Source organism: Pseudomonas sp. DL (assembly GCF_047199225.1).
Lineage (GTDB): Bacteria > Pseudomonadota > Gammaproteobacteria > Pseudomonadales > Pseudomonadaceae > Pseudomonas > Pseudomonas aeruginosa.
This window is the reverse complement of the sequence record NZ_CP178323.1, coordinates 2,747,880-2,805,550: the sequence shown is the minus strand read 5'-3', so window position 1 is coordinate 2,805,550 and position 57,671 is coordinate 2,747,880. Positions and strand designations below refer to the sequence as shown.

Sequence of the window (57,671 nt, the reverse complement as noted above, 5' to 3'; positions counted from 1 at the left end):
CACTCGGCCCGGCTGCTGCGGGTCGGCCTTGTACAGCACCAGTTCGGCCTCGGCATCGTCCCAGGTGGTGGAGATGTCCGGCAGCACCCGCACCCACTGGCCGTCGCGGATTTCCAGCAGCGACGACTTGGTCCAGGTGCTGGTCCACCAGGTACGCAGCAGTTGCAGGCGCTCGCGGCCGCTGTCGTCGAGGCCGCCGAGGACGCTGAGCACCGCGCCGGTGCAACTGCCCAGCGGCTTGGGCGGGACGCGCGCGTCGGCGCTCCAGAGGTCGCAGCGGCAATCCTCGTATTCGTCGCACAAGGCGGCGCTGTTCGGCGCATGGGCCACTACCCAGGCGAAATCCGCCTCGGTACCGGCGAAGCGGCCGCGAGCCAGCGGGGTGTACCGCGGGTCGACGGCGTAGCGGGTGATCTCGTCGCTCTCGCCGACGAAGCGCCAGGTATCGCCCGGCCCGGCGCGCTCGGCCAGGAGCAGCCCCGGATAGTTGCGCAGGCGTCCGTCGAGGCGTACCTGCTTGACGAAGCGCACCTCGTAGCGGCCTTCCTGGTCGCCCGGCACGATCTGCGGCGCAGCGACGATGCGCTGCTCGAAGTCGGGATGGCGGGCGAAGAAGGCCTGCTTGGCGGAGAGGGTGCGATCGCGCGTCTGCGCGCGGCCATAGTAGTCCAGGCGCGGCGCATATACCCCTTCCAGGGCCTTGCCGCTGCGCTGCCCGTGGGCGGCCTGCCAGCGCTGGAACAGGCCGAGGATTTCGCTTTCTGCGGCAGCCTGGACCAGCGCTGGGTACAGGCAGAAGAGCGCGGCGCAGAATACCGGGCGCAAGAGTCGGCGCATCGAGAACATCCTTGTCGTTCGATTGAGGCGAACGCCGATTGTCCCCTATCCGCCGACGCTGGCAAATGGCCCTGGACGATTTTTTCCGATTCCGCAACGCGGTGGGCATTGCGGACACGCTCCGGACAGTCTTCCCCCACCTCCAGGCCGCGGCACGGCGGATAACCGCAAGCGGCTATCCGCCCCACGCCAGCCAGCCGGCTCAATGCGCCGGCAACAAGGCCTGCAACCCTTCGGCAAGCTCCAGGCTCCACGCCGCGTAGTCGTGACCGCCGGGGAACTCACGGTAGTGCAGCGGGTAGCCCTTGCCTTGCAGCGCCGCGCGCAGGCTGCGGTTGCTGCCGAGAATGCCGTCCGCCTCGGGCTCCTCGAGCAGGCCGGAACTGAGGAAGAACGCCAGCGGCAAACGCTCGCCAGCGGCGAACTGCCGTACCAGCCACTGCGGCTGCTGCTCGTCCGGCCCCCACCAGAACGAGCCGGACAGGCTCAGCACCTTGCCGAAGCGTTCCGGATAACGGTAGGCGATGCAGCCCGAGGCCAGCCCGCCGTAGCTGGAACCGGAAAGCACGCGATCGGCAGGCTCCTCGCTCAATGCATAGCGCTGCTGCAACCAGGGCAGCAACTCGTGGGCGAGCATGTCGGCGAAGGCCTCGTTGCAGGGCAGCTCGCGGCCCCGGCTGCTGGCGTCGACATTGCCGACAATCACCGCCAGGGTCGGGCGGATACGCCCGGCGGCGATCAGGTTGTCGAGGATGGTCGGGGTCGGTACGTCGCGCGCGTAGTGGTCCTCGTCGAACAGCACCAGCAGCGGATAGCGCTGGCCCTCGGGATCGTAGCCCGGCGGCGTGTAGAGCGTCAGCTGGCGCTGGTTGGCCAGGGCCTGGCTGCTATAGCCCAGGCGCTCCACCTTGCCGCGCGGCACGTCCTTGCGCGGCTGGTCCCAGGTCTCGGCAGGGGCGCCGCCGAGCTGCACCAGCGAGGCCTGCTCGGCCCGCGGCAGCGCGCGGCTGTTGAGCCACGGCGTACGGCTCAGCGGGTCCGGCCGCGCCGCCGCCTGCAACGCCAGGCGCAAGGTGCCGCGATCGGCCTGTTGCAGGTCCGGCAGGTCGGCGCTGAGCTGGTAGGAAACCCGCGCGTCGCGGCGCAGCGGCAGGCTCAGGTAGCGCACGTCGCTGCCGGCCAGGGCCTCGAAGCGGCGGGTGTTGACCTCCGGGGTCGGCCACAGCAGGCGCACGTCGCCGGGACGCTGCTGGCGCCAGAGGAAGGTGATCAGCACACGTTCGGCATCCAACGGCTCCACCAGCGGCGTGCCCTGCTTCGCTACCTGCTTCCAGAACGCCTTCAGCGCGCCGGGGCGCTTTTCCGCAAGCTCCGCCTGCAGGCGTTGCAGGGTCGGGCTCTGCGGCGCCGGCGAATCAAGCGCCGGGGTCTGCGGGGTGAGGCGCTGGGTGGGGATCAGGGTCAGTGCGGTGTCTTCGTCGGCGCTGAAGGTCAGGCGCAGGCCCTGGCGCTCGCCGGCCTGCAGGCCGAGCGACTGGCGTCCGGCCAGCTCCGTCGCGCGCAACGCCTTGCCGTCGGGCGTGGTGGCGCGCAGGCGGACGCGGCCGCGGTCGACCTCCAGGTCGAGCAACTGCAACTCGCCGGGGGCAAGGTCGAGGTAGCGCTGGCGGCTCTCGCCGGCAGCGATCTCGATGCGGCCATCGGCCAGCGGCACGGGCTGGGCGGCCTGGGCCGGGGTCAGCAGGTTGAGGAAAAGCAACAACGAGGTGGAAACGGCAGACATGGAATCTCCCTTCGAAGAGGCGCCGCCATCCGGGCGGCTCACCGGAAGAGACGTACGATCGCAGCGGAAATTTGCCGCTGTGATCCAGGCTAGAGCGGTTGCGCCGCGACTGGAGTAGAATCCGCCGCCTCGAAAACCGTCCGAAGGAAAATTCCGATGACCTCCCGTCTGCTGCCCGCCCTGTTGCTCTCGTCCGCATTCGCCGTCCTGGCCGGCTGCTCCACCCCGACCATCGTCACCCTCAACGATGGCCGCGAGATCCAGGCGGTGGATACCCCGCGCTATGATCGTAGTTCCGGCTTCTACGAACTGGAGCAACTGGACGGCAAGCGCACCCGCGTCAACAAGGACCAGGTGCGCAGCATCAAGGACATGTAATCCCCCGGACCCGCCATCCGCGCGGTGGCGCACTCCAGGGAAGGAGTCGAACCATGCGATCCGACCTGCACGAGGCCAACCGGCTGTCGTGGAACGCCGCCACCCGGGCGCACAACAGCCACAAGGCCGACCAGGCCGCTTTCTTCCGCAACGGCGGTTCCACGCTCTATCCCGAGGAACTGCAACTGCTCGGCCATCTCGACGGCCTGCGCCTGCTGCATCTGCAATGCAACGCCGGACAGGACAGCCTGAGCCTGGCGCGCCTTGGCGCCCGCGTCACCGGGGTCGACATCGCCGACAGCGCCATCGACTTCGCCCGCCAGCTGTCCCGCGACAGCGGCATCGCCGCCGACTTCCAGCGCGACGACATCCTCCGCTGGCTGCCCGTCGCCGCCACCCGCGGCGAACGCTTCGAACGGGTCTTCGCCTCCTACGGCACGCTGGTCTGGCTCTCCGACCTCAAGCGCTGGGCCGACGGCATCGCCCAGGTACTGGTTCCCGGCGGGCGCTTCGTCCTGGTGGAGTTCCATCCTTTCGCCCTGTACTTCGACCCACACTGGCAACCGGCCTACGACTACTTCAGCCGCGAGCCGATCGCCGAGAGCGGCGTCAGCGACTATGTCGCCGAGTCCGGCGCCAGCCTGGCGCCCTCCGGCTACCGCGCCGGCGTCGAGAACTTCAGCAACCCTCATCCCAGCTACGAGTTCCAGTGGGGCCTGGCCGATGTGATCGGCGCCCTGCTCGGCGCCGGCCTGCAACTCGAACGGCTGGAGGAATACCCCTACGCCAACGGCTGGGCCGGCTTCGACGGCATGCGCGACGGCGGCGGCGGACGCATGCTGCCGCCCGCCGATCGTCCGCGCCTGCCGCTGATGTACGGCCTCAGCGCAAGGAAACCACGATGACCGAAGAACGCCTGCTGCGCCGCGACGAAATCCCCCTGGTCTGGGAGATCGACCGCAGCGAAGTGATCGAACACCTGTATTCCGTCGAGGCCGGCCAACTGGTGCTGCGCCCCGAGTTCTACGACATGCGCGGCTGGCCGGAGGGCGAGGCCGAGCATTACACGCCGATCCTGCTCGACTGCTTCGACCGCGGCGGCTGGTTCCTCGGCCTGTTCGACCAGGGCCGCCTGATCGGCGCAGTAGTCCTCGACCCGCGCCGCCTCGGCCCCGAGCGCGACTGGCTGCAACTGAAGTTCCTCCACCTCAGCCACGCCTACCGCCGCCGCGGCCTCGGCGCCCACCTCTTCCACCTCGCCGCCACCCAGGCCCGCCACCTCGGCGCCAGCGCGCTCTACGTTTCGGCTACGCCGTCGCAGAACACGGTGGATTTTTATACGAGACTCGGATGCCGGCTGTGCATAGAGCCGGATGAGGAGTTGTATCGGTTGGAGCCGGAGGATGTTCATCTGGTGTTCAATCTATAGTGATGCTGAGTCTCGTTGATAATCAGCAGTGCAAATAGACTTCAAGGAATGGAAATGTACAAAGCTCTCGCTTTTCTCCTGTTAAATACATTCATCGCCGTAGTGCATGCGGAGGAAGGCTGGGAGCTTTCAGTTTCAGGACCAGCCCCTGGACAACCTGGACACGTGCCATATCCAGATAGGCGACAACCCTCGCTCGAAGCCGCTTGCGCGGCCAGCGACAGGTACTATATAGATAGCAATCTGAAGGGTGGTCACGTAGTTCTAGGGTACATCAGCAGAAAAACACTTATAGATGCCCGATACAATTCATTTTTTTGCAGCATCAGCATATTCAGAAAGTCTCCGCTAGCAGCTACATCCGGCACTGCTACCTACGGAAATCCTAACTGGTGGGGGGCCTCCGGCACGGCTGTAAACGTTACTCAGGCTCCTCCAACTGGCTGCCCATACAACCTTTTCAATGGCCGGTACGAGTGCCCCACTGACGTCTCCGATCGAAAGAACGCGGGAATCCCCAACGAAAACGGATGCCAAGGCCCCTCATCTTTCCAGGGAAACCCTATAAATGCCAGTATCGGCAATAAATTTCAACGTGAAACCGATATAGATCCGTCGCACTCCCCTCTCCAGTTCGAGAGATACTACAACAGCGTTACCGGAATGTGGACGAACACCTTCCAGGAAGGCTTAAAAATAGTAGGCGAAAATATTTCCCTATCTCTACCCGATGGTCGTCAGGAACTATTCAGGCTGACTGACGGCGCAATATCGTCCGACGCAACGACGGGTACACTTTCAAAAGACCAGGCAGGCTGGAGGTATGACTATAGGGACGGAACCAGCTCACTTTTCGATGTCCAGGGCCGGCTTATCCAGAGGAAAGTCAGGGGGCAGGTCATCACGATAACCTATCCGAACCTCTCCACCACCAAGGCTAAAGATGGGTTCGGAAACACCCTAACCGTTTCCTGGAACGCAACGAAACAACCCTACCTCGTCGATTACAACGGTTCCCTGAAAGTGGAATATCTATATGACGGGGGCGCCAGGCTGGTTTCGAAGAAAACCACGTCCCAAGGACTCAACCGCACCCGGAAGTATCTCTATGCTGACAGTGGCAATGCCGGGTTAATGGTTGGAATCATCGACGAACAAGGCACGCGTTACGCCACCTGGACCTACGACGACCAAGGCCGCGCCATCTCCAGCGAACACGCCAACGGCGCCGAAAAGGTCTCCCTCGCCTACAACGATGACGGCTCCACCACCGTCACCAACGAATACGGCAAGCAGGCCACCTACCGCTTCCAGGTGATCCAGGGCATCAAGCGCATCGTCGCCATCGAAGGGCAACCCTCGCCCAACTGCCCCAGCAGCAATTCCACCTTCACCTACGATGACCAGGGCCTGCTCACCAGCAAACGCGACAACAACGGCAACCTGACCACCTACCAGTACAACGCCCGCGGTCTGGAAACCTCGCGCACCGAGGCCGCCGGCACTGCGCAGGCGCGCACCATCACAACCGACTGGCACCCGACCCTGTTCCTCCCGGTGCAGGTCAGCGAGCCCGGCCGGATCACCCGCTACCAGTACGACGCCGAGGGACGCAGAACCAGTGAAGGAATCATGGCGAACCAATGAAGACTTCTTTTCGGTATGCGAGACGAACCAGCAGTGACCTTAAACTAAAACAAGCTTACTCCAAAAGAAATTGACATGACGAAACCTCCTCTAGACTCAGAGCCACCTCGCACCTACTCAAGCCTTGTCTTGTGCATAGCTGCCGCTTTTTCGACAATGACATACGCATCTCCCGGCGCAATTCTTGAACCAAAAAAGAAATATAAATTCGCCAACGACATCTACCTTCCCATCATCGAAGAAACATTAACAAAAGTAATACTAAAGATAAACGAAAAACAAGAAGAAACATTCAAGCAATGTACAAGCAAAGCAGTATATAGCTGTACCAAGTTCATCATCACCCATGCAGAAGGCAGTGAGATATTCGGAAAAACCAATGGAGAATACAATAGCCATTCACTAATAAGACACTCCATTAGTCAAAGCATAAATGCTGCCGGCATCGTAACTATTAGCCCACCAGCCCCAGCAGGCTCCCTGGGCACTCAAACAGTATGGACATGCCCCGAAGATTATTGGCCTAGATCTGAGACTATCGCTCCCAAGCAGATCAGGAAAACTTGCGTTATCAAAACACAGCCCGCCAAGAACAAAGGTCCTTCTGATATATCTTGCCCATCGCCGTACGGAGGAAACCCTATAAATTTCGCTATTGGCAATAAATATCAGGAAGAAATAGATCTGCGGGGCGGTAGAGGGAACGCCCTGATCCTCAGCCGAAATTACAACAGTCTTGATGGCTACTGGCGGCACAACTTCTCCATGCGTTTGGACATTGACCTACCGAGGAGTACCATCTATCTCACCAGAGAGACCGGCAGGCTAAATATTTTCAGCCTGAACAACGGAACTATTACGGCAGAAGCAACCGAACTGGGCAGCCTGATCAAGCTAGACAATCGCTGGATATATTCCGCGAAAAACAACGACCAGTTCATTTTCAACGACAGGGGTGCTCTGATACGACAGAACCTACAGTCGGGAGTACAGCGCAGCATCTCCTATAGTCAGAACAAGCTCTTCGTGACAGACAACTTCGGAAACTCTCTTGAACTCACTCAAGACGAGAACAACCAGCCACTTGGTTTCCGATCAAGCTCTGTTGAAGGGCGTTACGACTACAGTACGAGTGGGCAGTTGATCAAGTCCCAAATCACCTTGAATGGCATGAGCAAAACACGTCTCTATCATTACGAGGACGAGCACAATCCTCGACTACTAACCGGCCTCACCGATGAACGCGGCATACGATTCGCGACTTGGTCCTACGACGATCAAGGCAGAGCTATCTCGAGCGAACATGCCGGCGGCATGGAGAAGATTCAAATCGTCTACAACAATGATGGTTCGACTACCGTTACCAACGAACTGGGCAAAGTGACCCGTTATCGATTCCAAAACCTACAGGGTCTCCAACGTATCATCGCGATAATTGGCGAGCCTTCGGTCGACTGCCCCAGTAGCAACTCATCCTTCACCTATACCAGCCGCGGTCAACTGGCCAGCAAACGCGACAACAACGGCAACCTGACCACTTACCAGTACAACGCCCGTGGTCTGGAAACCTCGCGCACCGAGGCCGCCGGCACCCCGCAGGCGCGCACCATCACAACCGACTGGCACCCGACCCTGTTCCTCCCGGTGCAGGTCAGCGAGCCCGGCCGGATCACCCGCTACCAGTACGACGCCGAGGGACGCAAGACCGGCGAGACCGTCACCACCCGCTGACAAGGACGACACCCATGCGCATCCCCCCATACTTCCCCCGCCTCGGCGCCCTCGCCCTGGCCTGCGCCCTCGCCCTGCCCGCGCAGGCGGCCGAGCGCGCCTGGAGCTACAGCTACAACGCCCTCGGCCTGATCGAGCGCGCCGACGGTCCGCGCACCGATGTGCAGGACGTCACCCTCTATGCCTACGACAGTCGCGGCAACCTGACCCAAGTGACCAACGCCCTCGGCCAGGTCACCCGCCTCGGCGACTATGACGAGCGCGGCAAGCCCGGCAGCATCACCGATGCCAACGGCGTCACCAGCAGCCTCGCCTACACCGGCGTCGACGGCTGGCTGGCCTCCGTCAGCACCGCCGGCAGCACCACCCGCTTCGACTACGACGCGGTCGGCCAGATCACCCGCGTCACTCGTGGCGACGGCAGTTGGCTGAGCTATGAATACGACGACGCACGGCGGCTGGTGGCGATCGGCAACAACCTCGGCGAACGCCTCGAATACGACGTCGACACCAAGGGCAATCGCACCGCCCAGCGCATCAAGGACGCCAGCGGCAGCCTGGTGCGCCAGCAGCAATGGGCCTACGACGAGCTTGGCCGGCTGCTCCGTGCGGTCGGCGCCGGCGGCCAGACACGCAGCTTCGCCTACGACCTCAACGACAATCCGGTCGGCGAAACCAACCCGCGCCAGTTCGCCCACAGCCAGGCCTTCGACGCCCTCGACCGGCTGGTCGGCCAGAGCGATCCCCTCGGCGGCAAGACCCAACTCGCCTACGACGCCCAGGACAACCTCACCGAGGTCAAGGACCCGCGCGGCGTCACCACCCGCTACGAATACGACGGCCTCGGCAACCTGACCCGACTGGTCAGCCCGGACAGCGGCACCACCACCTTCGAGCACGACGCCGCCGGCAACGTCATCCGCCGCACCGACGCTCGCGGTACGGTCACCGAGTATCGCTACGACGCCCTCAATCGCCTGATCGAGCGCCACTCGCCGAGCGACCCGAGCCTCGACGTACAGTACCGCTACGACCTCACCGCCGATGGCAACAAGGGCATCGGCCGCCTGGGCGCCATCGAAGGTGCCCGCGACAGCCTGGTGTACCGCTACGACGAGCGCGGCAACCTGGTCGAGCAGGTACGCAGCATCCGCCTCGACCAGCAGACCCTGCTCGACCGCGTGACCTACCGCTACGACGCGGCCAACCAACTGCTGGAGATCGGCTACCCCTCCGGCCTCGCCATCGGCTACCCGCGCAATGCCGGCGGCCAGGTCGCCAGCGTGACCCTGGCAGTGGGCGACAAGGCACCGAGCACCCTGGTCGGGCAGATCGCCTACCTGCCCTTCGGCCCGCTGCAGCGCCTGACCTGGGGCAACGGCATCGCCCTCAGCCGCGAGTACGACCAGGACTACCAACTGCTGCGGCAGAAGGTCGGCCCCTGGCAGAGCGACTACCAGCACGATGCCAATGGCAATATCCAGCAGCACCGCCACAGCCTCTGGGGCACCCTGGACTACCAGTACGACCCGCTGGACCGCCTGACCGAGGAACGCGGCGTCCAGGGCGGGCGCAGCTACGCCTACGACGCGGTCGGCAACCGCACCCAACGCAGCGACAACCCGGCCTCAGGCGGCACCGCCAGCAGCCAGGACTACCAGTACGCGCCCGACAGCAACCGATTGACCGCCATCGGCGCGCAAGCGGTGACCAGCGACGCCGCCGGCAACCTCACCCAGGACCGCGCCGCGCGCAAACTGGCCTACGACGCCCAGGGCCGCCTGCAAAGCGTCAGCCTCGACGGCCAGCAGGTCGCCGAATACCGCTACAACGCCCTCGGCCAGCGCATCGTCAAGCTCACCCCCGAGAGCGTCACCACCTACCTCTACGGTCCCGACGGCCAGTTGCTCGGCGAAGCCGAACACAACGGCAGCGGCCGGAAACTGCGAGCCCAGTACTATCTGTGGCTGGACAGCCTGCCGCTGGCCACCATCGACGCCGACTACGACGCCCAGGGCAAGGTCGGCAACCCGACCCTGCTCTACCTTCATGGCGACCACCTCGACACCCCGCGCCTGGCCACCGACGCCAGCGGCCAGATCGCCTGGCAGTGGCAGTCCGACGCCTTCGGCCGCGGCGAAGCGCTGAGCCAGGGCAGCACCCAGATCAACCTGCGCTTCCCCGGGCAGTACTACGATGCGGAGAGCGGGCTGCACTACAACTACTTCCGCGACTATGATCCGGAGACTGGGCGGTATGTGGAGAGTGATCCTGTAGAAACTCTAAGAAAGCTAAACAACCCTGAAATGACATTTTTAAATTCTGGCGAGAGCATGCTGCAAGCCACTCCGTATTGGGAACATGGATTCACGCCGAATCATAACTACACATACTCCGATAACAATCCAACTGCAAAAAGCGACAAGCATGGTCTTTCACCAAACCCTACGGACAACTTGATCTACACACCTGACACCAACTGCACATGTACATTAGAGTGCAAGAAAAAATTTACTGGAAATGGAAAGTCTTTCCTTGTGGGAGCTCTATGTAGCAAAGCCACCACCCCGTTCTTTGGGGGAGTAGTATGCAATAGCACAATAGTAATGATCTGCGGAGCATCTTGCAGCCAAGAGTGCAATAGAGCACCAAGCTGCGAAAAAGAAGGAAGCGGCAATGAGTAGCCTCTACAACATAATAGCAGTTCTGTGCGCCATCACACTGGTAGTATTAGAGCTAAAAAGAACAACATTCATAAGAACTTTAAAGAAAGAAGAGCCAAACGCCTGGGAGAAGCTTGGCAGGCCATCAGGGTATTTCTTATCCTATCTAGTAAAAATAGACGGATTCAAGCTTGAGAAATTTATATTCCGAAAGCAATACAATGCCTTGGAAAATAACGAAATCAGAAAAATAGGGAGGCAACTCCTCTACCTGCAATCAACTTTCCTCACCTTAATTATTGCACTCATCGCCTTGATGATTTTACAGTTTACAATAAAAAACTGAGAAAGCTCTAAAGATAATCTTCTGGGAAAGGGCGGGAAAAGGGGACAGATTTATTTTTACTACCATAATCTCAGCAACCGCCCACGCCAAACCACTCAAAGCGAATAACTCGCTAAACCAATCGCCCTTACCTAGGGCATCGCGGAGCCTCTTCACGGTGTCTGCACTGGAGCCTCTCTGCTCAGAGAATTAGCGGGGAAAAGGGGACAGATTTATTTTCCCTACTCTAGTTCTGGCTAGTGCTTATATTCCTCATCCCCACTGTATAATACCGCTGCCGATCTTACCCATACTGAACCACGTGAAGCGGATAGTTCAGTAAAACCACTCGCCTCTGCCTAGGCATCGCGGAGCCTCCTTACGTCGTCTGCACTGGAGTCTCCCTGCTCAGAAATTAGGGTAGGGAAAACAAATATGCCCCCTTTATTCTTAAAAATATCCCCCGTATGGGCCGGGGCGTTGGGCAATTACGAAGCGAGAGCGGTGATAGTGCGCAAAGGAAACCCCAGCTCATAAGCTGGGGTTTTTGCTTGTAACTTCAGGAAAGGCTCGGCGGATGTGCTCTGTCAGATCAATGATATCTTCATAGGCAATCGACCCGAATTCCGGCTCGTATTTAGCCATATATTGATTAGGGGCTAAATCTAACGCACGAGCAAGATCCCAGACTTCTAATAAGCGGCTCGGCACTATGCCCCAATTTGTTCCAGGAAGATCAACCCTCTTATGCTCATCAAGAACCCACTTAACTCTCCCCTGATAGCTTTCTATAGCCACTCGCAGGCGCGAAATTATGGCGGGATCTTCCTGTATGAATCTAAACCAAACCCTAGGAGGATGTGAGGACTGATCTTTAATCACCCACTCCCCACGCTCTTTATTGATAAATTGGCTATTTACACATTTTCGCCATTCAGTTTCACCGAGAGCCTCGATTAACTCGAGCAAGGAGCTACTTTCTCTTTTGATTTCAGGAGTATTCATCGCAACCCCTGCAACTTATCAGAAATAGTGACCCCATCAGGATTCATGCCTTTTATATGCTGTTCCCAGTCGCCTTTAGGTATTGGCTGAGATGACAGCCGAGGGTCATACACGTACCGCCCATCTGTATAGACTTGGTGATAAGCTTGCCCTGGGACTTCGTTACCATTCTCATACAAATTTAGGTTACTCCGCTGAGTTGGCCTAACCTCAATAACTTTCCCCTTCCCGCCTGCTGCCGCAAGCAACTTACTCGCAATTTCTGAACAGTCTGTACCATCACAAGCCGTCATTCCTTTAATGCGCGGGCTTTCCATCGCATCCACTACAGCTTTGTTTGGTGGGAACTCCGGATTAACTGGACGGAACGGATGTTCCATTCCTGGTGGAATGAACTCATCGGCCACTTTTCCGGCAGTCGCAGTCCCTTTTGCACCCCCACCCAGCCGACCCAAGTCCCCCACTGCCCCGAGCTGCGAACTCATACTACCGGAAACAGGTGACTCCGCAATCGCGTTGACCAGGTTCTTGGCTGCTGTTGGCAGCTTGGCGGTTATCTGCGCGCCACCTTTCACTGCCGTCAGAACGCCAACAAGTTCCGCAGCGAAGCTACCGCCCTCGACACCAGCTGTGACCGAACCTTGCCAGCCGGCATCCTCGTATGTATGCCTAGATCAAGAATGCGGCGCGCTCCTCCAGCCCCTTCAGGTAGTTATCGCCAAATTGCTGCCGGAACTCTGGCGAAGTGGCCAACTGCTCCAGAGCTGCATAGGTTTCCCTCCAGCTCTTGACCAACTCATAAACACCGAAAAATAAATCTGCCCCCTTTATCCTTCTTTTATTAAGAAAAAATCTTAATTGAGAAGCTCCTTACTGACGTCACCTGTTAGGAAGAATTCTTCAAATATATTTTTCAGTATAGAAAATTCATCGCATATCAAGACGCCATCCCAAACATCCCCCAACACTTCGAAGGGTATGCCTTGCAGCTTTAAATTTCTATAAGATCGAACAATATAGTCCACCCCATCGTCTTCCCCCAAAGAGACGACATACTTTCCGCCTTCAGACTGTACTTGTAGCGACTGCGGCCCCACAGCCGTCTTGGAAATAAGTTCAAGAGTGACCGAACCTTTACCCTCTCTGATTAGCTCTAGATAAGAGAGGACATCATCCCAAGAGGGAAATCTATTCCTTCCCCCCTTAGCTTGAGCACCCACGCCAAAAACCCAAGACAGCGAGAAAGCAGCCATCATTCAAGCTCCCTCAAAGACCGCATACCAGGCTTCCAATATAGAGTTCTTCCTGTAGTCACTTCGTTTATCTGTAGAGAGTTCAAACCAGCCTTTTCTACCGCTGCCGCGATATCACCACGGCAATAGCTGCAAACAGCTTTACCTTCAACCTTCAAGGCCATATCTGCACCAGTGGTTTTCCCTGCATTATATGCTTGCTGAATAATTCCAATTTCGGCATGAGCATCCGCCATATTTCCATTCGGGTGAGGTTTTCCATTAGCCGCAATCTTTGCATCCACTAAGAAAAAAGGGGACAGATTTATTTTCCCTGCTCTAATCTCGGCCGCCCTTGCCCACGCCGCTCTATTCTCACCCCGGCTACCCGCTCGATCTCGTCCACGAACCGTTGATTGCCCGTCAGTTGTCCACGCTGAACCGCCTCGCGAATCAGCCTCAATTCCTCGGACGGTATCGCCTCTTTCATGAACGTTACGTATCGCCGATATCGCTCTTCGGCCGTCTGACCTAGCTCAATGAAGCAGGGATCCATATCCAACCAGTTTGGCTCCTTCAACCAATCCGCCCGCGCCCATAACTTGACCAGGGATAGGCCGCCACATCGTCCACCATCCGCGCCCGAACAGGGTTCAGTTCGATGTACCGGCAACACGCCAGCAGGTAAGCATCGCTCTGTACGACACTCGATTTATAGCGACTTTCCCACAACGTTCCGGAACGGCCCTCCAAGCGATTCCGATATCGTGTCGTGCGCGCCGCCAGCGTTTTCATCAGTTGCGCCAAGCCAGACAGCGAATCACCAGGCGCCAAGAGCAGATGGACATGGTTGGTCATCAGGCAAAATGCGTAGACCTTGATACCAAAGGCATCCTTGAGGTCCCGTAGATCGGAGAGGTAACGCTGGTAGTCCTCGTCCTCGGCGAATACCACTTGCCGATTGTGTCCCCGCTGGACCACGTAAAGCGGATAGTTCAGTAAAACCACTCGCCTCTGCCTAGGCATCGCGGAGCCTCCTTACGGCGTCTGCGCTGGAGCCTCCCTGCTTAGAAAATTAGAGTAGGAAAAATAAATCTGTCCCCTTTATGCTCTGTCCCCTTTATGCTCTAACGACCCAATAAGGGTCTGACTCGCTGTATGGCTGACCAAACAATTCTTTCACAAGCACCTCCTTTACTTCGGGTGGAAATTTGTCACCGTTCCTGTGAACTTATCTAAATAAACCCTAAAAGTGACACCCCCGGCAACAGAGTCATATTGACTCAGCCCTTTAGATAGCGCGTCCTTATAGCCGCCAGCTGCGGCCTGCTGCCCTAGATCAAGGATTCCCTGATCAGTAAATATTTTGATCGGAAAAGGGGACAGGTTTATTTTCCCTACTCTAATTCTGACTAGTGCTTACTCCTCACCCCCACTGTATAATACCACTGCCGATCTTACCCATACTGAACCACGTGAAGCGGATAGTTCAGTAAAACCTCTCGCATCTGCCTAGGCATAGCGGAGCCTCCTTGCTCAGAGAATTAGAGCAGGGAAAATAAATCTACCCCTTTATTCGCCCCTTTACTCGAGTGAAATAAGAACCTCCGGCTAGACCGGGAATCTCTTTGAGTAACGCTCCTCCAATTTTTTAGCCGAACTTAGAACACTATCCCTCTCCTCGGGGAAGAAATCAGAATAAACATCGGCTGCAATCTTCATCAAAAAAACATAGTCGAGCACTGGAATACTTGAGGTCTCCACTTCCCCCAAAAAGAAACTGACCTCATTAAACTCTTCAGGATCATCCCAATCCTGATCAAGAGAGTAGAAATGTCCCTCACCCACAGAGAAGCCAACCCCCTTCGAAGCCTCATTTATAAACGCAGGGAAGTTAGTCCTCTTCCTCGTTATAGATGCCTCTATTAGCTCGTATAGGTCTTCATAGTCCAGACCAGTGGAAGCGAATGATTCCTTGAGCTTTTCAAGCCAAGACAAACAAGCCATCATTTTATCCTCGGAGGCATAGTGATGAAGGAATTTGTTATTTCGCCAGTCTTGCTGTTACGTGTCACCTGGAAGTAATAGCCATCAACCTTGATACTAGTTTCCCTCAAGGCCGGATTGGCTTTGAATACAGATTCCGCCTGGACTGCCGCGCGACTAGACATATCAGCCACTTTACTATCTGGCAGAATTTTGGGGTCGTAAGTCGTTTTCGTGGATACAGACTTATACCCACCAATAAATTCGCCCTTAGTGTTAGCTCTAGGCAACTGATAGCTGTACTCAACAATCCCAGGGAAACGAGCATCTGTGATTTTATTGGAAACCTTCGCACCGGTTATTTCAACCGACTCTAAGGAAAAAGGGGACAGATTTATTTTTACTACTATAATTTCAGCAACCGCCCACGCCAACCCCCTCAAAGCGAATAACTCGCTAAACCAATCGCCCTTACCTAGGGCATCGCGGAGCCTCCTTACGGTGTCTGCACTGGAGCCTCTCTGCTCAGAGAATTAGAGTAGGGAAAATAAATCTGTCCCCTTTATGCTGTAAATTTTCTGCTTGAGAGCTAAGAAACGTAACAACCCCGCCGAGTTCAGGAAGTTTTTGAACTCCTTTTGCACCAACTAATCATTACTGAGCAAAGAGTTCCTTGCCAACCTCAGAGACTCCAGAAAATCATCCAGTGGAACTCGTAAAACTGCATCCTTCAAGTCTGCAAATATCTCCAGCTCTAAGTTTTCTTTACCTTTATCTTGGTTGATCTGAGCAACTGGCTCACCTTTGTACTGAACCTCGGTCGTGAGATGCTCGTATCGTACATCACTAGAGCGCAGAATTTCAAAATCGGGATTTCGTTCGAGTTTCATAATCACAGTTTCGGATCAAGGAATGTAGAGAAGGAGCCATCACTGTTATAGCGTATGCCCCGACCATCAGGAACTCGAATTTCAAGCCCTCCTCGACTAAGGTTTGTGTACACAGCTTTCGGATCAGTGACTATTTCATCAACAATCTTCTGAGCCACTGAATTTTGATTTTCAATTCCGCCAGTAAGCTTTGGAAATGTTCCTGTCGCTCTTTGCCCGGATGCGTGTTTGGTAAGGGCTCTAGCAGCCTTAGTCAAACCTTCCTTGTTGATTGGTTCAGTTGCAGCAGCAACAAGGTCATTAGCAGTGCGTCCACCAAAATTCTGAAGAGCCGTTGCTGATCCTTTTGGCCCCCCACCCAGCTTACCCAAGTCCCCCACTGCCCCGAGCTGCGAACTCATACTACCGGAAACAGGTGACTCCGCAATCGCGTTGACCAGGTTCTTGGCTGCTGTTGGCAGCTTGGCGGTTATCTGCGCGCCACCTTTCACTGCCGTCAGAACGCCAACAAGTTCCGCAGCGAACCTACCGCCCTCGACACCAGCTGTGACCGAACCTTGCCAGCCGGCATCCTCGTATGCCTGGGTCAAGAATGCGGCGCGCTCCTCCAGCCCCTTCAGGTAGTTATCGCCAAACTGCTGCCGGAACTCTGGCGAAGTGGCCAACTGCTCCAGAGCTGCATAGGTTTCCCTCCAGTTCTTGACCAGCTCATAAACACCCACTGCGGTTTCAGCTGTCGAAAGACCGATGCCTCCTCCAACACCTACGACGATACCGACATCCTGCTGGGCCGAAATAATTGCCCATTTGGCTTCTATTCCGGTTTTGCAGAGCTGTTTGTCCTTGCAGCCATCGACCTCCTGCCGCTTCTTCTCCTCCTGCCAATGACTGAGGTAGTTGTGTTGGGTGGCATTCCCCGCCACCCAGGCTCCCGTCTGCAAGCTCTTGGCGTCCGCATCGCCCTGCGTCGAAGCTGCCAGCACGCCGATCAACTGCGGACTCATGGTCAGCAGGCCCTTCTTCTCCAGGCAACGCATACGTTGCCCCGGCGAGCGACCCGCCAGGGATGGCGGGGCCGGAGGTTCAGGACTCTGCGGAAGTAGCGAAAGGGAGGTCAGTGCTCTTCTTTTAAAATCGAAAAAGTAAATTATTAAAGAACAGGGAATTACTGAACGGGGAAAATCTATCTACCTTTTAGTTCTAGAGCAGTGAAAATAAATCCGTCCCCTTTATGCTTGTCCCCTTTATGCTTCTACACTTTTGCATCTTATGCCGATTGCAAAAATCTATACTTCCAATAATCCATACCCTCTAAAACCCAATACCTCTCCCTATCGGGCACTAAATGGCAAAAATCCGAACACTTAGCAAGCCAGTCTGAGTAAGCCAATTCTTCATGCGCCCGATTACAGTCCATATGCATGTAAATTTTGCGATCGAAATTCACATAGAACATTGGAAGCCTAGAGGCAACAGTATTAGCATCATGAAAGTAGCTTGCACTCAACTCAACACCAGAAAGATAGTAATCTTCAATTCTTCCATGCAAAGACTCGCTCAAATCAAGCCCGCACACAAACATATCTTTTAGGTCTTGCCGCGATAACACCCACCGCTCCTCCGCCCTCAAATATTTCAAAAAATTCTCAGCAGTAAGTTTAAGAACCCCACCTCTAAACGTCATGCATGCCGACGCATATTGCTCCTGAGTTATATGACCCTTATCAAGGTATGCACGATAATCCTTCTCCGCATCCAAGCTGAAGTTGAATTTATCATCCACAACCCAGAAGCACGCACCCGAATGAACAAAAAAGCATATATTTTTTTCACCACCCCACAAATCATCAGCTAACAGTTGCCACTGAGTCATCTCCCAAACTCCTTCAAAAACTCGTCATGAGAGTATAAGCGCGCATTGCTTGAGTGCTTTTCAAGTAACGACTCCCACATCTTGGGCAGCTCTAAAGCAACGCCTGGTTGGCTCGGATCTACAATTTTGGGTGCCGACGGATCTCGTGGAACGCCCGGAACTGGGCGCTGAGGTATCGCACTATCCATTATCTGCTTATGAAGACCTGCATCTACCTCAAACACTACTACCGACCCGTCCGGACGCTTGTTAGTTAAGAAGTAGCTCGCATGATCAGCACTCCCCACACTGACACAAAGCTGCCCAGAGCATCCAGGGTTAATTTTAATACTGCCATCGGTATTCACAGTAATTCGATTTTGGCTCGTTGCTGCACCGGAGCCACCGCCTTCGACTCTAAAATACGTTTCAGTCTTAGGAGTCGCTCCTTTTGCCCCCCCACCCAGCCGACCCAAGTCCCCCACTGCCCCGAGCTGCGAACTCATACTACCGGAAACAGGTGACTCCGCAATCGCGTTGACCAGGTTCTTGGCTGCTGTTGGCAGCTTGGCGGTTATCTGCGCGCCACCTTTCACTGCCGTCAGAACGCCAACAAGTTCCGCAGCGAACCTACCGCCCTCGACACCAGCTGTGACCGAACCTTGCCAGCCGGCATCCTCGTATGCCTGGGTCAAGAATGCGGCGCGCTCTTCCAGCCCCTTCAGGTAGTTATCGCCAAATTGCTGCCGGAATTCTGGCGATGTGGCCAACTGCTCCAGAGCTGCATAGGTTTCCCTCCAGTTCTTGACCAGCTCATAAACACCCACTGCGGTTTCAGCTGTCGAAAGACCGATGCCTCCTCCAACACCTACGACGATACCGACATCCTGCTGGGCCGAAATAATTGCCCATTTGGCTTCTATTCCGGTTTTGCAGAGCTGTTTGTCCTTGCAGCCATCGACCTCCTGCCGCTTCTTCTCCTCCTGCCAATGACTGAGGTAGTTGTGTTGGGTGGCATTCCCCGCCACCCAGGCCCCCGTCTGCAAGCTCTTGGCGTCCGCATCGCCCTGCGTCGAAGCCGCCAGCATGCCGATCAACTGCGAACTCATGGTCAGCAGGCCCTTCTTGTCATCGATGGGCAGGCTGGCGTATTGCTTGGCGAGGCTATCCACCAGCGCCTCGTTGACTCCCGCAGCCAGGGCTCCGGTACGGAAATCGCCACCGACCGCTTCGGCGGCCAGACCTCCCATCAGGGCGTGCAAGCCGATCTTGCCGAGGCTGCCGTCGTCCAGCACACCATGGGTGGTGTCGCCAATCAGCTTGAAGCCGTAGGCCGCAAAGGCATTTGCCAGGCTGTTTTGCAACGCATCGCCCAGGCTGCCCTTGCCGCCCAGCGCTCGGTCCAACAGCACCGAAGTGCCATTCTGCAGCAACTGGTTCGAGGTGAACTGGCCCACACCTTGCCAGGTGCCCAACCCTGCGGCGGGCGCCACGGCCCCGGTGTTCGGTAGAGCGGTCGAGGTGCCGGTCTGGGTCGAGGTCCATTTGTCGTAGACGCCGGCAGTCAGCCCCGCAGTCGTGCCAGCGACTACATAGCCCCTCAGCGCATCGCTGGAGGTCACGTCCTTGACGACATCCCCCAGGTTTCCCCGGTTGTTGATGGTGCTGATCGCTCCATTGCTGGCCATGCCCATAGCCACGGCAGTTCCAGCGGCATTCGCCCAGCCGGCGGCAGCTGTTCCTACTGCTGTACCGGCCTGGACCATTGCAGTGCTACCGGCAGCAGCCATCATGCTTCCTGAGCCCGCCCCCACACCCGCCATCGATCCCAATGCCGCACTCGCCGCACCCGCCGTGAAGTAAGTCACGACAATCGCTATCGCCAACTGCGCGCCGACGCCCAGCCCGGAGTTGCTGTACTTCCAGCTGTCATGCAGTTCCTGCACGCGCCGCCAATCCACATCGCCGCGCTGCTCCATCTGCTTCAACCAGGCCAGTTGCGGATCCGCCTGCACCATCGCGTCGATGGTCTGGCTCACGGTCTTCTGGTCGATGTGCTTGAGGTCGATCTTCAGGCCTTCCACGGCCTTGATCGCCAGGTTGCCCTGGGCGACGAGCTGGCTCTGGCGTACGGTTTCGTCGGTCTGGCCCTTGCCCTTCGACGACTGCCACGCCAGGTCGCCCTTGCTCTTCTCGTGGCTCTCCTGGTGCAGGTCCTTCACCGCGTCGAAGGTCACCGCGCCGCCACTGACGATGGCCAGGTCGTTGCCCGATTCCAGCTTCGCGCCCTGGTAAGTCTGGTCGCCGCCACTGAGCAGGGTGAGGTCGCCGCCGCTGGATATTTGGCTGCCCACTGCCGTCACATCGGTGATTTCGTCGCGCCGGGTCTTCTTGCTACCGAAGCTGCCTTTGCTCTTCTTGTCGTAGAGGTAGTAACTGCTGTCGTTGGCGGCCAGCAGCTCCAGCTTGTCGCCGGCCACCAGGTAGGCTTCGTCGCCGGCGCTGGCCTGGCTCGCGACCAGCCGCAGGTCCTGTCCGGCATTGATCGCCAGGTCGCCGCCAGCGTCCACGCGAGTGGCCTGCTGGGTGATCTTGTCGTCCTGGAAAGTGACCTTCTTGGTCTTGCCATAGGCATGCTCTTCGTTGGCAGCCGCGACCAGGCCCACATCGCGACCCGCCTCGAATGTCACGTCGCGACGAGCGTCGATGCGGCTGCCCGCGACGCTGATATCGCGTCCGGCGCTGACGCTGATATCGCGCCCCGCCACGACCTCGGCGCCCATCTGGGTCGTCTGGGTCTGGTATGCCTGGCTTCCTGCCGTCCAGCCCCGCTCCGCTACCGCAGCCGAAACCAGGACATCCCTGCCGCCTTGCAAGGCGAGGTCGCCCTTGCTGTCGATGACACCGCCAATATTGGCTACATCGCGTCCTGCCGAAACGGTCAGCTTCTGCGCAGCCTCGATACGCGCGGCGCTATCGGCAAATGCCTCAGTGGTACCGGTTCCCCTGTAGGAGGACTGGTGCTGGGTCACCGTCCGTTCATTGATGACGTCTCCGGTAAGGGCGGAGAGGCTTACCTCGCGCCCGGCAATGATGCCGCCCTGGTCATTGCGGATGGAGCCGCTGGCCAGCAGGTCGAGGCGGTTGCCGGCCTCGATCAGGCCGCTGTTGTCGATGTTGCCGGCTGTCGCGCTGAGGTCGTTCTGCGCGCGCAGGGTACCGGCGTTCCTCAGGTCCCCGCCGGTGATCAGGTTCACGTCGCGCCCCTGGATCAGCGCGCCGTTCGGGCCCAACCGCCCCTCGGCCTGGGCCAGGTAGACCACGGGGGCGAGGACCTTCTCGCCATTCACCTCGACTTCTTCCAGCCAAACGATGTCGTGGGTCAGCGCGGCCACCTGGGCGGCGCTGAGGGTGACGCCAGGGGTCAGTCCCAATACGTCCTTGCTGGCGATGGCGTTGTCCATCAGATAGCGGAACATCGCTTCGTCGCTGTTCAATCCGGCGATGAAGCGCTGCCCCGTACGCTGGACGATCGCTTCGCGTACCAGGCGCTGCTCGTATAGACCGTCGCCCAGGCGCTTCTTGCTGTCATCCGGATTGATACCCAGGCCACCGAGCAGGTAGTCCGAGTTAAGGAACTGCTTCAGCTCGGTGAGCGCCGGGTTGGTCTCGATCAGATACTTGTGGCTGTTGCTCGGTATGGTATTGCTGGGCACGCCCTCAACGCGCGCAACCGACGGCAGGGTTTGCAGCGCTGGCTGCCCAACCGGAGGCTCGGCAAGAAGGGCACTCCGCTCTTCGAGGCGAGGCAGGCTGCCCTGAGCCCTAACGGCCGAAGGCAGTGCCTGCACCGACGACTGCTCAGCCGGCAGATCGGCAAGGATGCTGCCATTGCCACCTGGACTGGAGACTACCCCCTCTACACGCACTGTCGAAGGCGAGGCCTGGACCGTCGCCTGCGCACCCTGCCAATTGGCGAGAATAGTTCCATTCCCATCGTAACCGGGTACTGTGCCTTGAACACGATCAGCCGCGGGAAGGCTTGAGAACGAGGGGAGACCACCGCGCAGATCGGCGAGGATGACGCCATTGCCGCTGTGACCCGATGCATTGCCCTCGACGAGTCCACTCAGTCCCGTGGTCGCCTGGTGCTCACCGGCCTGGAAACGGCCAGTGTTTCCCCCGTCGCCCGAGATTGGCGCAGAAGCCCGTAGCGCATCGATAGCCTCAGCTACCCGGCCCTGATAGGCGGAACCGGCAAGCGAGGTGACCCGATCATCGCCGACACGACGCGCCTGGGTACTCCAGCCACTTGCGTCACTGCCTGCCTGTGCGGATACAGATACGCCATCGCCGCTCTGGGTGAGATCGCTGGCGGATTTCAGAGCACCACTTGCCTGGTTCACCTGGGCTCCTTGAGACGCCAGGCGGAAGAGCCCATTCTGGCCTTGAGGCAGGCTGAAGCCCGGTAGGGTGAGAGGAGTGATCTGTTGCCTTGCCAAGTCTGGTGGCAGTTGACTGTTCAAGTTGACAATAGTAGATGAGGTATTAGCCGACACTTGTGTATTCAAGGCTATCCCTAGCTCGGACGATACCGGCAGTCCTTCTCGAACGACGCTATTATTTATCTCTTGGCTAGCCGTGATACTGACCTTTCCCGCCGCCTGCACAACGGCATCAGCCACACCTTTCTGTGCACCATCCGAAACAGTAAGAACATCAAAGTAATTGACATTCCTTATTGCATCAGGAAGTGGCACCCTTACACCTTCTGTGTATTTCGCCTCAGGAAATATTCCATAAAAATTACTAGGTGTAATAAAGGTCCAGTAATCTTGCCAACCAATCAACACATGGGTTTCTCGGTTAGCCGTCCCTCCCATTTTCCAACCAGTATAGGCAATCGACTCATTCCAGTTCTCATCCCAATAATGTATGGATCCACCACTGACGGTATTTGGAGCCCCGCCTCTTCTGGAAGGAAGATATTGCGAATCATTCGAAGCATTATATTCCATTACCGAGCGCCAAAAACTCAGAATACTTTTGTCTTCGCGCAGCCAAGGGTGTTCGAAGGATCTCCTTACCGAGTACTTTCCTAATGTAGCGCCCTGATTGGTAAATCTGTCTACACGCACATCGATGTCTTTTGAAGCCGTTACATAGGATGCCGAATTGAGAAAATCTGAGCCCAGCACATAGAGACTCCCTCCTGCAGAAATACTTGCGGATGGAGCATCAGCTTTCAGACTCGACTCGTAATTCTCCAGCAAGACCATGTGGCCGTTACCAGGCGACGTTCTCCGCATCCCGATTGCACTGGAAACAAGCTCAGATGACACCTCAAAAAATTCTTTCTTATTTACGATATTGCTGGCAGAAATCCTGGTATCTCCAGAGCTTTCTATATTCGCCGAGATATTTTCCAGGCTGGCGGCACGGTTGCCGGCATCGTCGCGGGCGATATCCAGCCTGCCGAGGCTGTACACATCCCCGTAGAGGTTGGTGATGTCGCCGGCGCGCAGGGTCATGTCGGCGCCACTGAACAGCAACCCGCGCTCGTTGAGCAGGGCGGGCGCGTTCAATCGCAGGTTGCCGCCGCCGCCCAGGGTGCCGTAGTTGTTCAGGCTCGCGGCGCTGGCCACGAGGTCGCCGGCGGCGGTGATCCGCCCACGGTTGACCAGCAGGTTGCCGGCGCCGAGCGTGACATTGGCACCGCCGGCGAGGCTGGCGGCGTTGCCGAGGTCGAGGCTGGCGGCGTTCAGGGCGAAGTCGCCGAGGCTGGTGGCGCGGCCGTTGCCACGGTAGCCGCCGCTCAGGTCGAGGCGGAAGCTGCCGTCGCTGGCCAGCAGGCCGTCGTTGCTCCAGTCGCCGCCGCGGCCAGTGAAGGACTGCACCGCCAGCAGCTTGCCCTCGGCCGTCTGGCGGAAGGTGCCGATGTCCAGGTTCAGGCGTCCGGCTTGCAGCACGCTGCTGTTGGTCCATTCGCTGGCGCGGATGTCCAGCAGGCCATTGGTGGTCAGTTCGCCGCCGGCGCGGATCACCTGCCCGGAATCCAGGCCGAAGGTGCCGTTGCCGGTGTGGAGGATGCGCCCGCCGGCGTTGGCCAGGCTGCCCAGTTGCAGGTCGAGGTCCTGGTTGGCGCTTTCCAGCACGCCGTAGGCGTTGTTCAGGCCGCCAGCGACCAGCCGCGTGCTGCCGCTGCGGCCGAGGGCGCGCAGGCTGCCGCCGCTGTTGTCGATCGCGGCGGCGCGCAGGTGCAGCTCGCTTTCGCTTTCCAACTGGCCGAAGCGGTTGGCCAGCGCGCCGGCCAGGCTGAAGTCGATGCGCCCGGCGCCGACCTTGCCGCCCTGGCCCGCCGCCGCGCCCTGGTTGAGGAAGCGCTGGCCGTCGAGGCTGAGCAGGCCGCTGGCGTAGAGGCCGCCACCCTGGTTGTCGAAGTCGGCGGTGACGATGCGGTTGTCGCCGCCCAGCGCCGAGAGATGGCCCTGCTGGTTGCGCACGCCTTGCCCGGCGCGAATCTCCAGCGACTGCGCCTGGGTGACGCCGGCGCTGTTGTCGAACAGCCCGGTGACCAGCTTCAGCCAACCCTTGGCGCTGTTGAGCACGCCGCCGGCGCCGTTGTCGAGGCTGCCGCTCTGCAGGTCGAGGTTGCCGGCCCGGCTGTCCAGGCGGCCGCCCTGGTTGCTCAGCGCGCCACCGATACGCAGCCGGTTGTCGCCCTGGGCCTGGAGCGTGCCCTGGCGGTTGTCCAGGCTGCCGGCCTGCACCTCGAGGGCGCCGGCCTGGCTGAAGATCAGGCCGTCCTGCTGGTTGCGCAGGGCGCCGCCGCCCAGGCGCAGGCTCATGCCGGCCTGGCTGGCGAGGGTGCCGGAGGCGCTGTTGTCGAGGCTGCCGGTGGTGATCTCCAGCAGCCCCTGGCTGACCAGCTTGCCGCCGCGGTTGTCGACGCTGGCGCTGCGCAGCAGCAGGTCGCCGCCGCTGGCCAGGCGCGCCGCGCCGGTGTTGACCAGGGCGCCGCCGAGGATGGCGTCGAGCCGGCCCTGGCTGATCAACTGGCCGTCGCTGTTATCCAGGCTGGCGCCCTTGAGCAGCAGGCTGCCGCCGTTGATCCGGCCGCCGGCGTTGTTCAGCAGCGTATCGTCGCGCTCGAAGCTCAGCGCGCGCTGCGCCGAGACCAGGCCGCCCTGGCCGTTGTCCAGCTTCCCGGCGATGCTCAGGGTCACGTCGCTTTCGCCGGAGACGATGCCCTGGGCGTTATCCAGGCTGGCGGCGTCGATCCGTTGCGCGCCCTTGCTGACCAGCGCGCCCTGGCCGTGGTTGTCCAGCGCGCCGCCGAGGCTGATGGCCAGCTCGCCGTCCTTGCTCGAAAGGGTGCCGCCGGCGCTGTTGTCCAGGCTCCCGCCTGTCACCGTCAGGCCCTGCCATCCGGAGAGCAGGCCGGCGCCGGCGTTGCCCAGCGCGTCGGCGTCCAGGCGCAGTTTCCCGGCGCTGATGATGCGCCCCTGCTGGCCGTTGTCGATGCGCCTGGCCAGCAGCTCGAAGCCCTGCTGGCTGGAAATCTCGCCGCCCTGGCGGTTGTCGAGGACGTTCAGCCGCTCGATGCTCAGCGGGCCGCGGGCACTGATCAGGCCGCCCTGGTTGTCCAGGTCGCCGCCCCGCAGGTCGAGACTGACGCCGCGCTCGCCGATCAGCCGGCCCTGGCGTTGCACCAGGCGCTCGACCGTCAGGCGCAGGTCGCCCCGGGCGGAGATTTCGCCGCCGTCGGCGGAATCGACGCGCCCTGCCGTCAGTTCCAGTTCGCCGTCGCTGGTGAGCAGGCCGCCACGGTTGTCCAGGTTGGCGGCGCTCAGGCGCAGCGACTGCTTGCCACTGAGGGCGCCGCCACGGTTGTCGAGGTCGGCGCTGCTGACGTCCAGGACGCCCTGGCTGATCAGTTGGCCACCCTCGGCGTTGTCCAGCGCGCCAGTGGCGACGCTCAGGCCGGCGTTGCCGGAGAGCAGGCCCTTGCCGCTGTTGTCCAGGGAGGCGCTGGCGAGCGTCAGGCGGGCGCCGGAAACGGTGCCTTCGGCGTGGTTGTCCAGCGCGCCGTCGACGCGCAGGTCGATGCCGGCGCGGCTGGCCAGGGTGCCCTTGGCGCTGTTGTCCAGGCGAGCGGCCGCGATGTCCAGGCCGGCGGCGCCGGAGATCACCCCGGCCAGGCTGTTGTCCAGGGCCTGGGCGATGCGCAGGGTCAGGCTGGCGGCGCCGATCAGGCGCCCGCCGCGGTTGTCCAGGCTGGCGGCGGCGAGGGTGAAGGCGCGGTCGCTGGAGATTTCCCCGCCGGCGCCGTTGTCCACCACGCCGAGCTGGCGCAGCAGCAGCGCGCCGGGCGTGGCGATCAGGCCGCCGTCGCGGTTGACCAGCGTGCCGCCATTGAGGTCGAGGGTGACGCCGGTTTCGCTGACCAGGACGCCGCCTCCGCGCTGGTCGAGGCCTTTCAGGTTGGCGTCGAGCAGGCCCTTGGCGCTGACCCGGCCCTGCTGGCCGTTGTCCAGCCGGGCGGCCACCAGGGTGATGCCGGCGTTGCTGCCGATGCCGCCGTTGCGGCTGTTGTCCAGCACGCCGGTGCGGATATCCACCGCACCCTTGGCGCTGATCACGCCGGAACGGCTGTTGTCGAGGCTGGCGCCCTTCAGCGTCACGCCGGCATCGCTGAGCAGCCTGCCGCCCTGGTTGTCCAGCGCGGCCTGGCTGGTCAGCGCCAGCGCACCGGCGCTGGAGAAGGTTCCGCCACGGTTGTCCAGGCGCGCGGCGCGCGCCGTCAGGCTGCCTTCGCTGACCAGCGCGCCGCCCTGGTTGTCCAGCACGCCGCCGAGGCTCACGCTCAGGCTGTTCTGGCTGTCGAGCCGCCCGCCGCCGCCGTTGAACAGTTCGCCGCCGTCCAGGCTCAGGCCGTCGCGCCCGGCCAGCACCCCCTTGGCCTGGTTCAGCAGGCGCTGCACGGTGAGGCGCAGGCCGCTGTCGCCGATGACCTTGCCGCCGCGGTTGTCCAGTTGCTCGCGGGCGTTCACGGCGACCTTCGAGGTGCTGGAAATCTCGCCGGCGCGGTTGTCGACCTGCCGCGCCTCGATAGCGATGCCGCCATTCGCGGCGATCAGCCCGGACTGGCTGTTGTCGAGCGTGTCGGCGCGAAGGTCCAGGCTCCCCTGGCTGACCAGTTCGCCGCCTTGCTGGAGCAGCGTACCGACCGCCGCCTCCAGCACGCCTCTGGCGGCGATACGGCCTTGGTTGCCGTTGCTCACCTGGTCGGCTACAAGCTCCAGGCGGCCTTCACTCACCAGGCTGCCTTGTTCGGCGTTGTCCAGGCTGGTCACGCTGATACGGGCATCGCCCTTGCTGCCGATGGTTCCCGCACGGTTGTCCAGGACCTGAGACTCGATGGCCAGTCCGTCGGTCGCCAGGACCTGCCCCTTGAGACTGTTGTCCAGTGCCTTGGCGATGCGCAGGGTCAAAGCTTCGCTGCTGATCAGCCGCCCGCCCTGATTGTTCAGTGTGTTGGCGGCGAGGGTGAAAGCACGGTCGCTGGATATCTCTCCGCCGACGCTGTTGTCCACCATGCCGAGTTGGCGCAGCAGGAGCGCGCCAGGCGTTGAAACCAGACCGAGGTCGTGGTTGTCCAGGGTGCCACCGTTGAGGTCGAGGGTGACACCGCGCTCGCCGACCAGCGAGCCTCCCCCCTGCTGAAGCAACCCTTTCAGGTTGGCGTCGAGCGTACCCTTGGTGCTGATCCGTCCTTCCCGGCCGTTGTCGACCAACCCGGCGACCAGGGTGACGCCCGTATTGCCGCCAATGGATCCCTTCTGACTGTTGTTCAGGGCTCCGGTACGAATGGCCACAGCCCCTTTCGCACTGACCAGGCCCGCACGGCTGTTGTCGAAGCCAGTGCTGTTCAGGGTGGCTCCAGCATCGGTCACCAACCTGCCACCCTGGTTGTTCAACTCGCCCCGGCTGGTAACGAGCAGGCTACCCGCACTGGAGAAAGTCCCCGCCTGGTTATTGACCTGGTCGGCCTTCACTGTCAGCGACCCTTCGCTGACCAGTGCACCGCTCCCCTGGTTGTCCAATGCACCACTGAGCGTTACATCCACCTGGCGTTGGCTGCTGAGCAGGCCGCCATCGCCATTGAGCAGTTCCGCGCCGTCCAGGTGCAATCCATCGCGACTGGCGAGCACACCCTTGGCCTGGTTCAGCAGGCGCTGCACGGTTAGGCTCAGCTCACTGTCGCCGATCACCTTGCCCCCCCGGTTGTCCAGTTGTTCCCGGACAGCCAGAGCCACCTTGGCCACGCTGGATATTTCCCCACCGCGGTTATCGATCTGGCGTGCCTCGGCGGTGACCCCGCCATCGGCGCTCACCAGGCCGCCATTGCGGTTATCCAGGCTATCGGCGTCGAGAGTCAGCGTCCCCTGACTGGCCAGTTCTCCACCCTGCTGCTCCAGGGTGCCAACCGTGACCTGCAGATCGCCCTTCGCGGCAATGCGCCCCTTGGCGCTGCTCACCTGCTTGGCGGTCAGATCCAGGGCGCCTTCGCTGACCACGCGGCCTGCCTCGTTCTCCAGGCGGTTCACCCCGATGTGTGTATCGCCCTTGCTAGCAACGATGCCGCTATGGTTGTCGAAGACGAGTGCAGCGACATCCAGCCCTCCGCTTGCGGAAAGAACGCCTTGGAGGCTGTTGTCCAGTGCCTGGGCGATGCGCAGGGTCAGGGAGTCGCCGCTGATCACGCGGCCACCCCGGTTGCTCAGCGCGGTCGCGGCGAGGGTAAAGCTTCGATCGCTGGAGATCTCGCCACCGCCACTGTTGTCCACGACACCCAGTTGCCGCAGCAGCAAGGCTCCAGGCGTGGCGATCAGGCCCTGAGCACGGTTGACCAGTTCTCCCCCGCGCAGATCGAGCGCGATGGCCGTATCGCTGACCAGCCTGCCGCTGCCCTGCTGATCCAGCCCCTTCAGGTTGGCATCGATCGCACCCTTGGCAGTGATCCGGCCGTTCTGGCTGTTGTCCACCAGGTCCGCGACCAGCGCGAGCCCGGCACCGCTGCCTATGCCGCCCTTCTGGCTATTGTTGAGGCTGCCAGTACGGATCTCCGCGGCCCCCTTGGCGCTGACGATGCCGCCCTGGCTATTGTCGAGGCTGGCGCTGCGCAGGACGGCACCGGCGTCGGTGACCACCCTGCCCCCCTGGTTGTTCAACGCACCCTGGCTGGAAAGCGACAAGGTCCCGGCGCTGGAGACTGCACCGCCCTGGTTGTCCAGCCGACCGCTCTTCACGCTCAGGCGTCCCTGGCTGCTCAAGCTGCCCGCCTGATTGCCCAATACGCCGTCCAGAATGACGTCGATGCTTTGCTGGCTGCTGAGCAGGCCGCCGTTGCCATTGAACAGTTCGGCGCCATTCAGGCGCAGCCCATCACGACTGGCGAGTACCCCGCCGTCCTGGTTGAGTACCCGTGGCGCGGCGAGGCGAAGTCCGCTATCGCCGATGGCCTTGCCGCCTCGGTTGTCCAACTGCTCGGCGACGTCCAGTGTCACCTGGCCCGGGCTGGCGATTTCGCCCGCACGGTTGTCGATCCTCCGGGCGGAAACGGTCAGGTTGCCATCAGCACTGACCAGACCGCCGCTGCGGTTGTCGAGGCTATCGGCCTCGAGCATCAGCGCACCCTCGCTGCTCAATTCGCCACCCGCCTGGTTAAAGGCTGTCACGCTGGCGTGCAGGTCACCCCTGGCCGCGATCCGTCCCCTGACACTGTTCGCTCGCTCGGCAGTCAGTTTCAGACGACCTTCGCTAAGCAGGTCGCCGTCATCGTTTTCCAAACGGGACACGTCGATATCGACGGCGCCCTTGCTGCCGATGGAGCCACTGCGGTTGTCCAGGGCAAGCGCCCGGATATCCAGGCCTCCGGTGCCGGAGAGAACACCTTCGAGGCTGTTGTCCAGAGCCTGGGCGATGCGCAACGTCAGTACACCGCCGCTGCGCAGGCGGCCACCCTGGTTGGTCAGCGCGGAGGTGGTGAGTGTGAAGGCTCGGTCGCTGGAAATTTCCCCGCCGCTGTTGTCCACCATGCCGAGTTGGCGCAGGAGCAAGGTTCCAGGCGTGGCGATCAGGCCCTGAGCGCCATTGGCCAGGGTTCCCTCGTTCAGGTCGAGTATGATGCCGGCATTACTGACCAGCCGCCCTTTGCCCTGCTGATCGAGTCCCTTGATATTTGCGTCGATCATGCCTTTGGCAGTGATCCGACCTTCCTGGCTGTTATCCACCTCAGTAGCAATCAGGCCGAGCCCGTCATTACTGCCAAGATTGCCTTTCTGGCTGTTGTTCAGAACCCCGGTATGGATCTCCGCCGCAGCGTTGGCACTGATGATCCCTGATCGGCTGTTGTCCAGGCTGGCGCTGGTCAGGCGCAGGCTGGAGTCCGTCACCAACTTGCCGCCACGGTTGTCCACCGCCTCCTGGCTGCTCAGTCTCAGCGCACCGGCGCTGGACAGAGTGGCGTCCTGGTTGTGTATGCGCCCGGCGCTCACCGTCAGGGTACCGTCGCTGAGCAGCGCGCCCTTGCCCTGATTGTCCAGCACGCCGTCCAGAGTGACCTCTATATGTCTCTGACTGCTGAGCAGTCCGGCATTGCCATTGAACAATTCGGTACCACTCAGGCGCAGCCCATCGCGGCTGGCGATTACTCCCTTGTCCTGGTTGAGCACGCGTGGCGCGGTGATGCCCAGACCACTGTCAGCAACGACTTTGCCGCCACGGTTGTCCAGTTGCTCAGTGAGATTCAGCGTCGCCACGCCCTGGCTGGCAATCTCGCCGGCACGGTTGTCCACCTGCCGGGCATCGATGACCACACCTCGGTTGCCGGCGATGCGACCAGCGCCGTTGTCGACTTTGTCGGCGTCGAGGGCCAGCGCGCCCTGAGTCGTCAGCTCACCCCCGTTCTGCACCAGCGCACCGAGTTTGGCACGCAGATCATCCTTGGCGACGATACGCCCCTTGGAATTGTTCGCCTCATCGGCTACCAGCTTCAGGCCGCGTTCGGCGATCAGCGTGCCAGCGTCGTTTTCCAGGCGGGTCACACCGATATCGATGGCGCCCTTGCTGCCGATGGAGCCACTACGGTTGTCCAGGACGAATGCCTGGATATCCAGACCTCCGGCACCGGAGACAATCCCCTCGAGGCTGTTGTCCAGGGCCTGCGCGATACGCAAGGTCAGGGCTCCGCCGCTGAGCAGGCGTCCCCCCTGGTTATTCAACGCGGAGGTGGCAAGAGTGAACGCGCGGTCGCTGGAGATTTCCCCACCGCTGTTGTCCACCACGCCGAGTTGGCGCAAGAGCAAAGTGCCAGGCGTGGCGATCAGGCCTTGAGCGCGATTGACCAGGCTTCCCTTGTTCAGATCGAGCGTGATGCCGGTATCGCTGACCAGGTTGCCCCTGTCATGCTGGTCCAGCCCTTGGAGAGCCGCATCGATCGCACCCTTGGCGGCGATCCGGCCCGCCTGGCTGTTGTCTACCCGAGCGGCGACCAGGGTGAGTCCCGCATCGCTGCCGATACTGGCTTTCCGGCTGTTGTTCAGGTTGCCGGTACGAATCTCCACGGCCCCCTTGCCACTGATCGCACCGGCCTGGCTGTTGTCGAGGCTGGCGCTGCTCAAGCTAAGTCCGGCGTCGCTCGCCAGTCTGCCGCCCTGATTGTTCAGGGCGCCCTGGCTGGTCACTGCCAATGCCCCTGCGCTGGATAGCGTACCGCCCTGGTTGTCGAGCCAGGCTGACTTCACCGTCAGGAAGCCCCGGCTGTCCAGGCTGCCGGCCTGGTTATCGAACGCACCGGCCAGGGAGACGTCGATACCCTTCTGGCTGGACAGCAGGCCCCCCGCGCCGTTGAACAACTCCGTAGCACTCAGGCGCAGCCCATCGCGGCTGGCGAGTACCCCCTTGTCCTGGTTGAGCACGTGCGGCGCGGTGATGCCCAGACCACTGTCACCGACGATCTTGCCGCCACGGTTGTCCAGCTGCTCAGTGAGGTTCAGCGCCACCACGCCCTGGCTGGCAATCTCGCCGACGCTGTTGTCCACCTGCCGGGCCGTGATGTCCACGCCCTGGTTGCCAGCGATACGGCCAGCGTTATTGTTTAGGATGCCCAGGTCGAGAGTCAGCGAGTCCTGACTGGTCAGTTCTCCTCCCTTCTGGCTCAGCGTGCCAACCTTGGCATGCAGGCTACCATTGGCGGCGATACGCCCCTTGGAACTGTTCGCCTCATCGGCTACCAGCTTCAGGCCGCGTTCAGCGATCAGTGTGCCAGCGTCGTTTTCCAGGCGGGTCACACCGATATCGATGGCGCCCTTGCTGCCGATGGAGCCACTACGGTTGTCCAGGACGAATGCCTGGATATCCAGACCTCCAGCACCGGAGACAATCCCCTCGAGGCTGTTGTCCAGGGCCTGCGCGATACGCAAGGTCAGGGCTCCGCCGCTGAGCAGGCGTCCCCCCTGGTTGTTCAACGCGGAGGTGGCAAGAGTGAACGCGCGGTCGCTGGAGATTTCCCCACCGCTGTTGTCCACCACGCCGAGTTGGCGCAGGAGCAAGGTGCCAGGCGTGGCGATCAGGCCTTGAGCGCGATTGACCAGGCTTCCCTTGTTCAGATCGAGCGTGATGCCGGTATCGCTGACCAGGTTGCCCCTGTCATGCTGGTCCAGCCCTTGGAGATCCGCATCGATCACACCCTTGGCGGCGATCCGGCCCGCCTGGCTGTTGTCTACCCGAGCGGCGACCAGGGTGAGTCCCGCATCGCTGCCGATACTGGCTTTCCGGCTGTTGTTCAGGTTGCCGGTACGAATCTCCACGGCCCCCTTGCCACTGATCGCACCGGCCTGGCTGTTGTCGAGGCTGGCGCTGCTCAAGCTAAGTCCGGCGTCGCTCGCCAGTCTGCCGCCCTGATTGTTCAGGGCGCCCTGGCTGGTCACTGCCAATGCCCCTGCGCTGGATAGCGTACCGCCCTGGTTGTCGAGCCAGGCTGACTTCACCGTCAGGAAGCCCCGGCTGTCCAGGCTGCCGGCCTGGTTATCGAACGCACCGGCCAGGGAGACGTCGATACCCTTCTGGCTGGACAGCAGGCCCCCCGCGCCGTTGAACAACTCCGTAGCACTCAGGCGCAGCCCATCGCGGCTGGCGAGTACCCCCTTGTCCTGGTTGAGCATGCGTGGCGTTGTGATGTCCAGGCCACTGTCACCGACGATCTTGCCACCGCGGTTGTCCAACTGTTCGCGAGCGCTCGCCACCACCCTCGACGTGCTGGAGATATCGCCCGCTCGGTTGTCGATCAACCGAGAGCTCAAGTCGAGATCCTGGCCGGCGACAATGCGACCGCTGCGATTATCGAGCCGATCCGCCTTCAGGAGCGTACGGCGCTCGCTGACCAGCTTGCCGCCCGCACTGTTGTCCAGACGAGCGAACTCGATGTCCATGTCTCCCTTGCTGGAAAGGAGACCGGCACTGCGATTGTCCAGTGCGGCAGCCTGGACCTGCAGTTCGTTCAGACCGACGACCTGGCCGCCACGGTTGTCGAGATCGCCACGGGTCTTGACCACGGCGCGGTCCCGGCTCTGCAACAGGCCGTCCTGGCGGTTGTCCAGGCTGCTCGCCTCGACCCGCAGTTCGCCCTCGGCGAGCAGCTTGCCGCCACGGTTGTCCAGGTGTCCGCCGTCGACCCGGACGGTCGCCCCCTTCAGGCTGCCGCCCTGGTTGTCCAGCGCCTGGCTCGCCTTCGCTTCCAGCGCGCGGCTGGCCACCAGGCTGCCGGCGTTGCGCAGGGTGCCGCTGCGCAGCTCGAGGTCGCCACGCGCGTTGCGTCGCTCGTCTGGCTCGACGCCGGCTTCGATCACCCCGGCGTTGTCGATATGCGCCGCCTCCAGCGCGATGCGTTCGCGCGCCGCCAGGCTCTGCCGGTTGACCAGTTCCTCCGCGCTGCGAATCTCGGCGCTGCCGCCGGCGTAGGTCTTGCCGTTCAGCTCCACGGCCTGGGCCGCGATCTTCAGGTCGCCCTGGCTGGAGGCCTGGGCCAGGCTCAGCTTGCCGCTGGCGTCGATGCGGATGTCGCCGCCGCTGGCGGCCATGTCGCCGGCCAGCTTCACCCCCACGCCCTGCTCGGTGCCGACCAGGCGGATCGCCCCGGCGTACATCCCGCCCAGCGCCGAGCTGTCGATCGCCAGTTGTGGCTTCTCGCTGCCATCGGCGGCGCGCGGCGTGGCCTGCAGGCTGTCGGCCTGGACGTCGTTGCGGCCGGTGACGATGTTGAGGTTCTTCGCGTAGAGCTTGGCGTTGAGCTTGGCGCTGCGGGTGATCAGGTCGAACTGTTCGAGGTTGCCGACGTTCAGTTCGGCGCCTTCGACGACGATGTCGCCGCCGTCCACCTGGAAGCGCTCCAGGCGCTGGCCGTCCATGATCGGCTTGCCGGTGGTGAGGGTCGCGCGCGGCGTGTTGATGAAGCCGCAGCCCTGGCAGGTGATGCCGTGCGGGTTGGCGACGATCACCCGCGCCGACTGCCCGGCCACCTCGGTGTAGCCGGCCAGGGTGCTGCGGTTGCCGCCGGTGACCTGGTTGAGGATCACCTGCGCCGCCTGGCCCTTGAGGTTGGGGTTGCCGAGGATGATCCCGCCGAGCTGGGTACCCTGGGTCTTGCCGGTGGCGTTGTTGAGGATCAGCCCGTTGGCGCCGACGTTGTAGTCGCGGAAATGGTTGTTCGACAGCCCGGCGCCGTTGGGCGTGGCGATATTGACGACGGGCACGCCGTTGCCCGCCTGGCTCAGGCCGGTGTTGCCGCCGGCGGCCTTGTCCAGCGCCAGCCCCGCCGCCGCGGCGACGATCGGGTTGAGGAACAGGATGCCGGCCAGGGACAGGGCGATGCACTGGTTCAGCGGGCTGCGGATGTCCATATCGTTACTCCTTGGCGGGTAGGGGCCCGGCGAGGTTAAGCAAGGTTTTCCAAGGAAAGGGCCTCGATGCAGGTAGGCGCTTTCCTAAAGCGTTCAGGAGGTCGCCGCGTCTTCAGAAGAACGCGTCGACCCGGAAATAGATCGGGTGCTCGCGCCGCTCGATGGCGCTGGGCCGCTCCAGCGAGCGGGCGAAGCCGACGCTGGCGGCGAAATAGCGGCCGCGGGCATCCAGTTCGATGGCGTTGCCGCTCATGCGCCCGCTGGCGCCGTCGTTGTAGCGGTCGTGGCGGATCACGCCGACGTCGTAGGCGAAGGCCACGCCGTATTCCTGCAGCCAGGGCCGCAGCGGCGCCCATTCCACCGCACGCCGCCAGCGCAACTGGTTGCGCCAGTAGCCGCCGCTGTCGCCGGTCAGGGTCTGGTCCTTGAAGCCGCGCACCGAGCTGTTGCCGCCGAGGCTGATGCGCTGCGGGCTGAACAGCACGTCCTCGCTCCTTTGCCCGGTGGCCAGGCTGTCGAAGCTGAAGCGCTCACCCCATAGCTGGAACGGCTGCAGGTAGCTGAGGGTCAGGCTGTACTTGTCGTAGCGCGCATTCGGATCGCCCGCGTGCGGGTGGCCGCGACCCTGCGCGCCAAGGGCGCCGATGCCCTGCTGCCAGCCGAGGTCGAGGTTGACGAAGCCACTGCCGATCCGCCGGCCATGGTTGAAGCCGAGCTGGGTCTCGGTGATCCGCGTGCTCTGGTCTTCCAGGCGGGTGTCTTCGACATAGTTGTTGGTGCGCTGGTGGCTGAGCCCCAGGCTCATGGCGGTCTTGCTCACGCCGTCGCGGTGCAGCACGCGTTCGGCGCGGAACTGGTGGCTGCGGCTGTCGCCATCGAGCTTGAAGGGGAAGCCGCTGGCCTCGTTGCGCGTGCGGTAGTCGCTCTGGCTGTAGCCGTAGGTGAAGGTCCACCAGCCCCAGGGCAGGCTGTAGAACAGGCTCTGGCTGTCGGAATGGCGCCAGCGGTCGGTCACCGCGTCGCGGTTGGCGCGCAGGTTGAGCTGGTCGGCCAGGCCCAGCGGGCTGTCCCAGTCCAGGCCCAGGCCCATCTGCTGCTCGCCGGTACTGACGTCGCCGTCGTTGTTGCGCGTGGCGGAGACCCGCCAGGGCTTGTCGCGCTCGCCCTTGAGACGCACCCGGCTGCCGCCGACCTCGCTGCCGGGCACCAGCTCCAGTTGCGCCTGGCGCGACGGCAGGCGGCTCAACTGGTCGACCAGTTGCTCCAGCTCGCGCAGGTCGAGCAACTCGCCAGTCCTGCCCGGAAAGCTCATCGCCAGTTCGCGCGGGCTGGCCAGCGCGGAGCTGTCCAGGCCCTCCAGGCGGCCTTCGACGACGATGATGCGCAGGGTCGCGGAGGCCAGGTCCTGCTGTGGCAGGTAGGCACGGGTGGTGACGTAGCCGCGATCCAGGTAATGGTCGGTGACGGCCTTGAGCAGCGCATTGAGCTGGCCGACGCCCAGGCAGCGCCCCTGGTAGGGCGCCAGCAGTTGGCGACGCGCGCTTTCGCCGAGGTGCCCGGCGCCTTCCAGCTCGATGCGGCGGATCTCGAAGCAGCGCTCGTCGTCGCCGGAGGCATCCGCAGCGGCGGGCGCTCCCTTGCCGGGCAGTTGCTGGAGTTCCTCCAGGCGCTTGCGCTGTTCGTCCAGCAGGCGCTGCTGGCGGTCGCGGATCAGGTCGCGGTCGCCGGGGGAGGTGAAGGGGGCGGCGCTGGCAAGAAGCGGCAGTAAAACCAAGCCAGCGACAACCGCACGATAGCTAGAACGCAACATCCGATGTCCTGCGAGTTCCCTTCAATATCCACCGCATAGCTAAACGACATGGGCGTGTTGAGGGGGGATTAGTCCAAAAGTAGGAATGCTAATCCAAACAGGGACAGGAAGGAATGGCACTTTGCCTTCATTGCGTCGTCCTGGCTGTGCGGACGTTTCAGGATCGATGCGATGTCGTCATTTTCGTAATGGGAAGGACCAATCGGTCTCCAGGCAGCGCTCGGCCGGGTTCTGGTGAGCTGATTATTTGCGCTCGTGGCCCGGCAGAAAGAAGCCCCGCCAAGGCGGGGCTGCTTTGACGCAGACTCGAATTCACTTCACCGGCAGGTCCTTGCCCCACAGGCGCACCGCCTTGATCCCTTCCGCGCCGCCTTCGAAGACGAAGGTCTGGCGGATGCCGGCCTTGGCCGGGACGGTGACGTCGTCGGGGTTGGCGAGGGCGACCAGGGCGTTGGAGTAGCCGTCGTTGTCGATCACCAGCAGCGCGCCGGTCTGGGTCAGGTTGATCAGGCGCACGGTGGCGTCGCCGTCGTTCTTGAAGCCGAGGGTGACGGCCAGTTGCTGGTCGCGCGGCTCGGTCTTGAGCACTTCGACCTGGCCGATCTCGGCGAAGCCGGCGTTGTCGGAGACCACCTTGGCGCCATCGGCGCCCTGGGCCGACTGGCGGCCGCTGGTGATGCCCTCGCTGACCCCGCCGAGGAGGTTCTTGCCGGTCTCGATGGCCGAGGACACCGCGGCCTTGGCCGCATCCTTGACCGAGCTGCCCTCCTCCGCGGCCACGGCGCTGCCGGCGGCCAGGGGCAGGAGCAGTCCCAATGCGGCGATCCTTGCGTTCATTCGTCCATCCTCTGGTGGTGTGGGAGGCAGCCAGACTAACAGCCGTCTAGCGGCCGTTCCAGTGGCGCGCCCGGCGCTTGCGCCACCAGATGTAGACACCGGTCAGCGACAGCCCGGCGATGGCCAGGCCGAGGGCGGCGATGGCGATGCGTCCCGGCAGGCCGGCGATGCGCCCGCCGTGGATCGGGTACTGCAAGCGGTAGAAACGCTCTCCCCAACTGCCCTGCCCGGCGACTTCCTGGCCTAGCAGGCGGCCGTCGCTGCCGTGGAAGAACAGCCAGGACTTGCCCATGGGGTCGTCGTGGTCGCCGAAGCCGGCGCCGAAGAAGTTGTATTCGAAGCTGTAGTACAGCTCGCCGATCGGCTCGGCGATGCCCAGCCGCGCCGCTTCGACGCTGGCCAACTGGAAGGTGCGGTCGTAGTCCAGGCGGGTCTCCCCCAGTTGCTCCCTGGGCAGCCGCCCGCGCGCCTCGTAGACGCTCGGTTCGATCGGCGAGAACAGCGATACCAGCGGCTTGAACACCTGGCTCGGCAGGTTCAGGGCGACGCTGCTCAGCGCCACCGGCGCCAGCAGCAGCCAGAGCCAGAGGCCGCCGGCGCGATGCAGGTCGAAGTTGAAGCGGTAGGCGTTGCCGCGCTTGATCTTCCAGGCTGTCGTCCACTTGCTCCAGAACGGCCGGCCGCGCGGCAGGGTCAGCCAGGCGCCGACGAAGCAGTCGAGGAACCAGAACATCGCCACCCCGCCCATCAGGTACAGGCCCCAGTTCCCCGGCAGGGTCAGGTTGTGGTGGAACTCCAGGACCCAGGGAACCAGGTTCGCCGGCTGGAAGCAGCAGGCCGCCCAGAGGCGCTTGCCGACTTCCTCGCCGCTGACCGGGTCGAGGTAGAACACGTCGTGCTCGACCTTGGCGCCGGCCTCGCGCGGCACGGTGGCGAGCAACGCCGGATGCCCGCCCGCCTCGGGATACTCCATGTACCACACCAGTTGTCGCGGATAGCGTGACTCGACGCGTTGCACCAGGCTGCCCGGGGAAAGGCGCTCGCCACCCTCGCCCACGGCGTAGAAGCCGGGGTTCAGCCATTCGTCGATTTCATGATGGAAGGCCAGCAGGCTGCCGGTGAGACCGGCGAGGAAAAGGAACAGCGCGGTAGCCAGACCGACATAGCGGTGCAGCAGGACCAGGACGGGGCGCATGGGGGCTCCAGGTAACCAGGGTACGGCCGGCGACGCCGGCGAATGCCCGGCGCGTACGTTGCGCGCCGGGCTGCTTGGCCGGTACCGCGGCGCTGGCGCCGGGGCCCGGGAGGACGGTCAGAACTGGTAGTTCACCGTCGCGGTGACGTTGCGCTTCTCGCCGAAGTAGCAGAAGTCCAGGCTGTAGCAGGACGCCACGTAGTCCTTGTCCAGCAGGTTGTTGGCATTGAGGCTGACGTCCAGGCCTTTCAGGCCGAGCTTGCCGAGGTCGTAACCGATCCGCGCGTCGACCAGGGTGTAGTCCGGCACCCGCAAGGTGTTTTCCTTGTCCGCCCAGGTCTCGCCGACGTAGCGAGCGCCGCCGCCGATGCTCAGACCGCTGAGCGGGCCGGCGTCGAAGGCATAGTCGGCCCACAGCGAAGCCATGTGCTTGGGCGCCTGGTTCGGCGTATGGCCCTGGTTGCCGTCCAGCGACTTGGTGTAGGTGATGTCGGTGTAGGTGTAGCTGCCGAGCAGTTTCAGGTTGTCGCTGAGCTGGGTATGGGCCTCCAGTTCGAGCCCCTGGGAGCGCACTTCGCCGACCGAGGTGTAGAAGTTGTCCTGGGGTTCCTTGGAGGCGACGTTTTCCTGGGTGATATGGAACAGCGAGGCGGTGTAGAAGCTGTTGCTGCCCGGCGCCTGGAACTTCAGGCCGAGTTCCCACTGCTTGCCCTCGGTGGGCGCCAGGGGCGTGCCGGAGGCGTCGGAATAGGCGTTCGGGTTGAACGACTCGGAGTAGCTGACGTAGGGCGCCAGGCCGTTGTCGAACAGGTACAGCGCGCCGATCCGCCCGGTGAATTTCTCCCAGTCGTCGTCGGCCTTGCTGCCGGTGCTGCGGTTCTTGTCGGTGACGCTGACCCAGTCCTGGCGCAGGCCGAGCGAGAAGCGCCACTGGTCGATGTCGATCAGGTCCTGGAGGTAGACGCCGGTCTGCTCCAGGCGGCGGGTGTGGTTGTCGTCCGGGAAATAGCTGATGGCGTCGTCGCCGTAGACCGGGTTGAACGCGTCCAGCGCCGAGGCCGAGCCGGAACGCCAGTCGACCACGGTGCGCCGGCGCTGGTAGTCGAGGCCGGTGAGCAGGGTGTGGCGCGCCGCGCCGGTGGCGAATTCGGCCTGCAGCATGTTGTCGACGATATACGCCTGCAGGTGCTCGCGGGCGCCGCTGAAGTAGCGGTTCAGCTTGTTCGGCTCGCTGGCGCTCCAGCCGTAGGCGTAGACCTGCGACAGGTCGACGTCGGAGTCCAGGTAGCGGAAGTTCTGCCGCGCCGACCAGACGTCGTCGATGCGGTGCTCCAGCTGGTAGCCGAACATCCGCTGGGTGCGGTCGAAGTCGTCCTTGCTCGGCTCGCCATCGAAGAACTCGCGGGAGATGTGCCGGCCGTTGTGGTGCGACAGGGTGCCGTCGGCCGGTACGCCGCCGTGGTAGCCCCCGTTGGGATCGTGTTGCAGGTAGCCTTGCAGGGTCAGGGTGGTGTCGTCGCTGAAGTCGATGGCCAGGGTCGGGGCGATGGCGTAGCGCTCCTCCTTGACGTGATCGAACTGGGTGTCCGAGCCCTTGCCGAGACCGATCAGGCGGTAGGCGATGCGCTTCTCCTCGTCGAGCGGCCCGCTGAAATCGAAGCCCATCTCCTTCTGGCCCATGTTGCCGATGCTGCCGGTGATCTGGCGGTAGTCCTCGTACAACGGCTTCTTGCTGGTCAGCGCCACCAGGCCGCCCGGCAGGCTACGGCCGTAGAGCACCGAGGACGGCCCCTTGAGCACATCGATGCGTTCGAGGAAGTACGGGTCGACCTGCATCGAGCTGAAGGTACCGCTGTCGCCCATGGCCTTGAGGCCGTCGAGGTAGATGTTGTCCACGCTGTTGTCGGCGAAGCCGCGCATCACCACGTAGTCGTAGCGGTTGGAGGCGCCGACCTGACCGGTGAAGATGCCGGGGGTATAGCGCATCGCCTGCTGTACGGTCTTGGAGGCGGTGTCGTCGATCTGCTCGCGGGTGATCACCGAGACGGTCTGGCTGGTTTCCAGCAGCGGCTTGCTGGTCTTGGTGGCGATCTGGCTATGGGTGGCCAGGTAGCCATCGGTGCTGCCCAGGTTGTTGCCGAGGGCGAAGACCTCCACCGCCTGCATGTTCAGCACATCGCCGTCCTTTGCCGGCGCCTCGCGCAAGACGAAGCTGCCGTCGCCCTGGTCTTCCGCTTCCAGCGGGGTGTCGGCGAGCAGCCGGGCCAGGCCCTGCTGCACGGTGAAACTGCCGCGCAACCCCTGGGAGCTGTAGCCACCGGTCTGCGCCGGAGTGGCCGAGAGGGTGATGCCGGCCTCGCGGGCGAAGCGGTTGAGCACGTCGCCCAACTGTCCGGCGGGGATCGCATAGGGCCGCGCCTGTTCCGCCGCCGCTTCGGCGGCCGAGGCGCAGAGCGGCGCCGCGCCGGCCGCCATGGCCAACGACAGCAGGGCCGCGCGCACCGAACGGCTCAGGCGCGAGGCGCGGGGGAAATCGAGGGACGACGGGGCATTGCGGAGGACGACGGCGGTGGCGGTCATGAACGGGATCCGTTGGAGTCGTTGAAGGGTGTTCAATCGGTAAAGCCGGACCAGTCGCGGAAAGCCGACAAAAATAATGAAAATAATTTTCAGTGCGTTTCGCTCCGGACGAAAGCAAGCGTCCACGCGGCCGCCGGCGCGACTCAGGCGGCGACCACCCTCACCCACCAGCGGGTATGTCGCTGCAGGCGCACCGGCAGGGTCCGCGCGAGCACCTGCAGCAGCTTGTCGGTGTCGTCCAGGCGATAGACCCCGGACAGGCGCAGGTCGGCGACCTCCGCGGCGCAGCCGAGGTAGCCGTTGCGGTAGCGGGCGACCTCGGCGAGGAAATCGGCCAGGCGCATGTCGCGGGTGACGATGAGGCCATCGGCCCAGGCCACGGCGTCCATCTGCGGCCGTTCGAGGCGCCGCACGCCGTCGGCGGCGATCCGATAGCTCTGCCCCGCCTCGGCCACCGGAGCCTGCAGCGGACGCGCGCCGAAGGCATCGATGCGCACCGAACCCTCGCTGACGCTGAGACAGGTGGCGGCATCTTGCAGGCGTACGTTGAAACGGGTGCCGAGGGCCTCGAACAGCCCTTGCGCGGTACGTACCCGCAGCGGCCTGTGCGTGGGCGATTGCGTATCGGCGCCGCTGGCGAGGAAGATCTCGCCGCGGGCGAGGAGGATCAGGCGCTGGCCGGCGTCGTAGCGCACGTCGACCGCGCTGTCGGTGTTCAGTTGCAGGCGGGTGCCGTCGACCAGCTCGATACTGCGCCGCTCGCCGGTGGCGGTGCTGTAGTCGGCGCTCAGGCGCTGCCAGGGCAGGCTGTCGCGACCGACCCAGGCCACGGCGCCGCCGGCCACCAGCAGCGACAGCAGTTTCAGCGCCTGGCGCCGCTGCAGGCGCTGCGCGCTACTGTCCAGGGTGCCGTAGGCGACCCCGCCGGGCAGCGCCTTGAAGCGTCCTTGCAGTTCTTCGTTGAGCGCGCTGACCTGCTGCCAGGCCCGCTCGTGCTCGCCGTGCTCCGCGCGCCAGGCCGCGCAGGCGCGCTGCAGGCGATCGTCGGCCGGCTGCGAGCGCAGGCGGACCAGCCAGTGGATGGCCTGCCTGACCACCGCTTCGTCGACCCTACCGCGCGTCCCGTCCACGGCTCCGCTCATTCGCCGTAGCGCAGCAGGTAGCAGTGGTACAGCGCCTCGGCCACGTAGCGCTCGACGCTACGCTGGGAAACCCCCATGCGTTCGGCGATCTGCCGGTGGCTGAGGTCTTCGCACTGGGCCAGGAGGAAGGCGGTGCGGACCTTCGGCTTGAGCCCGTCGAGCATCCGCGAGATTTCCTCCAGCAGTTCCAGCACCAGTTCCCGCGCCTCGGGCGACGGCGCCTGTGCCTCGGGCAGGTGGGCGATGCTTTCGAGGTAGGCGCGCTGCAGTTCCTCGCGACGCCAGTGGTCGATCACCAGGCCGCGGGCGATGGTCCGCAGGAACGCGCGCGGCATGCCGATCTCGCGCAGTTCGCGCTTGAGCAGGATGCGCAGAAAGGTGTCCTGGGCCAGGTCCGCCGCGTCCGCCGCGTCCGCCGCGCAGCCCAGCTTGCCGCGCAGCCAGTTCTGCAACCAGCCATGGTGCTCGCTGTACAGCGCATGCATGGCGCGATGGTGGGCGCTGAGAAGGATCGGGGCGGACATGGGAAAGTCGGGGCGACACATGAATGATAATGAATCGCATTGTCGAGAAGCCGCGGCCTTTTTGCAATAGCACCCGCCGGCCGGCGCCCTACTCGGCCGCCGCGCCTTCGCGCAGGCAGGCCAGCAGGTCTTCGCTGGCACGGTCGCGGTGCGGTTCGTCGCGCCAGCACATGCCCACCGCGCCCTCGCCGGGAATCTCCAGCGCCAGCCTGGCCACCAGGCCGAGCCCGGCAAGGTGCTCGACCACCCGCGCCGAGCCGATGGATAGCATGTCGCTGCCACGCAACAATTCGATGTTGGCCAGCATCGACGATGACTCCAGGCGGTAGGCCGGCGGCTGCCGGCCGCCCTGGGTCAGGGCCATGTCGAGCTTGCTGCGGATCGGCGAGCCGGGCGGCCAGACGATCCAGTCGTAGCGCCGCACGTCTTCCCAGTCCAGCGCGGCGGCCTGGGCCAGGGGGTGACCGGGGCGCGCCATCACCACGATCGCCTCGCTGTAGAGCACCTCGCAGCGCAGGCTGGCGCGCGGCGCATAGTTGTCCAGGCGCCCCACCACCACATCGAGCTGGCGTTTCTCCAGCCGCTCGAGAAGGCCGTTCATGGTGCCTTCGAGCAGTTCCACCTGGGCCCCGGGGTAGCGTCCGAGGAACGCCCGCAATGCGCGCGGCACCAGGCTCGGCGCGGAGGCCGGCGACGTGCCGAGGAGCACCCGGCTGCCGCTGCCGCTGCGCATCGCCTCGAGGTTCTGCCGCGCCCGCTCCATCTCGGTGAGCACGCGCTGGGCGTGGTTGAACAGGGTCATGCCATAGGGCGTCGGGCGCAGGCCACGGGCGTGACGCTCGAACAGCGGCGCGCCGACGTCCTCCTCCAGTTCCTTGAGCCACTTCGACAGGCCCGGTTGGGTGGTGTGTGCGGCCCGGGCGGTGCCGCTGAGGTTGCCGGTCTCCATCAGGCTGACCAGCAGTTGCAGGTGTTGCAGGCGCAGGCGGCGGGTCCAGTCCATCGCAAGCCATCCTCAAATACGTATAGGTCGATGTCTAAATATCATTATTCGGTTATGCCTTCACCTCGAATAATGACTACCAGACCGAGGCGGCCCCGCCTCCTCCCGCCGGAGATTCATCGGTATGCATAACGACAATTCCACCGAGAAGCGCGCCGACTTCTATCGACGCATCCGCCAGCAGCACCTCACCCCGCTCTGGGAAGCCCTGCACAGCCTGGTCCCGGCGCAACCCGCCGGCGGCTGCCAGGCGGCGCTGTGGCGCTATCGCGAACTGCGCCCGTTCCTGCTCGAGGCAGGCGACCTGATCAGCGCCGAGGAAGCGGTGCGCCGCGTGCTGGTGCTGGAGAACCCGGACCTTCCCGGCCAGTCGGCGATCACCCCGAGCCTCTACGCCGGCCTGCAACTGATCCTGCCGGGCGAGATCGCCCCCAGCCACCGGCACACCCAGTCGGCCCTGCGCTTCGTCGTCGAGGGCTACGGCGCCTACACCTCGGTGGACGGCGAACGCACCCGCATGGAGCCGGCCGACTTCATCATCACCCCGTCCTGGACCTGGCACGACCACGGCAACCGCGCCGCCGCGGAAGGCGGCGAGCCGGTGGTCTGGCTGGACGGCCTGGACATCCCGATGCTGCGTTTCTTCGGCGCCACCTTCGCCGAAAACCATGATGAACCGGTACAGCCGTTGCGACGTGGCGAAGGCGACAGCCTCGCCCGCTACGGCAGCAACATGCTGCCGCTGCGCCATCAGCCGACGACGCCGACCTCGCCGCTGTTCAGTTACCCCTACGCGCGCAGCCGCGAGGCCCTCGAGCGCCTGGCGCGCCTCGAACGGCCCGATCCCTGGGAAGGCCACAAGCTGCGCTACGTCAACCCGGCCACCGGCGGCTGGGCCATGCCGACCATCGCCACCTGCCTGCAACTGCTGCCGGCCGGCTTCCTCGGGCAGCCCGCGCGCAGCACCGACGCCAGCGTCTATTCGGTGGTGGAAGGCAGCGGCGTGGCGCAGATCGGCGGCCGGCGCTTCGCCTTCGAGGCCAAGGATCTGTTCGTCGTGCCCTCCTGGGCCGAGCTGCGCCTGGAAGCCGGCGCCACCGACTGCGTGCTGTTCAGTTTCTCCGACCGCCCTGTGCAGCAGGCGCTCGGCATCCTCCGCGAATCCCGCGAAACCCTCGCCCACTGAAGGACCCGTCCCATGAACCATCTCTTCGCGCCCGAAGCGCCCGTCAGCCTCACCATCCATGGCAGCGACCAGACCTTCCCGGTGCGGCGGGTCTACTGCGTCGGCCGCAACTACGCCGCCCACGCCCGGGAAATGGGCTTCGATCCCAAGCGCGAGCCGCCGTTCTTCTTCTGCAAGCCGGCCGACGCGGTGGTCCCGGTCGCCGCCGGCAGCACCCTGGAGCTGGCCTACCCGAGCCAGACCGGCAACTACCACTACGAGATCGAACTGGTGGCGGCGATCGGCAAGGGCGGCTGCGACATCCCCCTGGAGCAGGCCGAGGAACACGTCTGGGGCTACGCGGTGGGCCTGGACATGACCCGCCGCGACCTGCAGATGCGCATGCGCGAGATGGGCCGGCCCTGGGAGATCGGCAAGGCCTTCGACCGCTCGGCGCCGATCGGCCCGCTCTACCCTGCCAGCCAGGTCGGCCATCCGCGCCACGCCGCCATCAGCCTCCAGGTCGACGGCGAGGATCGCCAGCGCAGCGACATCGACCAGTTGATCTGGTCGGTGGCGGAAACCGTCAGCTACCTGTCGCGCTTCTTCGAGCTGCGCCCCGGCGACCTGGTCTTCACCGGCACCCCGGAAGGCGTCGGCGCGGTCGAGCGCGGCGAGCGGATGCTCGGCGCCATCGACGGCCTCGGCGAACTCAGCGTCCGCGTGGTCTGACCCACCGCCCGCGCACGGCGCGGGCCCACCCTGCCCTTCATCCGGGCTGTCGCCACGGCGACGGCCGAGGAACGCTCATGCCTACGCCCGACAAGAACAACAAGATCGACGTCCAGGCCTTCATCGATGCGCAGGCGGTTTCCGCCTTCCAGTTGCGAGTCCTGTCGCTGTGCTTCCTGATCGTCGCCATGGACGGATTCGACACCGCCGCCATCGGCTTCATCGCCCCGGCCCTGGCCCACGACTGGCAACTGAGCCCGGCGCAACTCAGCCCGATCCTCGGCGCCGCACTGGCCGGCCTGGCCCTCGGCGCCTTCGCCGCCGGCCCGCTGGCCGACCGTTTCGGACGCAAGAGCGTGCTCCTGCTCTCGGTGCTGTTCTTCGGCGGCTGGAGCCTCGCCTCGGCCTACGCCGGTTCGGTGGAAACCCTGGCCCTGCTGCGCTTTTTCACCGGCCTCGGCCTGGGCGGGGCGATGCCCAACGCGATCACCCTGACCTCCGAATACTGCCCGCGCCGGCACCGCGCGCTGATGGTTACCGCGATGTTCTGCGGCTTCACCCTCGGCTCGGCGCTGGGCGGCCTGCTCGCCGCGCGGATGGTCCCGGCGCTGGGCTGGGAAAGCGTGCTGCTGCTCGGCGGCGGCCTGCCCCTGGCGAGCCTGCCGCTGCTCTGGGCATGCCTGCCGGAGTCGGTGCGCTTCCTCGCCCGCCGCGCACCGGACGCGGCGCGCCTGCGGCGCATCCTCGAACGCCTGGGGCGCCTGCCCGACGGCTGGGCCGGACGCCTCGAACTGCCCGCCGACGAGTCCGACGGCACCTCGCCCCTGCGGCAGATCCTCGGCGCCGAGCTGCGCGGCGGCACCCTGCTGCTCTGGGCCACCTTTTTCATGGGCCTGCTGATCATCTACCTGCTGACCAACTGGCTGCCGACGCTGATCGGCGGCACCGGCTTCAGTCTCGGCGAGGCGGCGACGATCAGCGCCATGTTCCAGCTCGGCGGCACCCTCGGCGCACTCCTCCTGGGCAGCGCCATGGATCGCTTCGACGCGCACCGGGTGCTGAGCCTGGCCTACGTCGGCGGCGCCCTGTTCATCCTCGGCATCGCCAGCCTCTACCACAGCTTCGCCCTGCTGGCGCTGTGCGTCGCCGGCGTCGGTTTCTGCATCAGCGGCTCGCAGGTCGGCGCCAACGCCCTGGCCGCCGATTTCTATCCGACCCGCAGCCGCGCCACCGGGGTCAGCTGGGCCCTCGGCCTGGGCCGCATCGGCTCGATCGTCGGCTCCCTTAGCGGCGGCGCCCTGCTCGGCCTGGGCCTGGGCTTCAGCGGCATCCTCGCCCTGCTGGTGATCCCGGCGCTGCTCGCCGCCGTGGCCGTGCATCGCCTGGGCCGGCGCCGGGCCAGGCCTTCTCCCACCACTCTCTGAACAGGACTTTCCATGCAGCTCTACAGCTTCTTCAACAGCTCCACGTCCTATCGGGTGCGTATCGCATTGGCCCTGAAAGGCCTGGATTACCAGGTAGTGCCGGTCAACCTGCGGCAGGGCGAGCAACTGCGCCCGGCCGACCGCCAGCGCAACCCGATGGGCGCGCTGCCGACCCTGGTCGACGCCGACGGCCGCCGGTTCAGCCAGTCGCTGGCGATCATCGACTACCTCGACGCCGTGCAGCCCGAACCGCGCCTGATCCCTCTCGACCCACTGCATCGCGCCCAGGCGCTGGAACTGGCCCTGCTGGTGGCCTGCGACATCCATCCGCTGAACAACGTGCGGGTGCTCAAGTACCTGACCCAGGTCCTCGGCATAGACGCCGAGGACCGCCAGCGCTGGTACGCGCACTGGGTCGCCGAGGGCCTGGCGGCGGCGGAGACCCTGCTGAACCGACACCGTCGCGGCGCCTTCTTCGCCGGCGCCGCAGCGGGCATCGTCGAGTGCTGCCTGGTACCGCAACTGGCCAACGCCCGGCGCATGGGCTGTGACCTGGCGCCCTACCCGGCGTTGCTCGAACTGGAGGGGCGCTGCCTGGCGCTCGAAGCCTTCCAGCGCGCCAGCCCCGAGCGCCAGCCCGACTACCTGCCGGACTGACGCGCTGCCCCGTGGAAAACAACAACAAGAAGGACACGCCCATGACCACCCGCATCCGGGCCAGCCTGCTGGCCCTGCCCCTGCTGCTGCCCTCGTTCCAGGCTATCGCCGCGCTGCCGGGGATGAACCTCGGCCAGACCTCCTTCCTCGACGGCAAGGCCCTGCCCGGCACGCTGTTCCAGCAGTTCGTGAATATCTACGAGGCCGACGACTTCATGGACGCCAACGGTCACCGGCGCCCGCTCGACAACCGCCTGCGCACCCTGCTCGCCACCAGCCACTTCGCCCACATCAGCCAGCACCAGCTGTTCGGCGCCTACTACGGCGCGGAAATCCTCGTCCCGGTGCTGCTCGCCGATCCCGACTTCGAACCCCACGCCGGCAGCGCCAACGGCCTCGGCAACCTGATCGTCAGTCCGTTCATCCTGCAATGGCCGCAGACCGAGCTGTTCGGCCGGCCCTACTGGCAGCGCCTGAACCTCGCCTTCCAGTTACCCACCGGGCGCTACGACAGGCATCGGGCGATCAATCCCGGCAGCAACCACTGGAGCTTCAACCCGCACTACGCGCTGACCTGGGAGTTCGCCGAAGGCTGGGAAGCCAGCGCTCGCCTGCAGTACCTGTTGCCGGGCAAGAATCGCGACCCGGCGCCGCCGTTGGCCGACGACTACCTGCAACCGGGCCAGGCGTTCCACGCCAACTACTCGGTATCGCTGGCGCTGGATGCGCATTGGCGGCTCGGGTTGTCCGGCTACAGCCTGCGACAGATCACCGACGAGCGGGTCGACGGCCACGACCGCCCGGACTCCCGCGAGCGGGTCGATGCCATCGGCCCGGCGCTGATGTTCGGCTGGGGCAAGTCGCGGCTGTTCCTCAACGCCTATCACGAATACGGCGCACGCAACCGCAGCGAGGGCAGCCGGCTGATCCTGCGCTACTCGCAGGTCTTCTGAGCGTCGCCTTCCGGGACGATCGGCAAGCGCTCCAGGGTGCGGAACACCGAGCTGCGCCGCCAGCGCAGGTCCGTCGGTTCCGAGGCCAGGGCGAAACGGCGACGCACCAGGCCGCGCAATGCGCATTGCAATTCGAGCCGGGCCAGGTACGCGCCCAGGCAGTAGTGCGGACCATGGGCGAACGCCACGTGCTGCTTGGCGTTCGCTCGCTGCAATTGCAGACGGTCGGGGGCGGCGAACATCTCCGGGTCGCGGTTCGCCGCGAGGAAGCTCAGCCAGACCTTCTCTCCAGGCGGAATCCGCTGGCCGCCGATCTCCACCTCCTCCAGGGTGCAACGCACGCCGCCGCGCACCGCGCCATCGAAGCGCAGCAGTTCCTCCACCGCGTTCGCCGCCAGCTCCGGGCACCGCCGCAGCAGGTCGAGCTGGTCGGGATGGGTGAGCAGCGCCAGCGTAGCGTTGCCGACCATGCTGATGGTGGTTTCGAAGGCGGCCATGAACACCATGGCATAGGCCGCTACCAGGTCCTCGAGGCCCAGTCCGGCCTCCAGCATCGCGGCGCCGTCGAGGATGCTCGGCGCCGCGCCGGACGGCGGGCGCGAAGAGCCATCGCTCCAGCCGCGCGCCTGGCGTTGCAGGTAGTCGCTGAAGGCGGCCGCGCTGCGGTTGATCTGCCCGGCATCGCCGTGGCTGGCGGCGAGATCGAGCCCGGCGGCCAGATCGCGGCCCCAGGGCAGCAGTTGCCCGGTATCTTCGCGGGGAAAGCCGAACAGCTCGGCGGCCACCCGGATCGTCAGCGGTTCGGCGAAATCCCTGAGCAGATCGGGCTCGCGGCGCTCCAGCAAGCTGTCGAGGAGTTCTTCCACCAGCACCTCGATGCGCGCTTCCCAGCGGCGCACGGCGTCGGGGCCGAAGGCCGGAGCGAACAGCCTGCGCAGGCGGGTGTGCCGCGGCGCGTCGTTGAACAGCATGAAGTTGTCGTAGAAGCGCGCCAGCGGTTGCAATTGCTGGTGGCCGAACCAGCTGGCGCCGCCCTGGCGGACGCCGGCGGCGCCAAGGCGAGCGGGGTCGGCGGAGAAACGGCGGTCGCGCAGGCACGCCGAAACATCGGCATAGCGACTGATCCACCAGATCGAGGCCTGGTCGCGGCAGACCGGCGCACGGGAGCGGATCAGCCGCAACAGCGGATAGGGATCGGCGACGAAGTCGGGATGGTAGGTGTGGATGTCGAAACCGTCGCTCCGCGGGGCGAGCGCCGGACGCTGAGCGTCATGGCGCGGCTGCGCGCTGCCTTCCTCGCTGAATGCGTCGTCCATGGCCCTTGCTCCGCTGGGTTGGCGTAACGCAGGGAGTATAGATGGCCGGCGGCTCGGCGCCGGCCCGGAGGATCAGCGCGGACCGAGGATCTCCGCCAACTGGTCCGGCTGCGGCGCGCCCTGTTGCTGCTGCATGCGCCCCTCGGCATTGAGATAGAAGATCGCCGGGGTCGCCGCGGCGCCCATCGACTCCATCAGTTCCATGTTGCCGGCGAGCTGCTTGCGCACCGCCGCCGGGATCTTCGCCAGCGGCTTCAGGGTGCTGGCCTTGCCCGCCTGCTCATGGTCGTGCAGGGCCTTCTGCGGGTCCTTGCTGGCCAGCAGCGCGGCGGACTTGGCTTCGCTGTCCTCGCGGATGATGCCGACCATGATATGCCGCAACTGCACCTTGCCGGCATCCACCCAGGGTCGCGCCTGCTCCCAGAACATGGTGCAGTACGGGCAGTTCGGGTCGCTGAACAGGTAGACCACGCGCGGCGCGTCGGCACGGCCATCGGCGATCCAGGCGCTCTGCTCCATCTTCTGCCACATTTCCTTGGCCAGCGGCGCATACACCAGGCGCTCCAGCGGTTCGCGGCTGAGGTCCTTGCCCTGGGCGTCGAACAGGTGGCCGGTGAGTACGTGCTTGCCGTCGGGCGTCAGGTACAGCGCCATGCCCTGGTTCTGGTATTCGGCGGCGTAGCCGCGCAGGCCATCCGGGGCGTCGAAGCTGCCGAGGATGCGGGCGCCCTTCTCCTGGACCATGCGGATCGGCGCCGGCAGCTCCTCCGCCGCCGTGGCCAGGCCGGCGTTGAGGAGGGTCAGGCCCAGGCCAAGGGTGATCAGGTTGCGCGGCAGTCTCATTCGGAACTCCTGGTTGCGGGGGCGGCAGCGGCCGGCTCGAAGGCTTCGAGGTAGCGCGCCAGGCTGCCGCGGGACAGTTCGCCGAGATGGCTGCCCAGCAGGCGGCCCTCGGCGGTGTAGAAAACGGTGGTGGGCAAGGCGACCGAGCCGACCTGCTGGCCAAGCTGCCCGCCGTTGTCGAACAGCAGGTTGTCCAGGCGCAGGTTCTCGCCCTGGAGGAAATGGCGCACGGTCTCGGCGCTCTCGCCCTGGTTGGCGAAGAGGAACACTACGTCGGGATTCTCCGCCTGCGCCTGTTGCAGCACCGGCATCTCGCGCCGACACGGCGGGCACCAGCTGGCCCAGAGGTTGATCACCAGCGGGCGGCCCCGGAAATCGGCCAGTTGCACCGACTCGCCGGCGGCGTTGCGCAGGCTCAGCTCGGGCAGGCGCGTACCGCGCTCGTAGATGCCCAGGCCCAGGCTGCCAAGCAGCCAGAACGCCAGTCCGAGGCTGGCGCCGACACCCAGCGAGCGACGTAGCGCCGGTCGCCGCCAGGCCCAGAACAGCGCGCCGAGCACGGCGGCGAGCAGGCCTGGCCAGGCGAGGAAACCGCCATCGCGGATATCCAGCATCTGTGCGAAGTCGCCGCGGTACTGCGGCCAGTAGCGCACCACGAAAGCCAGGCGCGCCACCAGCAGGCCGAGCAACAACAGGTTGAACAGCACCGGCTCGGCGTTGCGCCCGCCACCGCGCGCCGCCAGCCAACCGCCGAGCAGCGCGGCGCCGAGGGCGAGGAACAGCAGCAGGTGTTGCAGCGAGACCACCAGCGGCCCCAGGGAAAAACTCAGCATCAGCCGCGCTCCCGGGTCGCCTGCCAATGGGCGAGGAAGCCGCCGGCGTCGACTTCGCCGGTCAACCGGCGCGCGCGGCGCTCCTCGCCTTCCGGGCCGATCCAGATCAGGCTCGGCGGGCCGGGTACCTGGTAGCGGTGCAGCAGCTCGCGGCTGGCGGCGTTGTCCGCGGTCACGTCGAGCCGCAGCAGGCGCACGCCCTGCAGGGCGGCGAGCACATCGGGCTTGGCGAACACCTGTTTCTCCATGATCCGGCAGGACACGCACCAGTCAGCGTAGTAGTCGAGCAGCACCCATTGTCCCTCGGCCTTGGCCGCAGCCAACTGACGGTCCAGCTCGGCCGGCTGGCTCACCGTGAGGAACGCCTCGTGCGCGCTGGCCGTCGGCGTAGCGCCCCGGTTCGCCGCCGCATACACCTGTAGCGGACGCCAGGGGTCGTCGGCCCCGGCCGCGGCGCCCAGCAACATCGCCGCGCCCCAGAGACCGAAGATGCAGCCCGCCGCGCCGAACAGCACCGCGTGCCGCGCCAGGCCTCGCGCCGTGTGCAGCGCGGCGTAGGCCAGGACCAGCAGCAACGCGCCGCCAAGGCCGATCCACAGCGCCTCGCCGAGCAGCGGACGCAGGAGTATCCAGGCGGTGCCGAGGAAAAGGAAGCCGAACACGCCCTTGACCAGGTTCATCCAGGGACCGGGCTTGGGCAGGAAGCGGCTGCCGACCGTCACCAGCAGCAACAGCGGCATGCCGATGCCGAGGCCCAGGCTGAACAGCACCAGGCCGCCATGCAGGGCATTGCCGGTCTGCGCGATATAGAGCAAGGCGCCGGCCAGCGGCGCGGTCATGCACGGTCCCACCAGCAGCCCGGACAACGCGCCGAGCGCAGCGGCGCCGGCCAGGCTGCCGCCCTTGCGGCCGCGACTGAGACCGTCGAGGCGGTCGCGCAGGGCAGCCGGCAGTTGCAGTTCGAAGAAGCCGAACATCGGCAGCGCGAGGAACACGAACAGCGCGGCGAAGCTGCCCAGCAGCCACGGCTGTTGCAGCCAGGCCTGCAGGTTGCCGCCAAGCAGCGCCGCGACCACCCCGAGTCCGGCGTAGACCAGCGCCATGCTCAGCACGTAGCTACCGGCCAGCAGCAGGCCGCGACGAGGGCCGGCGCCGCTGCCGACCACCAGCCCGGCGAGGATCGGCAGCATCGGCAGCGAACAGGGAGCGAACGCCAGCAGCAGGCCGAGGCCGAAGAACAGCAACAGGCTCCAGGCCAGGTTGCCGGCCTGCAGGCTGCCGGCCAGGCCCTGGTCCTCGGCGACTTCGCCGCTCGTCCCGGCGGCGGCAGGGCCGGTACCGCCCAGGTCGAGCGCCTGGCTCTGCGGCGGATAGCACAGGCCGGCATCGGCGCAGCCCTGCCAGCCCAGGCGCAGTTGTCCGGCGGCGGCCGCCGGCAGGGTCAGTTCCAGGCTCTGGCGATAGACCTGCGACTCGCCGAAGAACTCGTCGCTGTGGCTTTCGCCGGGCGGCAGCTGCGGCTGCAAGGCCGGGTCGAGTCCGTCGAAGCGCAGGCGCTTCTGGTACAGGTAGTAGCCCGGCGCGATCTGCCAGCGCAGTTGCACCTGGCCGTCGTCGAGGCGCTCCCAGGTGAAGCGGAAGGCTTTCTCCACCGGCAGGAAATCCGTCTGCGTCGCGCCGCGCGGCGCGAACAGGTCGTCGCCCGGTTGCGCCTGGGACAGGCCCGGCAGCAGGAGCATCAGGAGCAGGATCAACACACGCATGGATAACGCCTTCTACGATGAACTCGGCGGCAGCATGGCCAGCGACGATTAACAGGCCGTTAACGCGGCCACGGGAAAACCCCGGCGACGCGCCGGGCGGGGCATAATCCTGGCTTAATTCGCCCGCTTCAGACTCCTATCCCTTTAACCAGCGATACCGCCATGCATGTACTGCTCACCGAAGACGACGACCTGATCGCCAGCGGCATCGTCGCCGGCCTCAACGCCCAGGGCCTGACCGTGGACCGGGTGGCCAGCGCCGCCGATACCCAGGCGCTGCTCCAGGTGGCGCGCTTCGACGTGCTGGTCCTCGATCTCGGCCTGCCCGACGAGGACGGCCTGCGCCTGCTGCAACGCCTGCGCCAGCAGGGCGTCGACCTGCCGGTGCTGGTGCTGACCGCGCGCGACGCGGTGACCGACCGGGTCGCCGGGTTGCAGGCCGGCGCCGACGACTACCTGCTCAAGCCCTTCGACCTGCGCGAACTCGGCGCCCGCCTGCATACCTTGCAGCGGCGCTCCGCCGGGCGCTGCGTCAACGTCATCGAACACGGTCGCCTCAGCTACGATCCGAGCACCCGCGAAACCTGGCTCGACGGTCGCCCCGTGGAGCTGTCGCGACGCGAACAGGCGCTGTTGCAGGCATTGCTCAACAACCGCGGGCGGATCCTCAGCGGCGAGCAGCTCAAGGACAGCGTCTATGGCTTCGGCGACGAGGTCGAGAGCAACGCCCTCAACGTCCACATCCATCACCTGCGGCGCAAGCTCGGCAACGCCATCGTGCAGACCGTGCGCGGCCTCGGCTACCGCCTCGGGCCGGCGCGCGGCGACGGAGACGACGCATGAGCCTGCGCCTGCGCCTGACCCTGATCCTCGGCTCGGCCTTCATCCTGCTCTGGTCGCTGGCCGCGGCCTGGATGCTCTGCGACCTGCGCGGGCAGATGATGCGCTCCTTCGACCAACGCCTGGCGGCCTCGGCGCGGATGGTTGCCGGCCTGCTCCAGCAGTTGCCGCAGCCGCAGCCGGCGGACGGCCAGACCACGCGCCTGAGCGCGGAGCAACTGGGAATTCCCAACGGCATGGCCTGCCAGGTCAGCTCACTGCGCGGCGAAGTCCTGGCGCAGAGCCATGCCACCCCGGAGCGGGCGCTGGACAGCACCGCCAGCGGCTTCCGCGACCAGGAAATCAACGGCGTGCTGTGGCGCAGCTTCACCGTGCAGGCCGGCGATCTGCGGGTCAGCACCGCCGACCGCCTGGAAGAGCGCGACGTGCTGCAACGCTCGGTGGTGGTGGCCGCCGCGGTGCCGGTGACGGTCGCCCTGCTCGGCAGCCTGGCCCTGCTCTGGCTCGGCGCCGGCCAGGGCCTGGCGCCGCTCAAGCGGATTCGCGACGCCCTCACCCGACGTGGCGCCGACTCGCTGGAGCCACTGGAGCTGGCGGCCCTGCCGAGCGAACTGAAGCCGCTGGTGGAAACCCAGAACCAGTTGTTCCAGCGCATCGCCCAGGCCATCGAACGCGAGCGACGCCTGACCGGCGATGCCGCCCACGAGCTGCGCAGCCCGCTGACCGCGATCAAGACCCACCTGCAGGTCGCGCGCATGACCGAGGGCGCCGCCGCCGAGCAGGCCCTGGCCCACGCCGAGGAAGGCGCCGACCGTCTGCACCGGACGCTGGACCAGCTGTTGCTGCTGGCGCGGGTGGAAGGCAGCCTGTCGTTCGACGACGGCGTGCAATGCAGCGCCGAGGACGCCGCCCGGGTAGCCATGCACGACGCCGGCCACGGCGACGTGCGGATGTTCGAGCTGAAGCTGGCCGACGGCTTGTCCGAGGCGCCGCTGGAAGTCCCCTCGGTGCTGGCCATCGCCGCGCTGCGCAACCTGCTGGACAACGCCCTGCGCCACACCGCCGCCGGCACCCGGGTGGAGCTGGCGGTGGAAACCGCGCAAGGCTGCGCGCGCTTCCACGTCCGCGACCACGGTCCGGGCATCGCCGAAACCGACCTGCCGCACCTCACCCGGCGTTTCTGGCGCCACGGCAAGAGCGGCGGCAGCGGGCTCGGCCTGGCCATCGTCCAGGCTATCGTGCAACGCTGCCAATGCCGGCTGGACTTCGACAGCCGCGCGGACGGCCTGCGGGTGACGCTGGAAATGCCGCTGCGCGAGTGATGCGCGGGCCCACCCGCCAACCGGCCCCCGTAGGGCGAATAGCCGCCCGCGGCTATCCGCCGGACCGAGGCCCAGGCATCGGCGGATAACGCCGTTGGCGTTATCCGCCCTACCCCCGCGCCGACCTGCTTCCGCCGGACCGGGTCTCCGTCCTGCGGACGCCAGGCCACGAGGGTCAGATTCCCTGTCCCAGCAGCACGCCGTTGACCTTCTGTCCGTACAGGTTGACGCCGTCGTTGGCATGGAACTTCTGCCGCGTCTTCTCCACCGAACCGTCCACCAGGCGCGGGTCCTGCGGGCGCTCGTGGCTGTTCATGAAGGCGGCGACGTCCCAGGCGTCGCGGTCGCTGAGGGTACCGGGCTTGCCCAGCGGCATGTTGTACTTGATGAAGGAGGCCGCGGTGTTGATGCGGTGCATGCCCGCGCCCCAGTTGAAGGACTGCGCGCCCCACAGCGGTGGGAACACCGTCTGCCCCAGAGCCATCTGGCCCTGGCCGTCGGCGCCGTGGCAGATCGCGCACTGCGCGGCATAGACCTTGGCGCCGCGCTCGATGCTGTAGCCGCCTTCCGGCGGGGCCACGTCCGGATAGCCGCGTCCGGGCAGGCTGACCCCGGTCGGCGCCTGGCTCGCCAGCCAATAGGCGTAGACGGTCAGGGCCTTGATCTCCGGGCTGTCGGCCGCCGGCACCTTGCCGTTCATGCTGAACTGGAAGCAGCCCTGCAGGCGCTCGGCGAACGTATTGACCTTGTTGTTCTTGGCACGGAACGCCGGATAGACCGGGTAGGCCGCCCACTGCGGCGCGGAGTTGGCCCGGCGGCCCTGGTCGAGATGGCAGTTGACGCAGTTGAGCTGGTTGCCGACCAGATGCGGCGCGTTCTTCCGGGTTTCCACGAACAGCGCCTGGCCCTGGCGGACCATTTCGCCGAAGGCGTTGTCCGGGAGGCTGCTTTCCGCCGGCGGCTGGAACGGCTCCGAGGGCGCCGTTGCCGCGTGGACGGGAGCGACCAGCAGGCCGGCGACGGCCAGGGAAAGGATCGACGGCATGTTCATGGCTGGCCTCCTGCCTGACCGAGGGTGGCGAAGAACTGGCTGACGCTGCGGATCTCCTCTTCGCTGAGGGATTTGGCGATATGTCCCATCAGATCGTTCGGGTCGTTGCGGCGAGTGCCAAGCTGCCAGGCGCGCAACTGGTTGCTCAGGTACATCTCGCCCTGCCCCTGCAACGGCGGGAAGGCCTCCCCCACGCCGCTGCCGGCCGGACCGTGACAGGTCACGCACTCGGGAATGTTGCGCTCCCAGGCGCCACGTACCGCCAGGGTCTCGCCGGGGCTGCGCGGGGTGGCCACGCGCGACAGCGCCACCGGCTTGGGCGCCGGCATTGCCGCGAGGGTAGTGGCGAGCGCCTGGATCTCGTCGTCGCCGAGAGCATCGGCTATGCCCTTCATCACCGGGTGCTCGCGACTGCCGCCCTGCTTGAGGTCATGCAGTTGCTTGCTCAGGTAGGCGGCGGGAAGGCCCGCCAGGCGTGGAAAGCCGGCGGCGGCCAGGCCCATGCCATCGGCGCCGTGGCAGGTGACGCAGGCCGCGGCGGCCGGGTTGGCGCCGCCCTGGGTATAGAGTTTCTGGCCGTCGACGGCGGCCTGGGCCGTCGCCGCCAGCAAGGCGGTCAATGAAAACAGCAGTCGGTGTGCAACCGGCATGGCAGGGTTCCTCTCTGGCTTATTGTTTTTAGTTCTAAGTTTAGAACCAAAAAACCTATCACCGAAAGACCCTACCGCACGCAGGTCTACATCATTTTCCCTACAGGCCCCGGATCACGCCCCTTTCAGCTCCGCGACGATTTCGCAAGAGCGCAGCCGATGGGCGTGCTCGTAGAAGTCGCTGGTGAAGATAAGCTCGTCGGCGCCGGTCTGCTCCAGGAGGATCTCCAGACGCGCACGAACCTTCTCCGGACCGCCGATCACCGCCAGGCCGAAGAAGCTGCCGACCGCATCCTGCTCGTGGGGCAGCCA

37 protein-coding genes and 3 pseudogenes (2 of these 40 cut by a window edge) are annotated in these 57,671 nt (G+C 64.1%); 14 read left to right on the top strand and 26 right to left on the bottom strand.

All coding sequences use genetic code 11. From position 1 onward, the window contains the following. Nucleotides 1-837, bottom strand: partial view of a hypothetical protein gene (locus tag ACI766_RS13300; protein ID WP_034023116.1) — the 5' portion only. It extends 81 nt beyond the left edge of the window; only the first 837 of its 918 coding nucleotides appear in the window; its start codon is at nt 835-837; its stop codon lies off the left edge, out of view. A 202-nt stretch (nt 838-1,039) separates the two neighbouring features. Continuing rightward, nucleotides 1,040-2,620, bottom strand: a complete 1,581-nt coding sequence (locus ACI766_RS13295) for an alpha/beta hydrolase (RefSeq protein ID WP_023086193.1) — start codon at nt 2,618-2,620, stop codon at nt 1,040-1,042. A 156-nt stretch (nt 2,621-2,776) separates the two neighbouring features. Here ACI766_RS13295 and ACI766_RS13290 point away from each other — a divergent pair, with 156 nt between their 5' ends. The 7 genes from ACI766_RS13290 (at nt 2,777) to ACI766_RS13260 (ending at nt 10,814) form a co-directional block, all read left to right on the top strand. Next, on the top strand, nt 2,777-2,998 hold the full coding sequence (locus ACI766_RS13290) for a YgdI/YgdR family lipoprotein (RefSeq protein ID WP_003089729.1): 222 nt from the start codon (nt 2,777-2,779) through the stop codon (nt 2,996-2,998). A gap of 53 nt (nt 2,999-3,051) precedes the next feature. Beyond that, complete coding sequence (locus ACI766_RS13285) at nt 3,052-3,903, top strand: class I SAM-dependent methyltransferase (RefSeq protein WP_003089732.1); 852 nt, start codon at nt 3,052-3,054, stop codon at nt 3,901-3,903. After that, entirely contained in the window at nt 3,900-4,427 is a 528-nt protein-coding gene (locus ACI766_RS13280; RefSeq protein ID WP_023086192.1) for a GNAT family N-acetyltransferase, read from the top strand. Before ACI766_RS13285 ends, ACI766_RS13280 begins: the two co-directional genes overlap by 4 nt. 513 nt (nt 4,428-4,940) lie before the next feature. Further along, a complete protein-coding gene (locus ACI766_RS13275) occupies nt 4,941-6,074 on the top strand; it encodes a DUF6531 domain-containing protein (protein WP_369809737.1) in 1,134 nt (377 codons plus the stop codon). A 75-nt stretch (nt 6,075-6,149) separates the two neighbouring features. Further along, nucleotides 6,150-7,805 carry a DUF6531 domain-containing protein gene (locus tag ACI766_RS13270; protein WP_219905889.1) on the top strand — a complete coding sequence of 552 codons (1,656 nt, stop codon included), beginning with the start codon at nt 6,150-6,152 and terminating at the stop codon, nt 7,803-7,805. A 14-nt stretch (nt 7,806-7,819) separates the two neighbouring features. Then, nucleotides 7,820-10,489 (top strand): RHS repeat domain-containing protein, encoded by a 2,670-nt coding sequence (locus ACI766_RS13265; RefSeq protein ID WP_019726245.1) that lies wholly within the window; start codon nt 7,820-7,822, stop codon nt 10,487-10,489. Next, entirely contained in the window at nt 10,482-10,814 is a 333-nt protein-coding gene (locus tag ACI766_RS13260; RefSeq protein ID WP_019485599.1) for a hypothetical protein, read from the top strand. The genes ACI766_RS13265 and ACI766_RS13260 overlap by 8 nt, the downstream gene beginning before the upstream one ends. 510 nt (nt 10,815-11,324) lie before the next feature. Here the strand turns inward: ACI766_RS13260 and ACI766_RS13255 are convergent. The 17 genes and pseudogenes from ACI766_RS13255 to ACI766_RS13175 form a co-directional block, all read right to left on the bottom strand. After that, nucleotides 11,325-11,798, bottom strand: coding sequence for a hypothetical protein (locus ACI766_RS13255; protein WP_124122755.1), 474 nt, complete (start codon nt 11,796-11,798; stop codon nt 11,325-11,327). Continuing rightward, nucleotides 11,795-12,620: pseudogene (locus ACI766_RS13250) on the bottom strand (hypothetical protein); the annotation flags it as partial. The pseudogene ACI766_RS13250 and the gene ACI766_RS13255, both read right to left, overlap by 4 nt. Nucleotides 12,621-12,652: 32 nt before the next feature. Then, nucleotides 12,653-13,054 carry a DUF6911 family protein gene (locus ACI766_RS13245; protein ID WP_124122756.1) on the bottom strand — a complete coding sequence of 134 codons (402 nt, stop codon included), beginning with the start codon at nt 13,052-13,054 and terminating at the stop codon, nt 12,653-12,655. Next, nucleotides 13,051-13,287, bottom strand: a complete 237-nt coding sequence (locus ACI766_RS13240; protein WP_071534723.1) for a hypothetical protein — start codon at nt 13,285-13,287, stop codon at nt 13,051-13,053. Before ACI766_RS13240 ends, ACI766_RS13245 begins: the two co-directional genes overlap by 4 nt. 68 nt (nt 13,288-13,355) lie before the next feature. Further along, nucleotides 13,356-14,056, bottom strand: a pseudogene (locus tag ACI766_RS13235) (transposase). Between the two features lie 585 nt (nt 14,057-14,641). After that, complete coding sequence (locus ACI766_RS13230; protein WP_019484989.1) at nt 14,642-15,037, bottom strand: hypothetical protein; 396 nt, start codon at nt 15,035-15,037, stop codon at nt 14,642-14,644. Nucleotides 15,038-15,663: 626 nt separating this feature from the next. Further along, on the bottom strand, nt 15,664-15,906 hold the full coding sequence (locus tag ACI766_RS13225) for a hypothetical protein (protein WP_045176722.1): 243 nt from the start codon (nt 15,904-15,906) through the stop codon (nt 15,664-15,666). Between the two features lie 320 nt (nt 15,907-16,226). Then, a pseudogene (locus ACI766_RS13220) lies at nt 16,227-16,931 on the bottom strand (hypothetical protein); the annotation flags it as partial. A gap of 242 nt (nt 16,932-17,173) precedes the next feature. Then, nucleotides 17,174-17,779 carry a hypothetical protein gene (locus tag ACI766_RS13215; protein ID WP_023086187.1) on the bottom strand — a complete coding sequence of 202 codons (606 nt, stop codon included), beginning with the start codon at nt 17,777-17,779 and terminating at the stop codon, nt 17,174-17,176. Further along, a complete protein-coding gene (gene tpsA1, locus ACI766_RS13210) occupies nt 17,776-34,719 on the bottom strand; it encodes a two-partner secretion system exoprotein TpsA1 (protein ID WP_258871336.1) in 16,944 nt (5,647 codons plus the stop codon). Before tpsA1 ends, ACI766_RS13215 begins: the two co-directional genes overlap by 4 nt. Before the next feature lie 112 nt (nt 34,720-34,831). Beyond that, a complete protein-coding gene (gene tpsB1 / locus ACI766_RS13205) occupies nt 34,832-36,529 on the bottom strand; it encodes a two-partner secretion system transporter TpsB1 (RefSeq protein WP_023104395.1) in 1,698 nt (565 codons plus the stop codon). Between the two features lie 312 nt (nt 36,530-36,841). Next, nucleotides 36,842-37,366, bottom strand: coding sequence for a hypothetical protein (locus tag ACI766_RS13200; protein ID WP_003089762.1), 525 nt, complete (start codon nt 37,364-37,366; stop codon nt 36,842-36,844). 46 nt (nt 37,367-37,412) lie between these two features. Further along, nucleotides 37,413-38,561 carry a PepSY-associated TM helix domain-containing protein gene (locus ACI766_RS13195; protein ID WP_003113288.1) on the bottom strand — a complete coding sequence of 383 codons (1,149 nt, stop codon included), beginning with the start codon at nt 38,559-38,561 and terminating at the stop codon, nt 37,413-37,415. 117 nt (nt 38,562-38,678) lie between these two features. Then, nucleotides 38,679-41,141: a ferrioxamine receptor FoxA gene (foxA, locus tag ACI766_RS13190; protein ID WP_003113289.1), complete on the bottom strand. Its 2,463-nt coding sequence runs from the start codon at nt 41,139-41,141 to the stop codon at nt 38,679-38,681. Nucleotides 41,142-41,284: 143 nt separating this feature from the next. Beyond that, on the bottom strand, nt 41,285-42,271 hold the full coding sequence (gene foxR, locus ACI766_RS13185) for an anti-sigma factor FoxR (protein ID WP_003113290.1): 987 nt from the start codon (nt 42,269-42,271) through the stop codon (nt 41,285-41,287). Nucleotides 42,272-42,279: 8 nt separating this feature from the next. Beyond that, nucleotides 42,280-42,807 (bottom strand): sigma-70 family RNA polymerase sigma factor, encoded by a 528-nt coding sequence (locus ACI766_RS13180; protein ID WP_311185887.1) that lies wholly within the window; start codon nt 42,805-42,807, stop codon nt 42,280-42,282. An 88-nt stretch (nt 42,808-42,895) separates the two neighbouring features. After that, a complete protein-coding gene (locus ACI766_RS13175; RefSeq protein WP_003089777.1) occupies nt 42,896-43,810 on the bottom strand; it encodes a LysR family transcriptional regulator in 915 nt (304 codons plus the stop codon). A gap of 124 nt (nt 43,811-43,934) precedes the next feature. On the opposite strand from ACI766_RS13175, the gene gtdA reads away from it, so the two are divergent. The 5 genes from gtdA (at nt 43,935) to ACI766_RS13150 (ending at nt 48,741) form a co-directional block, all read left to right on the top strand. Beyond that, nucleotides 43,935-44,996, top strand: coding sequence for a gentisate 1,2-dioxygenase (gene gtdA / locus ACI766_RS13170; RefSeq protein ID WP_412828508.1), 1,062 nt, complete (start codon nt 43,935-43,937; stop codon nt 44,994-44,996). Nucleotides 44,997-45,008: 12 nt separating this feature from the next. Continuing rightward, a complete protein-coding gene (locus tag ACI766_RS13165; RefSeq protein WP_009876520.1) occupies nt 45,009-45,707 on the top strand; it encodes a fumarylacetoacetate hydrolase family protein in 699 nt (232 codons plus the stop codon). Between the two features lie 77 nt (nt 45,708-45,784). Next, complete coding sequence (locus tag ACI766_RS13160; protein WP_003113292.1) at nt 45,785-47,131, top strand: MFS transporter; 1,347 nt, start codon at nt 45,785-45,787, stop codon at nt 47,129-47,131. A gap of 12 nt (nt 47,132-47,143) precedes the next feature. Continuing rightward, the gene (maiA, locus tag ACI766_RS13155; protein ID WP_003113293.1) at nt 47,144-47,788 is read left to right on the top strand and encodes a maleylacetoacetate isomerase; all 645 of its coding nucleotides are present in this window, start codon (nt 47,144-47,146) and stop codon (nt 47,786-47,788) included. Between the two features lie 41 nt (nt 47,789-47,829). After that, nucleotides 47,830-48,741: a transporter gene (locus tag ACI766_RS13150; protein ID WP_003113294.1), complete on the top strand. Its 912-nt coding sequence runs from the start codon at nt 47,830-47,832 to the stop codon at nt 48,739-48,741. Here the strand turns inward: ACI766_RS13150 and ACI766_RS13145 are convergent. The 4 genes from ACI766_RS13145 to dsbD form a co-directional block, all read right to left on the bottom strand. Next, nucleotides 48,723-50,057, bottom strand: coding sequence for a cytochrome P450 (locus ACI766_RS13145; RefSeq protein WP_003116880.1), 1,335 nt, complete (start codon nt 50,055-50,057; stop codon nt 48,723-48,725). The two genes, ACI766_RS13150 and ACI766_RS13145, sit on opposite strands and share 19 nt — an antisense overlap. A 72-nt stretch (nt 50,058-50,129) precedes the next feature. Next, nucleotides 50,130-50,900: a thiol:disulfide interchange protein DsbG gene (gene dsbG / locus ACI766_RS13140; RefSeq protein WP_003089790.1), complete on the bottom strand. Its 771-nt coding sequence runs from the start codon at nt 50,898-50,900 to the stop codon at nt 50,130-50,132. Further along, entirely contained in the window at nt 50,897-51,733 is an 837-nt protein-coding gene (locus ACI766_RS13135; protein WP_003089792.1) for a TlpA family protein disulfide reductase, read from the bottom strand. Before ACI766_RS13135 ends, dsbG begins: the two co-directional genes overlap by 4 nt. Further along, complete coding sequence (dsbD, locus tag ACI766_RS13130) at nt 51,733-53,496, bottom strand: protein-disulfide reductase DsbD (protein ID WP_003103572.1); 1,764 nt, start codon at nt 53,494-53,496, stop codon at nt 51,733-51,735. The genes ACI766_RS13135 and dsbD overlap by 1 nt, the downstream gene beginning before the upstream one ends. A 162-nt stretch (nt 53,497-53,658) precedes the next feature. Here dsbD and ACI766_RS13125 point away from each other — a divergent pair, with 162 nt between their 5' ends. Further along, complete coding sequence (locus ACI766_RS13125; protein ID WP_003103570.1) at nt 53,659-54,339, top strand: response regulator; 681 nt, start codon at nt 53,659-53,661, stop codon at nt 54,337-54,339. Further along, nucleotides 54,336-55,658, top strand: a complete 1,323-nt coding sequence (locus ACI766_RS13120) for an ATP-binding protein (protein ID WP_003103567.1) — start codon at nt 54,336-54,338, stop codon at nt 55,656-55,658. The genes ACI766_RS13125 and ACI766_RS13120 overlap by 4 nt, the downstream gene beginning before the upstream one ends. A 175-nt stretch (nt 55,659-55,833) precedes the next feature. Here ACI766_RS13120 and ACI766_RS13115 read toward each other — a convergent pair whose 3' ends face one another. The 3 genes from ACI766_RS13115 to ACI766_RS13105 all read right to left on the bottom strand — a co-directional run. Then, nucleotides 55,834-56,709: a c-type cytochrome gene (locus ACI766_RS13115; RefSeq protein ID WP_003103565.1), complete on the bottom strand. Its 876-nt coding sequence runs from the start codon at nt 56,707-56,709 to the stop codon at nt 55,834-55,836. Further along, the gene (locus ACI766_RS13110; protein ID WP_015648902.1) at nt 56,706-57,359 is read right to left on the bottom strand and encodes a c-type cytochrome; all 654 of its coding nucleotides are present in this window, start codon (nt 57,357-57,359) and stop codon (nt 56,706-56,708) included. Before ACI766_RS13110 ends, ACI766_RS13115 begins: the two co-directional genes overlap by 4 nt. 114 nt (nt 57,360-57,473) lie before the next feature. Next, nucleotides 57,474-57,671: the 3' end of an LLM class flavin-dependent oxidoreductase gene (locus ACI766_RS13105; RefSeq protein WP_003113297.1), read on the bottom strand. The gene runs 804 nt beyond the window's last position; only the last 198 of its 1,002 coding nucleotides appear in the window; its start codon lies off the right edge, out of view; it ends in the stop codon at nt 57,474-57,476.

Bases quoted from the DNA above. Each gene is read 5' to 3' on its own strand.
- dsbG (WP_003089790.1), bottom strand. From the start codon at position 50,900: ATGAGACTGCCGCGCAACCTGATCACCCTTGGCCTGGGCCTGACCCTC.
- ACI766_RS13295 (WP_023086193.1), bottom strand. From the start codon at position 2,620: ATGTCTGCCGTTTCCACCTCGTTGTTGCTTTTCCTCAACCTGCTGACC.
- foxA (WP_003113289.1), bottom strand. From the start codon at position 41,141: ATGACCGCCACCGCCGTCGTCCTCCGCAATGCCCCGTCGTCCCTCGAT.
- ACI766_RS13280 (WP_023086192.1), top strand. From the start codon at position 3,900: ATGACCGAAGAACGCCTGCTGCGCCGCGACGAAATCCCCCTGGTCTGG.
- maiA (WP_003113293.1), top strand. From the start codon at position 47,144: ATGCAGCTCTACAGCTTCTTCAACAGCTCCACGTCCTATCGGGTGCGT.
- tpsB1 (WP_023104395.1), bottom strand. From the start codon at position 36,529: ATGTTGCGTTCTAGCTATCGTGCGGTTGTCGCTGGCTTGGTTTTACTG.
- ACI766_RS13135 (WP_003089792.1), bottom strand. From the start codon at position 51,733: ATGCTGAGTTTTTCCCTGGGGCCGCTGGTGGTCTCGCTGCAACACCTG.
- ACI766_RS13145 (WP_003116880.1), bottom strand. From the start codon at position 50,057: ATGGACGACGCATTCAGCGAGGAAGGCAGCGCGCAGCCGCGCCATGAC.
- ACI766_RS13245 (WP_124122756.1), bottom strand. From the start codon at position 13,054: ATGATGGCTGCTTTCTCGCTGTCTTGGGTTTTTGGCGTGGGTGCTCAA.
- ACI766_RS13215 (WP_023086187.1), bottom strand. From the start codon at position 17,779: ATGACTCAGTGGCAACTGTTAGCTGATGATTTGTGGGGTGGTGAAAAA.
- ACI766_RS13270 (WP_219905889.1), top strand. From the start codon at position 6,150: ATGACGAAACCTCCTCTAGACTCAGAGCCACCTCGCACCTACTCAAGC.
- ACI766_RS13165 (WP_009876520.1), top strand. From the start codon at position 45,009: ATGAACCATCTCTTCGCGCCCGAAGCGCCCGTCAGCCTCACCATCCAT.
- ACI766_RS13150 (WP_003113294.1), top strand. From the start codon at position 47,830: ATGACCACCCGCATCCGGGCCAGCCTGCTGGCCCTGCCCCTGCTGCTG.
- ACI766_RS13265 (WP_019726245.1), top strand. From the start codon at position 7,820: ATGCGCATCCCCCCATACTTCCCCCGCCTCGGCGCCCTCGCCCTGGCC.
- ACI766_RS13285 (WP_003089732.1), top strand. From the start codon at position 3,052: ATGCGATCCGACCTGCACGAGGCCAACCGGCTGTCGTGGAACGCCGCC.
- ACI766_RS13180 (WP_311185887.1), bottom strand. From the start codon at position 42,807: ATGTCCGCCCCGATCCTTCTCAGCGCCCACCATCGCGCCATGCATGCG.
- gtdA (WP_412828508.1), top strand. From the start codon at position 43,935: ATGCATAACGACAATTCCACCGAGAAGCGCGCCGACTTCTATCGACGC.
- ACI766_RS13160 (WP_003113292.1), top strand. From the start codon at position 45,785: ATGCCTACGCCCGACAAGAACAACAAGATCGACGTCCAGGCCTTCATC.
- ACI766_RS13110 (WP_015648902.1), bottom strand. From the start codon at position 57,359: ATGCCGGTTGCACACCGACTGCTGTTTTCATTGACCGCCTTGCTGGCG.
- ACI766_RS13255 (WP_124122755.1), bottom strand. From the start codon at position 11,798: ATGAATACTCCTGAAATCAAAAGAGAAAGTAGCTCCTTGCTCGAGTTA.
- ACI766_RS13230 (WP_019484989.1), bottom strand. From the start codon at position 15,037: ATGGCTTGTTTGTCTTGGCTTGAAAAGCTCAAGGAATCATTCGCTTCC.
- ACI766_RS13200 (WP_003089762.1), bottom strand. From the start codon at position 37,366: ATGAACGCAAGGATCGCCGCATTGGGACTGCTCCTGCCCCTGGCCGCC.
- ACI766_RS13175 (WP_003089777.1), bottom strand. From the start codon at position 43,810: ATGGACTGGACCCGCCGCCTGCGCCTGCAACACCTGCAACTGCTGGTC.
- ACI766_RS13120 (WP_003103567.1), top strand. From the start codon at position 54,336: ATGAGCCTGCGCCTGCGCCTGACCCTGATCCTCGGCTCGGCCTTCATC.
- tpsA1 (WP_258871336.1), bottom strand. From the start codon at position 34,719: ATGGACATCCGCAGCCCGCTGAACCAGTGCATCGCCCTGTCCCTGGCC.
- ACI766_RS13290 (WP_003089729.1), top strand. From the start codon at position 2,777: ATGACCTCCCGTCTGCTGCCCGCCCTGTTGCTCTCGTCCGCATTCGCC.
- ACI766_RS13240 (WP_071534723.1), bottom strand. From the start codon at position 13,287: ATGGCGGATGCTCATGCCGAAATTGGAATTATTCAGCAAGCATATAAT.
- dsbD (WP_003103572.1), bottom strand. From the start codon at position 53,496: ATGCGTGTGTTGATCCTGCTCCTGATGCTCCTGCTGCCGGGCCTGTCC.
- ACI766_RS13195 (WP_003113288.1), bottom strand. From the start codon at position 38,561: ATGCGCCCCGTCCTGGTCCTGCTGCACCGCTATGTCGGTCTGGCTACC.
- ACI766_RS13225 (WP_045176722.1), bottom strand. From the start codon at position 15,906: ATGAAACTCGAACGAAATCCCGATTTTGAAATTCTGCGCTCTAGTGAT.
- ACI766_RS13260 (WP_019485599.1), top strand. From the start codon at position 10,482: ATGAGTAGCCTCTACAACATAATAGCAGTTCTGTGCGCCATCACACTG.
- ACI766_RS13115 (WP_003103565.1), bottom strand. From the start codon at position 56,709: ATGAACATGCCGTCGATCCTTTCCCTGGCCGTCGCCGGCCTGCTGGTC.
- ACI766_RS13125 (WP_003103570.1), top strand. From the start codon at position 53,659: ATGCATGTACTGCTCACCGAAGACGACGACCTGATCGCCAGCGGCATC.